Source organism: Dolichospermum sp. UHCC 0259, from assembly GCF_009711935.1.
Classification (GTDB): Bacteria; Cyanobacteriota; Cyanobacteriia; order Cyanobacteriales; family Nostocaceae; genus Dolichospermum.
Map to the genome: position 1 here is coordinate 1 of NZ_VIKX01000227.1, position 57,671 is coordinate 57,671.

A 57,671-nucleotide genomic window follows, 5' to 3' on the forward strand; every position below is an offset into this window, starting at 1 on the left:
TAGACCAAATTTTTATGCCTTTAGAGTTGGGGAAGTGGGGGGAGTTGGGGAAGTAGGGGGAGAAAGAATTTTTCCAATGACCAATGACCAATGACCAATGACCAATGACCAATGACCAAATCAGATCCTAATCGAGTTTTACGACGTTTACCCTTAGTTGTTGGGGGTTTAGGTGCTGTGCTTTTGTTAATGAATCGGTTGTTAACACCGGAACTGACAAACTCTCAAGCGCGAGGAGATGTGCTGGGGGTGATTTTGAGCGCGGTGTTAATTTTAACTGGTTTAATTTGGCAACAGGTACAGCCACGTACACCTGAGACAGTAGAATTGATTGGGGAAGAGGGATTCTTTTTAGCAGCAGATTTACCAGAAGCCGCGAAAATAGAATTAGCCTGGGCATCGCGGTTATTATTAACAAATACAGTCACGCGATCGCTCATAGTTTACTATCAAGGTAAAGTTTTATTACGTCGTGGGATTCTGGTTGCTAAATCGGAAGTAGTCCCAGGAATAATTTTAAAAAAAGTATTAGAAACACAAAAGCCAATTTATTTAGTGGCTTTGTATGTCTATCCTGGTAAAATCGAATTTGATTATTTACCAGAAAACACACAAGGTGTAATTTGTCAACCTATTGGCAAAGAAGGGGTTTTAATTTTAGCGGCAAATGCTCCCCGCAGTTATACTAAACAAGATGAAAACTGGATTGGGGGAATTGCTGATAAATTAGCTGTAACCCTTGGTAATTGGTAATTGGTAATAAAATCCCTGTCTTCATCCTGTTCATCCTTTAATCCTGGACATCCTGATTCTGACAATAATTATGCAAATTATTTATTTACTCTTAGTGGCTGTGATGTTTGTGGGGATTATTGGTGCTGTAGTTCCAGCAATACCTGGAAGTAGCTTGATTTTAATATCTATTATTATTTGGGGAATCGTGAGTAATTCCTTTGCAGCTATCAAAATTCCCCTGATTGTGACAATCATTGTTTTACTTCTGAGTATGGGTGTTGATTTCCTCGCTGGTTACATCGGAGCAAAACAAGCCGGTGCTAGTAAGTGGGGACAAATTGGCGCGTTTGTGGGTTTATTACTGGGATTCTTTGGATTACTACCTGCTTTACCTTTTGGTGGACCATTGTTAGGAATTTTATTTGGACCCTTGCTTGGTGCAATTGTGGGTGAGTTCCTTTATCAAAGACGATTATGGCCTGCGGTGAAAGCTGGGATAGGTATTACTGTGGGAACAGTTGTGGGGAATTTGATTCAAGGTGTTTTAGCTATCAGTGCGGTGATAGTATTTTTATTGACGACTTGGCCACAGGTTTATGGTGGTTAATGATCAAAGTTTGTATATCAATCAAGAATCAGGTTATTTAGATAACTTAGGTGATTAGTTGCGCTTGAGTTAATAAACGCAACTGCTAAATTAAACTAACTGTAAACCAGCTTTTGCTTCTTTAGATATAGCTTCTACTTCGTCATTTACCAAAGTTTCTAGAATAGATTTAGCTTCATCACTACCAAGACGAGTTAAGGCTTGCACAACTCTATAACGTACTTGCCAATCTGGATTAGTGCTGTATGGAACTAAAAGAGGAACTGCTTTTGGATCTCCCAATTCACCGAAAGAACTAATGGCCGCAGTTTGAATTAAACCATTATCGGAGGCAACTGCTTGGGTAAGTAATTCAAAGGCTCGTGGATCTCCTAATTCTCCCAAGGTCGCAATAATGCTAAACTGGACTAGCCATTCTGGTGTTTCTTGGTAAAGCTTTTTTAAGTCTTCAAAAGCGTCATGTAATTTTAGCGCACCTAAACAGTCTGCGGCGGCGGCTTGTACATCTGCTTCAGGATCATGTAGTAAACCCCGTAAGATAGTCAAGGATAATGGTAAATCCTGTGTTCCCAGGGTATCCATTTGACTTACAGCAGCATAACGGACACGCGCACTTTTATCCTGAATGGCAATTTGGACTAATTCTAAAGCGATTTGTGGTTCTAGATCCCGAATTTGGTTAACTGCACGCAAGCGATCACCTAAATTGTCAGAACGCAGTAACTCTTTTATACTATCAGCAGATACACTCATTTAATTATCCTAAATTTTGAAAATGGTAATTGGTAATTGGTAATTAGTAGTTAGTTACTTTCTTCCAAGTCCCCAGTCCCCAATCCCCAGTCCCCAATCCCTACTCAGCAGCCATAGTGCGAACAATATCACCACGAGTTAGAATACCAATTACCCTACCCACGCTGTCAAGGACTGGGAGACGGTGAACTTTATGATCTTGGATTAATTTTGCCGCTTCTCTTAATGGTTTATCAGGAGAAATAGTCAGGGGATTTTTACTCATCACTTCCCCTACAGTTTGTCCTAAAGCTTTATGTAAATCTCGTTCATACGCACCAGGATTTTGTAAATAAATCACACTATCCAAAATCATAATATATGCAGGAGGAGTCACACCAGTTTCTTGCCACATCAAGTCTGTTTCGGAAATAATTCCCACTAATTTACCTGCGTCATCAATTACAGGTAAACCGCTAATTCGTTTTTCTGCCAAAATTTGGATAGCTTCTTTTAAGGGAGTTTGAGGATGGACGAGGATAGGATCACGACTCATCACTTCAGCAACAGTTTTAGACATTTTTTTAACTTGCACCATTTATAAAAGTCTTTTTAACCATTGTAGAAAATTATCGGTGATAAATAAATCCTGTTAATAGATTGTTACTTTTCATCTTAAAAATCAATGTTGTTTTTGGTGAAAAAGGACTTTTATTAATGCCACTGTAATTGAGGATATGAACTTAAATATTCTCTCTAGAAGTGGACCAAATTATTAATTCACCTTGTTCACCACCAGCGGCTAATAATTGTCCTTGGGGATGCCAAGATAGAGTAGAAACCCCGGCTTTAGTGTCAGTAAAAATCTGTGAAACTTCCTTGTGTTCATTCCACAAACATAGCCAACCGTCAGCACCAGCAGAAGCGAGAATAAAACTTTGGGGTGCAAAAGCGATCGCATTAATAATATCCAGATGATTAGTTAATACTTGCGCCTCCCAGCCTACAGATTCATCTACCGACTTCTCCCATGCTACTATGCCATCAACGCTAGAAACAGCCAAAATTGGCGCATCTGAAGGAGTTTTTATCTCTGACCAAGCTAAATGACGAATTTTCCCTGGAAAACCCCGCATCATCCAAGGATCAGGATGTTCCCATTGTAAAACAGTCAGAGTCCGATCCATGTTTCCAGATGCCAAATATTTACCATCATCAGACCAAGCCATTGCTGTACTAACGGTAGACAGAGGCAGGATAAATGGTTCATCATCCCAATCTTGACTAGACCAAATTTTTATGCCTTTATATCCGTTAATAGCCAAATATTTGCCATCTTTGCGCCAATCAATTCCCAAAATAGAGGAATCATTAAAGTTGAGAGTTGCAACAACTTCTGATATGTCTGCATCCCAAATTTGCACATAACGACCCAAACTAAAAGCTAATTGGTTATTAGTATAACTCCATGCTAATTGGTCAACCCAAATCGGAGCATTTTCTAAAGTGCTAATTAATTTATTTTCGCACCAAATTTTCACATTTCCATCTTGTCCACCAATCGCCAAATATTTACCATCGTGGGAAAAAGCCAAACAATTTACTGCTTTATCTGTCGCTGTTTGTAAAGTAGTTAATTCGCCATTTTCCCATAAAACAACTTCTCCAGCAGCCGAACTAGCCGCCAGTATTTCACCATCAGCAGACCAAGCCAAAGCGGTGACATAATCTGCAAGTTTTGTGGAATAATATTTTGTAAATTCTGGAGATTTATTAGTTGTTAAGTTCATAATTTTGATATTTTATTTTTACAGCAATTCGCCAAACCTGTAGGGGCGGGGTCTCCCCGCCCTCTTTGTCCCTTTGTCCCTCTTTTTTCTATCTAACTCATACAAGCAAAAAAGTCTGCTTTTAATTGGGCTTCATCCAAATTTCTACCAATAAATACAAGTTCATTTTTGCGAGTTTCATTTACTTTCCAAGGTCTATCTGCTTTACCATCAAATATCATATGTACACCTTGGAAAACAAAGCGATTATCTTCATTTTCGATATTTAAAATTCCTTTCATTCTGAAAATATCTAGACCTTGATTTCTGAGTAACTCTGTCATCCAGGCATTTAATTTTTCACCATTGATCGTCCCTTCTGATACTATCGCTACAGAATAGACACTTTCATCATGGACGTGAGCATCTTCTCCTAAGAAATTAGGATCAATTTCTAAAGCATGATCTAAATCAAATGCTTGCACTCCTAATAAAGCTGACATTGCTAATTCAGAATTATGGGTGCGGTATATTTTTGCCATTGCATTCATTGAGCGAATGCGAGTTTCTAATTCATCTAAAACTTCCGGTGTTACCAAATCAGTTTTATTCAACAAAATTACATCTGCGAAAGCAATTTGTTCTTGAGCTTCGTCCGCTTCCCAATGTTGCCAAATATGTTTAGAATCAACAACTGTGACTACTGCATCTAATGACAATTGACTTTGTAGATCTTCATCAACAAAAAACGTTTGAATTACAGGTGCAGGATCTGCTAAACCAGTAGTTTCAATTACTAAATGATCAAATTTATCTCGGCGTTTCATTAAATTGCCAATAATGCGAATTAAATCACCGCGAACTGTACAACAAATACAGCCATTATTCATTTCAAATATTTCTTCATCTGCATCAATTACCAATTGATTATCAATACCTACTTCACCAAACTCGTTAACAATAACGGCAACTTTTTTACCATGTTCGTAGGTAAGAATATGATTTAATAATGTAGTTTTACCCGCGCCTAAATAGCCAGTTAAAACGGTTACTGGTACTGAATTGAATGTTTCTAAAGTCATCATAGTTTATCCGTTTACTTATTTCAGGAACAGAGTATTAGCCAAGACGGAGTGCAAACAGTTTAGAGGTAGGTTTTCAAGCTATTCGCCGTCTTGTAGTGTCCAAATAATAGCTTAGAAGTCACCAAGATTGAATGTCAAGATAAAAATGTTTGGCTTTTCGATACTTATTATGCTAAATTACTAGTAAAAGAGAGAATAGAGAACATTTTGCCATATTTTTGAATATCATTAGACAACCTTAACACAGAGATCACCACCTCAATCGTTGAGATAAGGTCAGTGAAAAAACGAGAAGCCGTTGGGTTTCATGCTTCAAACCAACCTACGGAAGAGCGCTCATACTATTGGTAATAGTCCAAATATCCACTAAAAGCAATAATAAAGTACAACCAAATAAAATGATATACATCCAAGGTTGTGAGAAAGGGTTAACATCATGTGTATTAATATTAGTTTTTTCTTGAACCATCTTGAGTAACCGAGATAAACCAGCTATACGCATGGGTAATAAATAACCTTTACCATCATGACTGACAAAATAATATACCAATCCTCCTTGACCAGTAGTACGTGGTTTTAAATCTTTAATATCCGACCAAAGCAATGACCAACCAGGAAGGAAAAAGCGTGGTATCCACATTGGATAAGTGACTTGAATTTTTTCCTCATCTGCTATCACTCTTTCAGAAAGTACAGCATATAAAATCACAAAACCGGCGATAATTCCTATGATTAACAATGATGGAGAAACAGAAGCAGAAGTAAATTTAGCTAAAATAGGTAAAGGAATTGTTAAAGCTATATATAATGTTAATAATGTGATGCGAATAATGGGGGATAAGCGAAAAATAGCATTTGTGGTCATGGTAGTTATTGAAAATGAAGTTAGCTATATTTATAGTAACTAATTTTATTTTGGCGAACTGACAAGTTAGAACTTACGCGCTTTGCGATCGCTCATAACTACCCTAATTTTAGACTATTACTAGGTCGCGCTTCGCTATCGTTCATAAATTGCGGATCTATTTTATCATAACCATTAAATAAGAACAATTGACCGCAGATAAACGCAGATAAACACAGATAAATTCATGGATTTGATGATTCTCCCCCACCTCGATGTGATCTCAATCCTCAATTGGCACATCTACTTAATCTTTGAATTCTTTAGTTTATCTAAAATCACGTCTAAGTTATGAAAATCCCTTTCTAAGATAGAAGCAGCGATCGCAAATCGCCATAAATAAACACGACCTCATAGCCAACTGCTAGGGAAAAACTAATATGACTCAAGAATCAGAATCTTTGGATTTGTCCACAGATAAAGCTTTAGATCGTGATTGTACAACATTATCCCGCCACATCCTCCAACAACTACAGAGTTTTGGCCCCGATGCCCAGGATTTAAGTGCGCTCATGAACCGCATCGCTTTAGCGGGTAAATTAGTTGCCCGTCGCTTGAGTCGCGCCGGTTTAATGGAAGGAGTTCTCGGATTCACTGGAGAAGTCAACGTCCAAGGAGAATCCGTCAAAAAAATGGATGTTTACGCCAACGAAGTATTTATTTCCGTCTTCAACCAAAGCGGCTTAGTCTGTCGTCTCGCTTCCGAAGAAATGGAAAAACCCTACTACATCGCCGAAAACTGCCCCATCGGTCGTTATACCCTACTTTATGACCCCATTGACGGCTCATCCAACACAGATAACAACCTCAGTTTAGGTTCTATCTTTGCCATTCGTCAGCAAGAAGGAGCAGACTTAGATGGTGAAGCCAAAGATTTACTTACCAATGGTCGCAAACAATTAGCCGCCGGATATATTCTTTATGGACCTAGCACCATGCTGGTTTACACCATAGGTACAGGAGTACATTCCTTCATCCTTGATCCTAGCCTGGGTGAATTTATTCTCTGTCAAGAAAATATCAAAATGCCCAATCACGCCGCCACCTATAGCGTTAATGACGGTAACTTCTGGCAATGGGAAGAACCTTATCGAGAATATATCCGTTATGTTCATCGCACCGAAGGCTATAGTTCCCGTTACAGTGGCGCAATGGTCAGCGATATTCACAGAATCTTATTACAAGGTGGAGTATTTCTTTACCCAGGAACACTACAAAAACCAGAAGGTAAATTACGGTTACTTTATGAAACCGCCCCTTTAGCATTTTTAATTGAGCAAGCTGGGGGTGTAGCAACCACAGGAACAATGGATATTTTAGATGTCATTCCCACCAAACTGCACCAACGCACCCCATTAATTATTGGTAGTAAAGAAAACGTAGCCAAAGTCATGTCTTTTCTCAAAACAGATAATTAGGGCTAGGAGTCAGGAGTCAGGAGGAAGAATTAGAAGAAGAGAAGAATAGTCTTGAATCTGGTCAAGTGATAGGTTTTTGCTAATTTCAACCCTTATTCCCTGGATTCTGGATTCTAAATTCTGGATTCTGAATTCTAATTCTGTACCCCATATACCTGCAACAATCAATCCGTGTCTTTTCTGTGTCATTCATGAACTCTTTAAAAGGCAAAATCAAGCTATTCTCACCTGTAGAGGAAATTGGGGTAATTGGCAAAGATTAGAACCTAAACCCCAATTCAAATCCCAAATCTAAAATCTAAAATCTAAAATCCTATGGTCAGTTTGTTAGAAAATCCATTGCGTGCCGGTCTACAGCAGCAAGGGATGCCCGAACCACAAATAATTGTCATCTTTGGTGCTTCTGGAGACTTAACCTGGCGGAAACTAGTCCCAGCACTATACAAACTGCGGAGAGAAAGACGGATTCCCGCAGAAACCACCATTGTAGGCGTAGCCCGTCGAGAATGGAGTCATGAATACTTCCGTGAACAAATGCAAAAAGGCATGGAAGAAGCTCATGCCAGTGTAGAACTAGGCGAACTTTGGCAAGACTTTTCTCAAGGTTTATTTTACTGCCCAGGGAACATAGACGACCCAGCCGGCTACCAAAAACTCAAAACCCTATTAGCTGAACTAGACGAAAAACGGGGAACACGCGGAAACCGGATGTTCTACCTTTCCGTTGCCCCCAACTTCTTCCCCGAAGCTATCAAACAACTAGGGTTAGCCGGAATGTTAGATGATGCCGAAAAACATCGTTTAGTCATCGAAAAACCCTTTGGACGTGATTTAGCCTCCGCTCAAAACCTTAACCAAGTAGTCCAGAAGGTTTGTAAAGAAAATCAAGTCTATCGCATTGATCACTACTTAGGTAAAGAAACAGTCCAAAACTTATTAGTGTTCCGGTTTGCCAATGCCATCTTTGAACCTTTGTGGAATCGGCAATTTGTTGACCACGTACAAATCACCGTAGCCGAAACCGTAGGCGTTGAAGACCGGGCTGGCTATTATGAAAGCGCCGGCGCACTCCGGGATATGTTGCAAAACCACCTGATGCAGCTTTATTGTTTAACAGCAATGGAAGCGCCTAACGCTATGGATGCTGATAGTATCCGTACAGAAAAAGTTAAAGTGCTACGAGCTACACGTTTGGCTAATGTTCATGATTTATCAAAATCAGCAATTCGTGGACAGTACAGTGCAGGCTGGATGAAAGGACAACAGGTAGAAGGGTATCGAAATGAACCAGGAGTTAATCCTGAATCTACCACCCCTACCTATGTGGCGATGAAATTTTTAGTAGATAATTGGCGTTGGAAAGGTGTTCCTTTCTACCTGAGAACTGGCAAGCGGATGCCCAAAAAAGTTAGTGAAATTGCTATTCACTTCCGCGAAGTTCCTTCCAGAATGTTCCCCTCCGCATCCCAGCAAGCTAACCCCAACGTTTTGACCATGCGGATACAACCTAATGAAGGTATTTCCCTCCGGTTTGATGTAAAAATGCCCGGTGGCGATTTCCGTACTCGTTCCGTAGATATGGATTTCAGCTATGGTTCTTTTGGAATTACAGCTACTTCTGATGCCTATGACCGCCTCTTTCTTGATTGTATGATGGGCGACCAAACTCTATTTACAAGAGCAGATGAAGTAGAAGCCGCTTGGCAAGTAGTTACACCAGCCCTATCTGTATGGGATTTACCCGCAGATCCAGCAACCGTTCCTCAGTATGAAGCAGGTACTTGGGAACCAGAAGAGGCCGAATTATTAATTAACCAAGACGGTCGCCGCTGGCGCAGACTTTAATTAGTCATTAGTCATTGGTCATTGGTCAGTAGCAAAACAACAAAGAACAACTGACAACTGACAAAGAACAACTGACAACTGACAAAAAACAACTGACAAAGAACAACTGACAACTGACAAATATGATTTCCCAAGCACCAACAATTTATTCTTTGCAAGCGCCCAAGGATGTTTCCCTCACCGAAATTGAAGTAGAACTTACTAAAGTTTGGCAAAGTTACGGTATTCAGGGAGAAGACGGTGGTTTACCCGCTGCTACCCGCGCCACAACATTTACTTTGGTGGTTTACGAACCTGAAGAAACCCAGTATTTGTTAACTGCAACAGGTTTTTATAAGGGTCCTATTGATGGCATTTTGGGACCGCAAACAAAAACAGCATTGCAGGAATTACAAAAAAAGCATCATCTTCCAGAAACTGGTAGTGCAACACCAGAAACTCTCACTGCTTTGCGGCAAGAATATTTCCAAAAGCAGCACACCGGACCAAACGGAGATAATCATGGTGCAGCCAAGGGCTATACTTTCAGTCCTACCAGTCCTACTATTGCGGACGAAATAGCTATCCGTAATCCCTGCCGAATCATTGCTTTATGTCCTATAGCTGGGGATGATGAAGGGGTAAAAGCTCAAGTTTCTGCCTATTGTCCCATTCAAAAGCAGTCTTCTAGCACTCTTGTTTGCTGTGAATATATTACGCTTACTGGTACTGCTGCGGCGTTAGAACGCATTGGGGGCATGATTCCCGCTTTATTGATTGGTGGTTTACCTAAGTTCCTGTGGTGGAAAGCTACACCGGATGCGGCTAACCCTTTGTTTAAACGATTAGCCGCAGTTTGCAACAATGTCATTGTTGATTCTTGCAACTTTAATACACCAGAAGATGATTTAGTCAGCTTACAACATTTGGTAGAAACTGGTGTACCTTTGGCTGATTTAAATTGGCGGCGGTTGTCAGCATGGCAGGAGTTGACAGCACAAGCTTTTGATGCGCCGATTAGACGCGCTGCGCTCAAGGAAATTGATCGTGTCAATATTGATTACGAAAAAGGTAATGCTGCTCAAGCATTGTTGTATTTGGGTTGGTTAGCGAATCGTTTAGAATGGCAGCCAGTTTCCTATAAACAGGAAAACGGTGATTATGATATCACTTCTATTCAATTCCTGTCTCAAGACCAAAAACACATAGAAGTTGAGTTAGCAGGTGTTCCCATTGCTGATATTGGGGAGATTGTCGGTGATTTAATTGGTTTGCGCTTGAGTTCTACTAATATTCAAGCTAATTGTGGAACTGTGATTTGTTCGGAAACTGGCGGTTGTATGCGAATGGAAACTCATGGTGGCGCTCAGTCGTCTGGTTTGTTCCAACAGGTTACTTCTCTTTCGGAACAAAAGGCAGAGGCTTTGTTGAGTCAACAGGTGCAACGCTGGGGACGTGAAGCTTTATTTGAGGACAGTCTAACTGCAATTGGTAACACTATTAAGTTAGGAAAATAGTTGATGGTAATGGGTAATGGGTAATGGGTAATGGGTAATGGGTAATGGGTAATGGGTAATACTCTTGCCTGTTCCCTGTTCCCTTTTTTAAACATTAAAAAACCCGGCTGAACCGGGCAGATGTCCTGTTTGTCAAGTGTTAGCTCATGATAATTATTGGTTGATTTCACAAGTTAAAGGACAAGCTGCATAAACAGTGGTTTGGGTTTTTTCAGCTTCATCATGTAACCAATTTAACCATTTTATTTGCTTAGGATGAATACCTTTAGCTGTTAGCACTCCAGCAGCAATTAATACTGCCATGACATTAAACGTTACTAAGCCACCTGCCACAATTAACACGGCACTAGCAGGCATCACAGATTGCAAAACAATGGATAGCAAGCAGCCGACTGTAGCCATTAATACAACCAATGGAAAACCAACAACTAACAAGCACACTGCCAAAGTAAATGTCCAGATTAAAAAGCTTCTCATCATTAACAAGGAGTGGGTCCGAACTAGATTAGAGCTTTGAGCCGAAACCATGACTTTTCCTCCTAATACACAGCAAGTTTAAATTTCAGTTTTTTATCACTCGAAAGCGAATTAACTGAATTTTGTTTCAGTGAAATTTAGTATATAAAACCTTAGCCCCAAAATGAGCATTTCTTTACTAAAGTTTACAGTTGATTTTTTCTAGTTATGAATGATAATTCACATATACCCACAGGTAAGGGAAGGAGTTATGGTATATGCCTTGAGATATAGGGTCTAATGGTAGATGAGAAGCAGATATTGATCCCGGCAATCTGATTGCCCAGATGCTTAACATTTCTTATGGAAAACGATATGATTTCTCATAATTTATCAAGAGGTGATAAAAAATAGGCTATGGGTAGTGGGTAATTCTGAACTTTCGTCACTTTCACTCGTTTCTCTACCCTAAATTACTTAATATTATTAGTTACTGATATGTTACGTAAATTTTACGGAAAATCAAGGATAATCAGTATGTGTTAAAAAATATGTATGTTGGTGAATAACCGACTAGAAAGACTGCATAACAGAGACAGGAGGCAGGGGGCAGGGAGCAAAGGGAAAATATTTGCTACTGACAACTGACGACTGACAACTAACAACTGACAACTGACGACTTACGAATAATCAATTACTAATTAACAAAGGTGAAGATATATGACAGAATCACAAACATTTAGAATGCCGCCACCTTTACCAAAGGCAAAAGTACAGCCTCAAGTGGCAAATTTAGAAATGAATGCACCAGCACCGCCAATAATTACTACACCACCACCAATATTGCCCAATTCAAATGGGTCAACAAATGAACCTGGAGGACGGACTTTGGCGCAGCTTGTTCAGGAAGCTTTTGATGAGGGTTATTCTGATATTCACTTAGGGGTGGGGGAAATTCCCCGCTTCCGTAACCGGGGGGAAATTCTGACGACAAATTATCCTGAAGCTGATAAACCGACTTTTATGCGGTGGTTGCGGGAAATTCTCTCTGATTCGGAAATTCAAAGGTTTCAAGAACATTTAGAATTTGATGGTGCGACTCAGTACGATTTTGCCCGTGTGCGGATTAATGTGTTTGATTCACTGCGTGGTTATGCAATGGTACTGCGGTTGATTCCTCTCAAAATTCTATCTATGGAGCAGTTGCGTTTACCACCTGTGTTTAGAGATATTTGTCACCATCACAAGGGTTTAGTTTTGGTAACGGGTCCTACTGGTTCGGGTAAGTCTACGACAATGGCAGCGATGGTTGATTATATCAATCGGGAGATGGCTAAACATATTATTACGATTGAGGACCCGGTGGAATTTGTCCATCAAAGCCGTAAGTCTTTGGTGAAACAGCGGGAGGTGGGAATGCACACTCGTAAGTTTGATAATGCTTTGAAAGCAGCTTTGCGGGAAGATCCAGATTTAATTCTGGTGGGGGAAATGCGGGATAAGGAAACGGTGAATACGGCACTGAAGGCGGCACAAACGGGTCACTTGGTGATGGGAACTCTGCACACGAATAGTGCGGTAAAAACTATTGAACGGATTCTCAATTTGTATTCGGGTGAAGAACAGGAAGCTATGCGGATAGCGGTTGCGGAATCTTTAGTAGCGGTGATTGCTCAAGGTTTGTGCCGAACTACAGATGGTAAACGGGCGGCTTTCCACGATATTCTTATTAATACTGAGGCTGTTAAGGAATGGGTGAAGGATGGCAAGTATGATGAGATTGCGGAGTTAATGAAACAAGCTGGTTTTGATGGCATGGTGACAATGAATCAGTCATTGCTCAATCTTTACCAAGAAGGTCGGATTACTGAGGAAACGGCGTTGGAAATGTCGCCAACTCCTAACGAAATGGCGCAATTCCTCCGAGGTCGTGTTTAATGGGTCAGTTGTTAGTTGTTCCCTGTTCTTGAAGTCCTAAACATCTGTGAGTAAGTTGAATCTAGACAAACTTTCTAAACCCCAGTTGTTCAAGGGTATTGCCTTGTTTACGCCTGGAGGGGATTTGATTTATTGTATTGACCCTAGTAAGCAAGGACGATGGCATTTAAATTTATGTGCGGCTTTGCAGGAAATTCTTGATTTACCGGAGCCGCCACATTTTTTAGTGCCTTGTTATACTGCAACTATTGATCACTGGTTAAATCCTCGGACTCAACAAGTACAAATTTTTGTGGAAGCTTATCCGGCGGTGATGAGGCATCAGGCTGTATTGAATGCGATTTTTGGGACGGGGGATTTGGTGTGGCAATCAGCACCTTGGCAGGATGGTTTGTGCGATCGCTTGGTATTATCAACTTATCGTTCGACATTTCCTCAACTTTGGCAAGATCATGATTTAATTGTGCGTTTGGATTTGGCTGATTCTCCCTCGCAATCCCAGCCACCAGTTGTCAATAGACAACCTGTGCTACACAATATTCAAGCACCTCCAGGCTTTGTTTTGCGCTTGTTTGTGGCTGGTCATAGTGCGACTACAGAAAAAATTTTACAGAACTTGCACGAATCCTTAGAGCGATCGCTAGGATATCCTTATACTCTCAAAGTTATTGATGTCCTCACAAATCCAGAACAAGCAGAAATTGATCAAGTTTCCGCTACTCCTACTTTAGTTAAAGTTTGGCCTCATCCCATTCGGCGCATGGTTGGTAATTTAGATAATATGGACAAACTTTTACAAATGTTAGCGGGACAATGAGTCAGGAGGTAGGGGCGCAGGGCCTGCGCCCAGTCAGGAGTCACCGAGGAAGAAGGAAGAAGGAAGAATGTTTGATTAGGTTGGTAAAGGATCAAATATTAAAAATTGAAAACTTAGGATTTTTGTAAATATGAACCTTACTTGGTTAGATAGTAATAGTTGGTTAATTGAAATTGGTGAACAACGAATACTCATTGACCCTTGGTTAATTGGTGATTTAACCTTTAATAATTTAGATTGGTTATTTAAAGGTTCTCGTTCTCAGGATCGGTCAATACCAGATAATATAAACTTAATTTTGCTTTCTCAAGGCTTAGAAGATCACGCACACCCACCCACATTAAAGCAACTTAATAAAAATATCCCTGTTGTCGCTTCCCCCAATGCCGCCAAAGTTGTCAAACAACTGGGTTATCAACAAATCATTAGTCTTAATCATGGTGAAACCTTCACCTTAAATAATCATGTAGAAATTAAAGCTTTTCCTGGTTCTCCCATTGGACCAACCCTATTAGAAAATAGTTATCTACTTAAAAATTTAGCCAATAATTCCACACTGTATTATGAACCTCATGGCTATCATTCCCCCCAACTCAAAGAACTAGCATCCATTGATATAGTAATTACTCCAATCATTGATTTAGGATTACCTGTACTCGGTCCGATTATCAAAGGCATGAACAGCGCCCTAGAAGTGACAAAATCCGTAAAACCTCAATTTATCCTCCCTACCGCAGCCGGAGGGGATATTGTGTTTGCAGGACTATTAGTACAATTCCTCCAAGAAAAGGGAACTGTAGCCGAATTTCAGACATTGTTAGAGAAAAATCATTTAACAACCAAGGTAATCGCCCCTAAACCCGGTGAAAAAGTTATTCTATAGTTCGTTCGCAATCAAAGCTAATTTCAGAGTATTATCAATTACGATTTAAAGACTTGATGTGGATATATCCAAGTCAAGTTTTTTCCATATCTGAGGAGTGTGATAAACTATGGCAAAAATTCGTGTTTCCCTAGCCTTGAGTCTAGCTACCCTAGCCAGTGGTTTCTTATTAGCCGCTTGCGAAAATCCCAATCCCCCATCATCTACTGGAAGTAGTACCACTTCCCCAACCGCTACAACTACAACCAGTGATACCAAAGGATTGAAAATTGGGAGTTTATTACCCACAACAGGTGACTTAGCTTCCATTGGACAACAAATGGTTGGTTCAGTTCCCTTACTGGTAGAAACAGTTAACGCTTGTGGGGGCGTAAATGGTGAAAAAGTCACTTTAGTACAAGTAGACGACCAAACAGACCCTAAAGCCGGTGCTGCGGGAATGACCAAATTAGCAACTTTAGATAAAGTTGGTGGCGTAGTTGGTTCTTTTGCTAGTAGCGTTTCCACTGCGGCGGTTTCTGTGGCTGTACCCAACAAAGTCATGTTGATTTCTCCTGGTAGCACCAGTCCCGTATTTACCGACAAAGCTAAAAAAGGCGACTTTCAGGGCTTTTGGGCGCGGACTGCTCCTCCTGATACCTACCAAGCATTGGCTTTAGCCCAACTTGCTAAGAAAAAAGGTTTTAAAAGAGTTTCCACAGTAGTTATTAACAATGACTATGGTGTGGGTTTTGAAAAAGCATTTGTAGAAACTTTTGAAAAATTAGGCGGAACAGTAATTAATAAAGATAAGCCTATTCGCTATGATCCCAAAGCCCAAACTTTTGATACAGAAGCAACTGCTGCCTTTGCTGGGAAACCAGATGCGGTTTTAGGGGTTTTATATGCGGAAACTGGAAGTTTATTTCTCAAAGCTGCTTATCAGCAAGGTGTCACCAAAGGTGTACAAATTTTACTCACAGACGGCGTAAAATCTCCTACTTTCCCTGACCAAGTTGGTAAAGGTAGTGATGGTAAGTATATTTTATCGGGGGCAATTGGTACAGTTCCCGGTTCTAGTGGTAAAGGTTTAGACAACTTTAATAAACTTTGGCAAGAGAAAAAAGGCGGTTCTCCTGGAGAATACGCACCTCAAGCTTGGGATGCTGCGGCATTGTTGGTATTAGCTGCCCAAGCTGCTAAGGACAATACAGGGACTGGTATTTCTAGTAAAATTCGGGAAGTCTCCGCTGGTAGTGGTACACCAGTTAGCGATGTTTGTGAAGGATTGAAGCTGCTGAAAGAAGGCAAACAAATTAATTACCAAGGCGCAAGCGGTGATGTAGATGTTGATGCTAACGGTGATGTTATTGGTACTTATGATGTTTGGACTGTGGGCGATGATGGCAAAATCAAGGTGATTGATAAGGTTAGTCCTAAGTAGGGGAGTAGGGGATGTAGGGGAGTAGGGGATGTAGGGGATGTAGGGGATGTAGGGGATGTAGGGGAGTAGAGGAGTAGGGGAGTAGGGGAGAAAATTATCTTCTTTCTTCCTAAACTCCTAAACTCCTAAACTCCTAAACTCCTAAACTCCTAAACTCCTAAACTCCTGAACTCCTGAACTCCTGACTCCTAGCTTCTAAAAACCAGTAAAGTTATAACCGACTCCTAATAAAATTCCGACATCAGTTTGATCAAAAAATCCAGCGTTGACTGCGGCTGTAGCGGTTAATCTACTATTGAGAGGTACGTCTATACCACCCGTAACTAGCAAAGCAGCTTCAGTGTCAGATTGATCACCTGTTTTAATGGCTGCACCTAGTCCAATATAAGGAGCTATAGGTAAAGGTTCTGTAAATTGATCTGGTGATTTAAAAGCAAAGTCGTAAGTAATAGGAGCAAGAAATGTTGTATCTGTTCCTAGTATTACTGAGGGTCTGACTGATAAGGTTTTGGTCAAACCAATTTTACTGATAACAGTGAAATTACCATCACTCAAAGCTGAAGTTCCACCGGAAGCGCCAACGTTGAGACCGACACCGATGTAGCTACTACCACCACGAGTGGTTCTACCTATGCCAATCGGACTTTGTGCTATTTGATTGGATGGTTCTGTTTTTTCGGTAGCTTGTGTAGAACCAGAATTGAGCATAACTGATGAAGTTTCTACAGTTCCTGGTACGGGTGTAATTGTCCGACTGGTTATTTCTTCAGTAGAAACGGTAGATATTGATACTTGGTTGTTAGAGATGGCAATTGTTTCCGGTTCAACGGTCTGAGCATTTACGGAAACTCCGCTACCTAAAACTACCAAAGCTACAAGACTTGGTAAAGCTAAACAACTTTTACGAAAAATAATATTACTCATGTTCACTCCTCAATAAATTAAGATTGATACCTATCTAGATATCATAAAAATACCCGGTAAGTGGGAAACTCAGACACTTCAGTGCTGAGAGGGAAAGGACACTTCGACAAGCTCAGTGACCGCTCGTGCGGTTTTAACCGCCTTGAATATTTTTCATTACCGCCTTGGAGTTGGTAAATTCGGGGTACTTTTGTGGTGTACTTTCAACGGGACAATTACCGATTCAAATTTCCCAACTCTGTACGCATAATGTGTTGCTCCGAAGAGCCTCCCATTTCTGGGGTAATGTTAGCTGAATGCCTCCGGCACGCTCCGCGAACGTCAATGTTTTAAGAGCTTTTTAGACTTGCAACACTGTTTCAGGGACTTTAAAACTGTTTAATTGCAAATGACAGAGCAGGGAACTAGCTACGCATTCCAGGGTGTCGTGACTCAAAAAACGTAGTCAGTTAAGACTTAGACTGGTCAGTACAGCTTGCAATTTCTTACAAGCTCAGTCCCTTTAGGGCTGAGTTACTGACCTCAAGTTCACAAATCTCGTTAATACTCACCATTTAACACCAAAAATCAAAATTTGGATCTTGATTTTGTTTAATTACTGAAGTTTTGACTAAGCCATAAAAAATGACTCAGCAGGTCTGAGTCAATCAGAGACTTAGGGTGACACTTTTTTCCTGGTCGCCAACCAGGAGACTTTCCTACTTACTGGGTATCCTTATGAATTAAATAAAGTACAAAAGTAGGGTGTGTAAAGCCCTTGTGGGCATGGCTTCGCTTAGAGCGACAGCGTAACGCACCATTCCAGGTTAAATCAGAATTGCAGATTATTAAATTTACGTTCCTAAATTGGTGTTACCCAATATTTAATTCCTTGGACAATTTTTTGTTGTAATCCAAATTTGGGTAAGTCATCTTCATTCCAGCCTAAATAAGTCCAATGGGGAAGATCACTAAGTACAGTTTGAAACCAGCCATTTTCATTTAAAGCTTGTCTTTGGGCTGATGTTGATACTTGTAAATCAATTGCTAATCCCCATAGATGTTGTGATGTGCCGGGGGGGGCAACTAAACCGAGAATTTTTGTTTCTTCTCCGGTTTTTACTCGCGTCAAGGTTTCGCTATTTGCATATTTGTTCCAAAATCTTAAATTGGTGGCAAAATTGCGAAGACAATCGCCAGCGTACCCTGATTTTAAAGGAATATTTGCTAAACTTTTGGCTTGATTTAAAGCTTCAGCGGCGGTTTTTTGTAAATAACATTCTTGTGTGTCATTGACTAAAGCTATACTGATTGTATCCTGAAAAGATTGGGTTTCTGATTCGTTATCTAAAATTACTTTTTGTGGTAAGTTAATTCCTGGCTTTTGATTAATAAATACTGTCCCATAAGCACGCAGTAAAATATATTCAAAGGTATCAATTTGGGGAATTGTGGGGATTTTTTGGGCGGTTACTGCTAAGAAACGTTGTTGATCATCTAATTGCTGATTGGGAATAAATTGTGTATTTACAGATGTTGTTGAGTTGTGACAAGGTACGTCGGAGTTAGTTACACAGTCTTGTGTGATTTGAGGTGTTTGTGCTGACTGATTTTGGGAAATTTTGTGAATAGAGACTAAGCTAACACTAACAAAAATAATTATAGTCACAAATGCTGCTATTTTCAGAACTAGTTTCATGAAAATATTACTTATCTTGAAAATTTCGATTTTATCATATCGTGAATTCTAGTCGTTTTTTTGTATTATTAGGTTAATTACTGTTGTGTTTAATCATTTTTATCAAAATAATGAATTTTAAAAACTCTCGCATCCAAACTTTAGTTATTTATGGAATACTAGGAGCGATCGCATTGGTGATGCTATTTCCGCTATTATGGCTAATCAGTACAGCTTTAAAATCACCAACGGAAAATATCTGGCAGTCACCACCGCAATTATTACCCAATCAACCAACATTAGAAAACTTTTCCAGAGTTTGGCAATCCTTACCTTTTGGAACTTATTTGTACAATAGTATACTAATATCAGTCTTAACAGTGGGCTTAAATTTGTTATTTTGTTCCTTAGCAGCTTACCCTTTGGCTAGACTATCATTTGTGGGCAGAAATGGGATTTTTATTGCTATTGTGTCCACAATTATGATTCCTTTCCAAATTGTCATGATTCCTTTGTATATTTTAACAGTGCAACTAGGATTGCGAAATAGTTACTTAGGGATAATTTTTCCGAGTTTAGCATCTGCTTTTGGTATATTTTTACTCCGGCAGGCTTTAATGAGTGTGCCAAAAGAAATTGAGGAAGCGGCTCGCTTAGATGGCAGTTCTGAGTTAGGATTATGGTGGTGCGTAATGCTACCTGCTATTCGCCCAGCATTAATTACTTTGGCTATTTTTGTCTTTATTGGTGCTTGGAGTGACTTTTTGTGGCCTTTAATTGTCATTCAGGATGAAAGTTTATATACTTTACCATTAGGGGTAGCTAAGTTAGCGGGAACATTTTCCTTAGATTGGCGGTTGGTAGCTGCTGGTTCAGTAATTTCTGTTACTCCAGTGTTAGTATTATTTTTGTTTTTACAGAAATATATTGTCCCTACGGATACGGGGAGTGGAGTTAAGGGCTAAAAATGCAGACAAAAAAAAGTTTCAATTTAGATTTAGAACAAATTATTATTCCTTATCCTATTACATTGACGGGTGATACCTGTGCTGTCAATGCAGTCAAATTAATGACTCAGGTAGACGATATTTCTGATATTACTGAGGATTTAAAATTAAAAAATTATCTTCAGTACGGGGAACAATCCTGTTGTGTTCTGGTTCTAGATCAGGAACATCTAGTAGGAATTTTTACAAAAAAGGATATCCTCAATTGTGTGGAAATGGGAATAAATTTGGAGCAAGTTACTTTAGCAGAGGTAATGAGGGAGCATCCAATTACATTAAAGAAATCAGAATTTACGAATATTAGTGTAGTTTTAAATTTGTTTCAGACATATAAAATACATCATGTAGTAGTAGTAAATGATGAAGGTGCTTTAGTAGGAATTATCACCCCAAATAGTATATTCAATACTTTTAACCCTCTGCAAATGTATGAAGAAAATAATCTTTTACGACAAAAGGTTAGTCAACTAGAAATTGAAAAAGCAGAAATTTTGCAAAAGCAAAGTAGTGAACTGGAAAACCAGGTTCATGAACGAACTACGGAACTAATAGAACAAATCAAAATAGATCACTTATTGGTGATGCTTTCACAGAAAATTCGTAACTCTTTTGATTTGGATGTAATTTTACAAACGGCTGTTTCGGAAATTCAAAACTATTTGCAAGTAGATCGGGTAATTATCTATGAATTTAACAGAGAATGGAGTGGTCGAGTTGTAGCTGAATCATTAAAAACAGAAGAAGCTTCCTTGTTGGGTGTTGTTTTGCATGATCCTTGTTTTGCACCTGATTGGGTTGAACATTATACAAATGGTCGGGTGCGAAAGATTCATGATATTTATGATTCTCAGTTGTCTCCTTGTCATATTCAATTACTAGCAGAAAATCATATTCGTGCCAATCTAGTTGTACCAATTGTTTATCAAAATCAATTATGGGGATTAATCGGCGCTCATCAAGCCTCTGAACCTCGGATATGGCAATCTTTAGAAGTTGAACTGCTAGAAAATTTATCTGTTCAATTAGCGATCGCTATTCAACAATCCCAACTCTATCAACAAGTTCAAAAAGAGTTAAAAGAACGGATTGCAGCACAATCAAAACTGAGAAGACTGAATAAAACATTGGAGCAACGAGTAATTGAACGGACTGAAGAGTTATATGAAAGTCAAGAATATTTACGTCAAATCACAGAAAATATTGATAGTGTTTTTTGGATAGAAAGTCTGGAAACAGGTCAAATTCTTTATGTTTCCCCAGCCTATCAGAAAATTTGGGGATATTCATGTCGAGAACTCTATCAATCACCCTATAAATGGCTAGATTCTATTCATCCAGAGGATTTACCTCAGATTATGGCAGCTTTATCCAAAAAAATTAATGGTGAATATAATGAACAATATCGGATCATTCGTAGCGATGGAGAAATTCGCTGGATTTATGATCGAGCTTTTCCCATCTGTGATCAAGAAGGTAATATTTACAGAATTGCGGGGATTGCGGAAGATATTACCCAACAAAAACAGATTGAAGAAACACTAAAATTACAAGAGCGAGCGATCGCCGCCAGTAATAATGGTATTATTATTGTTGATGCTAGACTATCTGAAAAAAAGACAATTTTTGTTAACACTGCTTTTGAAAAAATTACAGGCTATTCAGCACAGGAAGTAATTGGACGCAACTGCCGATTTCTCCAAGGTAATGATCAACAACAAACAGGGTTACAAACACTGCGTACAGCCATCCAAAATCAAACAAATTGTCTGGTTACTATCCGTAACTATCGTAAAGATGGTAGTCTATTTTGGAATGAACTGAGCATTTCTCCGATTTACGATGATCAAGGTAATCTTACTCATTTTATCGGCATTCAAAACGATGTAACGGCCCGTAAGTTGGCAGAAGAACAAATAAAATCTTCTTTACAAGAAAAAGAAATTTTACTCAAAGAAGTTCACCATCGCGTGAAAAATAATCTCTTAGTAGTATCGAGTCTTTTATATTGGCAAGCTGAATATCTTGCAGATCCGGTAGCCATTAAGATTTTTGAACAAAGCCAATATCGCATCCAATCAATGGCACTTATCCATGAAAAACTCTATCAATCTAAAAACCTAGCTGAAATTGATTTAAGTGAATATTTACAAACTGTTGCTCAACAATTAGAATCTTCATTGAACTTAGAGTCAAAAACAATAACCATTAACTTTGATCTGCAACCCATTTTCTTAAATATCGAAACAGTTACACCCTGTGGTTTAATTATCAATGAATTAATTTGTAATGCCTTTGAACACGCTTTTCCTAATCATGAAACTGGGCAAATTTGGATTAGAGTTAAAGAAAATGCCCAAAAGCAAGTTACTATAACCATTGAAGATAATGGTGTTGGGTTTCCCGCAGATTTAGATTTTCAAAATACAGAATCTTTAGGGTTACAATTAATTTGTTTATTAACTAAACAATTAGATGGAAAAATTACAGTTAGTTCCCACAATGGGACTGCATTTACTTTGACTTTTTCAGAATTACGTTATCGCCAGAGGATTGAAAATTATGACAAGCACTAAAATATTAATTGTTGAAGATGAACTTTTAATTGCCAATAATTTAGCCAGAAAATTGACCACTTTTGGATATAAAATTGTAGATATAGTTTCTTCAGGCGAAAAAGCTATTCAGATTGCTGGAGAAAAACAGCCTGACTTGATACTAATGGATATTGTTATTAAAGGTGAAATGGATGGTATAGAAGCGGCAGCCAAAATCTCTCAAAAATATGGTATTCCAGTTATTTATCTAACGGCTTATGCTGATAACGAGACTTTAAATAGAGCTAAAGCTACAACTCCTTTTGGTTATATTTTTAAACCATTTAAAGATAGAGAATTACAAGTAGCAATTGAAATAGCTTTGCAAAAGCACCAAACTGATTTAGAGCAACAAAGGGGATATCTAGCACAAGTTGAGAGCATTGAACAAAAACTCAGTCAAGTCCAAAAATTTGATCCTCTCACTCAGTTATTAAATCGTCATGGTTTACAGGAAGAATTTGATAAAATTGTGGATAAATTTATTAATAACCTGATTGAAACTACAGAACCATCATCAAATTATTTTCCTTATTTGCCTATTTTTTGTCTCAGTTTTGATCGGTTAGAGCGACTTTATCAAACTCTTGAACCAGCAGAAACCAACTTACTCATCATTAAATTAACAGAAAGGTTAAAATCAGTAATTGCCGATCAAGGGATTCTAGCTCGAACTAATAATAATGAGTTTGTCATTATTGCCGGAGCAATAGAATATCGTAACCAAGCGGTTGCTATAGCTCAATCCTTAATAGAAAGCACCACTGAGCCAATTTTAATTGATAACCGACAAATATTTGTTACTGCGAGTATCGGCACTGCATTTTACTATCATCCCTACCATTTAGAAACCTTATTACAACATTGTCGTCTGGTGATAGCCAAAGTGCAAAAATCAGGAGGTAACGCCTATGAATTTTATAACCCTAATCTAGAAGATCCAACTTCAAGCAAGCAACTATCTTGGGAGGCAGATTTACACCATGCACTCGCCAATAATCAGTTTCAATTATATTTTCAACCCATAGTTAATATCAAAACTGGTAAAATTGTCGCTGCTGAGGCTTTAATTCGCTGGTTACATCCTGAGTATGGAATTATTTCACCTACCGATTTTATTTTCATAGCGGAACAAAAAGGCTTGATGATTGAAATTGGTAAATGGGTGTTTAAAAATGTTTGCACATATCTGACAGAATGGAAAAATGCTGGACTATCATCAATAAAAATATCTGTTAATCTTTCTGATCGTCAGTTATCTCATCCCACACTATCTCAAGAATTTACAAAAATATTAATTGAGCAAAAAGTTAGTGCTAAATTAATTTCTATTGAAGTGACTGACAGCATTTTCAAAGAAGATGTAAATTTAGCAGTGCGCCGTCTTCGCTTACTCAAAGCCTTGGGATTTGAAATAACTATTGATAGTTTCGGTACTGATCAATCATCATTAAATCATTTGAGTAAATTTCCCTTTGATACGTTAAAAATGGATTGTTCACTTGTAAAAAATTTGAACTTAACCATGGCCAATCAAACCATTGCGGCTAGTATTATTGACATAGCACAAAAACTGAATATGCAGATTGTGGCTAAAGGGGTCGAAAGAAAACACGAATTACAATTTTTCTATGATCATCAATGTTACAATGTCCAGGGTAATATCTTTGGTCGCCCGATTCCGGCATCAGAATTTATATCTTTCGCCAATACTTTGGTAATTCCTAGCATTTAGAGGAGTCAGGAGTCAGGAGTCAGGAGTCAGGAGAAAGAAGAAGATAGAAGAAGAAAGATAGGAGGAGTTAAGAGTAAATGCAACCTGCGAGAACATTTGAAGATTTAATAGTTTGGCAAAAAGCACATCAATTTGTGTTAGGAGTATACCAACTAACTACGAAATTTCCCAAATCAGAAATATATGGACTTACTTCTCAGTTTAGACGTGCATCGGTTTCTATTCCTGCAAATGTAGCAGAAGGATTTAAGAAGAAAGGAGAGTTAGACAAAGTAAGATTTATGAATGTTGCACAAGCTTCTCTGGAAGAATGTAGATACTATCTTATTCTCACGAATGATTTAGGATATGGTGATACATCAGAATTAATGTTGAAACTCCAAGAAATCAGTAGATTATTAGATAGTTATGCAAAAGCTATTCTCAACAATTCTACCTCCTAACTCCTTCTTCCTTCTCCTTCTTCCTTCTTCTTCTTTCTACCTCCCGACTCCTGACTCCTGACTCCTTCTTTCCGACTCCTGACTCCTTCTCCCTAGCATTTAGAAAAATGACCAATTCTCCATTACAGTTATTAGTTTTAAGCAATGGTCATGGGGAAGATATGATTGCTGTGCGGATTATCCAGGCTTTACAACAATTATCTTCTCCACCGGATATTTTTGCTTTACCAATAGTGGGTGAAGGACGTGCTTATCAAAAAATAGATATTCCTATGATTGGTAAAGTGCGAACTATGCCTTCTGGTGGTTTTATCTATATGGATGGACGTGAATTAATGCGCGATGTGGGCGGTGGGTTGGTGCAGTTGACTCTTAATCAAATTCAATCTATCCGCCGTTGGGTAAGTTCACAAACTAAGTTAGGTAATCAAAAGGCTGTTTTGGCTGTGGGGGATATTGTTCCTTTGCTGTTTGCAGCGATGAGTGGTGCTGATTATGCTTTTGTGGGGACGGCTAAATCAGAATATTATGTGCGCGACGAAATGGGGTTGTTACCAAGAAAATCAAAGTCCGCGTGGTGGGAAAATTTTTCTGGTTCGATTTACCATCCTTGGGAAAGGTGGTTGATGAGTCGTGGTGGTTGTCGGGCTGTGTTTCCTAGAGATTCTCTGACTACGGAAATTCTCAAAAAATGGTCAATTCCCGCTGTGGATGCGGGGAATCCGATGATGGATGGGTTACAGACAAGTTTGACTGCACAACAGTTTTATCGTCCTGATGCTGAACTCGAAGAGGTGATTCGTCCTTTGATTGTGACTCTGTTGCCCGGTTCTCGTGCGCCGGAAGCTTACAATAATTGGGAGGTCATCATGATTGCTGTATCAGCGCTGATGGCTAGTTTACGACAACCAGATTCTTTGTTTGGGACGGCGGGAACGATGATTTTCTTAGGGGCGATCGCTCCCGGTTTAGATTGTAGTATTTTATCCCAAAGTTTACATATCCAAGGTTGGCGACGGTGTGATGAATCTCCAATACCTATTTCTGACCCTGATAGCTTGACTTTTCAACAAAAAAATGCTTATTTTATCTTGACTCAACAGGCTTATAATGATTGCTTGTATTGGGGTGATTTGGCGATCGCAATGGCTGGAACAGCAACGGAACAATTCATCGGTTTGGGAAAACCTGCGATCGCTATCCCTGGTAATGGTCCTCAATATAACCCCGGTTTTGCAGAAGCCCAAAGTCGGCTTTTAGGCATATCTCTCACCCTTGTCAATCAACCATCACAAGTTCTCCCAGCTATCCAATCTCTACTCAAAAATCCTGACATCCTCCATGCGATCGCTGAAAATGGCATTCAACGCATGGGACGCGCCGGTGCAGCACAACGGATTGCAGAATGTTTACAAGAAAGGGTAATTGGTCATTAGTCATTGGGCATTGGGCATTGGGCATTGGTTATTTTCTTCTTTCTTCTTTCTTCTGACTCCTGACTCCTGACTCCTGACTCCTGACTCCTGACTCCTGACTGGTCACTGAGCGAAGCCGAAGTGCTGACTCCTTCTTTCCTAAATCACCAAACCGGAACGTAAAGCCCGAACTGCTGCTTGAGTACGATCATCAGCACAGAGTTTATTTAAAATATTGCGAACATGAGTTTTGACTGTACCTACAGTAATATATAATTTCTCCGCGATTTGTCCATTGCTGCAACCAGCCACAATTAATGCTAAAATTTCCAACTCCCGTTGGGTGAGGGGGTAAGTTTCTAAAACCTGTTCATATTCTGTTTCTAGGGCTTCAATTTTCACCGTTTTCGGCTTATCCAAGGATTGATGATCACCGGGGACACCTTGACGCATTTTCCGTAATACTATATTGGCGATCGCCGGATCAATCCAAGAGTTACCATGAAAAGTTGCTTGTACAGCCTCAATAAATTTATTAACACTTGTGTCCTTCATATAATAAGAATCTGCCCCAGCAGCAAAGGCTGCCAAAACCACATTCTCCGAATTATTCATCGTCAAAATCAATATTTTGGTCTGCGATTGTCCTGTTTCCGTCTGATAACGCCTAAACTTGCGCGTCAGTTCAATCCCATCCATATCGGGTAAACCGATATCTATCACAGCCACATCCGGTTTAGTTGTTTCTAGAAGTTTTAGTCCCAGATTCGCACTAGCTGCCTCACCCACCACCTTAAAACCGCCATGCAACTGCAATTCGGTTTTGAGTCCCATGCGCGTTAAATCATGATCTTCAATTAATAGAATGCTAATATCACTCATTATTACACCCATGATTATCAGATTACTTCTGAAGTATTACCAATAGCAAAAAGTAGAAGAAAAAAACTGATTCAGTTATTTAAGAATTGTATCTAATTTATCCATTTCCCAGCATATATGATCTGTGAACCAATAAACATCTACCAATAGGAATAAGAAATAATTGATTTTTGAATTTCCGTAGCTGTAAAAATCTAGCTAAAGATATATAGATATTTCTGCCAAAACAAATGAGATTATTGAGACAAATCAGAAAAATTACAGTTATAGTATTATCACCAAATTGACAATGGATTTAACACAGCAGTTCCGTAAGGCCAAGGTCAAAGGTTCAAAGTTAAAAAGCTTAATATTAAAGCTTTTCAGCTATTTTGAATAATTATGCTGTTGACGCTGTTGTCATAAAATCTTCTTTGTAAGGTATATAGACAGCATATAATATAACTAACAGCAGAATCCGCTATCAGGCACTAAAAAACTTTTAATGCTAATAACTAATTTCAAGGCTTATGTATGAGCGTGATGCGAATAATTGTTTAGCCGACAATTATTACCAGTGTTTAAGTAAAAACATTTAAGCCAATGGTACATAATGTTTCCATGCAACTCTCACTAATGGGTGAGGACAGTTAATGAATTACTAATTTACAATGTTTTTAAGTAGATAAAGTATTTCTTTTACCTGGAAATAAATCTGCTCATTCACCAGAAAATCATGTTCATTATTTGTATAATCTAGAAAATGTAAAAACAGAAATGCTGAATATAAATCTGTATTTGACAGCCAAAAGAAAAACCGATGGAAGAGAAGCTGAAAATCTTAGTTGTAGACGATGATCAGACTGATAGCTCAATAGTAAGTCTAGCTCTGACCCAAACAGGTATTAGCATGGAAATTGATGAAGTCAAAGATGGGAATCATGCCTTGTTTGCCCTCATCAATGATCACTATGATTGCGTATTTCTTGACTATTACTTGCCAAATCAAGATAGTTTCACATTAATCCATAAATTCCAATCTTCAGGGATTAAAGTTCCATTAGTCATCCTCATGGATTCAGGAAGTGAAGAAATAGCTAGAGAGTTGATAAAATTAGGTGCTAGTGAGTATTTTATTAAGTCTAGATTATCACCAGAAACCATAGCTCAAATTTTACGCAGTGCCATTCGTATCCATCATGCTGAAGTACGGCTAGATTTAGCAAATCAACAGCTTAAAGAATGTCGTGAACAGCTAGTTCTACAGCAAAAAGAATTAACGGCACAACAGCAACATATTAAACAACAAAACTTTAAAATTTTAGCAATATCTAGCTTAAAATCACTATTTTTAGCCACCATATCCCACGAACTAAGAACTCCCATGAATGCAATTATTGGGTTTTCACAAATTCTATTAAGTCCCAAATTTGGTCAGTTGACAAATCAACAACTAGACATGGTAGAGAAAATTTTCAATAATGGCAAAAATTTACTGATCAAAATTAATGAACTTCTGGATTTTTCTCAACTAGAATCTGGAAAATTAGAACTAAAGCCAGAAATATTGGATTTATCAAAAGTTGTGAGTAATGCGGTTACAAAAATTCGTCCCTTAGCTGAAGCCAAAAATTTATCTTTGCTAGTTAAAATAGACCTAGAAAATACATTAGTATTTAATGATGCAGTTAGATTACAGCAAATTGTCATCAATTTACTTTCCAATGCTGTAAAATTTACGGAGTCTGGGACTATTTGGGTAGAAATCCGAGAAACAACTCAAAATCAAGTTATAATAACCGTGAAAGATACAGGAATTGGTATTGCTTCGCAAGATGTTCAAAATATTTTTGCAGCCTTTCACCAAATTGATCAGGGTATTGGCCGTAAATATTCGGGTACGGGGTTGGGTTTAGCTATTATTGATTCATTGGTAGACATCATGGGAGGAAAAATAGATATCGAAAGTCAGTTAGGGGTAGGTTCAATATTTAAAATAAAATTACCACGAAAAATAAATTTAGCACCGGATTTAGGTAATGTGGTTTTTAGTCCTCATCAAAATCCTTTTCATTCCGTATATTTTCCTCATAAAGCCTCCATTAATTATCCTCATTTAAAATTGTAGATTACCAAGAACTTAAATATGTCTAATTTGAAAAAAGCTAGAATTTTGTCCGTTGATGATGTCCCAGATAATCTGACTTTATTGCGAACAATCTTACAAATTGAAGGCTACGAAATTGATGCGGCGATGGATGGTAAAATGGCTCTAGAAAAAGTCAGACAATCACCACCAGATTTGATTATCTTAGATGTGATGATGCCAGGAATAAGTGGTTATGAAGTTACAGAACAGATTCGGAATAATTCAGAAATGAACTATATTCCGATTCTACTATTAACAGCCCATCCTGAATCCAGCGTAGTTGCAGGTTTAGATATTGGTGCTGATGATTTTCTGCGTAAACCCTTTGAGATCGAAGAATTATTAGCCAGAGTGCGATCGCTCTTAAGATTAAAGCACAGTATTGACGAACAACGAAAAATGACCCTACAGCGAGAAGACTTTGTTTCTCGTCTTACCCATGATTTACGTACTCCCCTAGTAGCTGCTAATCGAGTGCTGAATTTATTTCTGCAAGAAGTATTTGGACAAATTCCTTCAGAAATGAAACAACCCATTAGTATCATGATTCGCAGCAATCAAAATCTCCTGGCAATGGTGAATACATTACTAGAAGTTTACCGCTTTGAAGCTGGACAAAAAAATCTCTACTTTGAATCATGCAACTTAATCACAATTGCTACTGAAGTCATAAGTGAATTAAATTTCTTAGCACTGGAGAAAAACTTAACCGTAAAATTAGATACCCATGAATTAACTTCAACAGATAGTAATGGAGGCATAGTTAAAGGCGATCGCCTAGAATTAAGACGAGTATTTCATAACTTAATTGATAATGCCATCAAATTCACAGATACAGGCAGTGTAGAAATCCGCATTTTTGAAACATTATCCCCAGCTAATCATTGCAGCCGTACAATCATCATCGAAGTTCAAGACACAGGTTATGGCATCGCACCAGAAGATCAAGAAACTATTTTTGAGCGTTTTCGTCAAGGTAAAAACAAAAGATCAGGTAGCGGTTTAGGACTACATCTTTCCAGCCGCATTATTGAAGCACACGGAGGTAAAATAGAACTTTCCTCAGCAATCGGTAAAGGCAGCACATTCACAGTCAAACTACCTAAAATCACCGAATGATTATGAATGAATCCGTTGCACTTCTAAAACCGAGCATAGCTCAAATTTCCTACCTAGAAACCGATGGATAATTGCTGCTAATTCCTCAATCATATAAGGTTTAACGATGTAATCATCAAAACCAGCTTCAAGCATCCGTTTATTATATTCACCATCAGTTAAAACCGTCATAGCCACCACAGGAATATGACAAGTTAATGAATCTTGCTTAAGATATCGAATAAAATCTAGTCCATTCATCCCAGGTAAAAAAATATTCAATAAAATTAAATCAGGTTGATGTTCTTTAGCCATAAATACTGTTGTTGAACTTTCTTTTTGACAAATAGACTGACAACCAAGTAACTCAAGAGTATAACTCATCAGCAGTAAACTATCATCATGATTTTCTACCACTAAAATCAAAGGCTGTTGATGTTGTTGCCGTTTCTCATCACTCATGAATGAATGCGCTAGATACATCTCGTCTCCAGAGTCGTTAATAGGGAGTAGTCGTCTTTTTAGGCTAGGCATAATAGACTTACTCGCAAATTCTCATTGGTTATTTATCTCAACCAATGTCAACAGCAAATAAAAATCCAGCCTTAATACCTTTAGCAGATATATTTTGATTATATGCAAAATCGTCAATAAAATTATTTAGAAAAATCAATAAATTCATCACCCCCACTTCTCAAAAGAAATGGAGGTTATTGTTGTTTTGATTACAAGTATTCGGACTAATCACTACTATAACAGTATGCACTCTTTGTGAGATACAGTCAGTAAATTGCAAAGCCTGTAAAGGCGGGATTTCCACACCCTTCATTGTATTGTATCCGAACGATAACCGCCATAACAAAATATTAGACTTGGGATAGAAAAATCAAAACCCCAAATCTAATCAAGTCAAAACCACCTAATTTGAACCACTCAATAAATCCAAAATAGAGGCATAAATTAATTTTGGTCTATGTTAAATTAACCTTGAAAACCTTATGTTGTTCCGATTGCATTTTTGGCAGATTGAGATAAAGAATACCATCTTGATAATTTGCCACAAATTGAGTATTTTGTACCTTAGCAGGTAAAGGAATCAGCCTTGGAAATTTACCATAGTAAAATTAATTATTGATGTCAGTCTTCCCACTTCAAAAAGCCGAAAATCCGGTTTTAGCTGACTGCTGATAGCTGAATGCTTACATACTAAGTAACTCACAACTGAAACTACAACACTTCCCGGTGTTATGAAGTACAAGAACCCCAAACCAACCACTTAAACCGCTGTATCTCGATCATGATTGCTCAATCAGCCAAATAATCAGTACAATAGTTGACACAACTTATTTTCATGTAATATAGTATATTACATGAAATAGATGTCACAAAAAAATTGTGCATCATTGCCTGTTTCCGCAGAGAATAATTTGACTATGGATTTTGACTATTTCCGAACCAACGAAAGTAATAACACCAATAAGAACTTTCAACACCTGTTATCTAGCGGTTGGCGGCCATTTCACAGAGATTTTGATTGGGAATACTTCGGTAAAATTCTATTCCATGATACTCAAGAATTAACCCAGAAAAGTATTAATTTAGCCAGTTATTATGCTGATGCTTTAGCGAGAAAAGAATATGCTTGGTGGGCAAATATTTTAAATTTAGCTTCAGATTATACTCGTGGTGAATTCCAAAAATATTGGAATTATATTACACCAGATATGCTCACCCCAGAACATCGCCATAAAGACTTTTTAACAACCGAAACACCCCTAGTCCAATTTGTCAGCCGCAACAGTATTCCTATTGATTACGTCCTGAATCTTCTCCAAGAAATCACCGTTTTACGAGTTTTAAAACTATTAGAACGCCCTGATATTATCACCCAATATTACTCAGAGAGAGACTTTTATTTCCCCGTTGAAAAATTTGTGAACTGGGAAAGATTAGATGTGGTTAATACAGTTTATGCCTACTGGTCAGAACATGATATTTGGTTACAAATTGAAGCTTATGAAAGAGGCAGAAGAAATTATACTTTAATGGCAAAAAATATGCAGCCATTAATTAATAAAGCCACCTATGATCTAGCAGTCATGCTGAGTGGATATCAAAGTCGTGTTGGGAAAGTTCATAGTCAGTACCCATTACCAACATTTCCCCAAGATATTCAAGATTTTACCGACATAGTTCAACAAACAATTTTAGATCAAAATCAATTAGCCGTTGTAGTACATGGCGCACCAGGTACAGGGAAAACAGCATGGACACAAGGTGTTGCCAAAGAAATTCTTGTCCCTTTAGGATATGTAATTTTCATTTTAGATCATGATGCCATCACTAACTTTGTGCCGCCAACATATTTAGAAAAGATTTGTATTATCATCAACGAAGCTGATAATTTAGCTCAAGATCGAGCTTCAGAGGTAGCACAATATAACAACAAAACCGAGCATATTTTAGCCTTATTAGATGGGACATTATACCAAAGCGTAATTGATGAATCTGGTATTCAAATGCAACAGAAATTAGTAATACTCATGACTTGTAATACTACCGAAAGATTAGATCCAGCCATGTTACGGAAAGGGAGAGTAGACTTAATCTGTGAGTTTACCAAAAAATTTGTTTAATAGGCGATATATGGTGCGTTTTTTCACGCATCATTAAATATCTCTTGTCTAATTTTTAGTAATCATGAAATTAACATCCCCTTTAAAAATTACCAAAGGTGCAATTATTAGATTAAATTGTTTATTTTTAGCCATGTTAGTTTTTAGCATTTGGTTAAAACAATCTGGAGGAATGGAAAATAGTCAATTACTAGAAACTCTTTATCGTCAAGGAAATTATATAGAATCGGGATTATGGGGACTATTTGCTATTGGGTTTTTAGTTTATAGCTATAAAAGTCATACATTAGTTGCAAAAAGAAAAAATCAAATTGTAGCCTTTATTTTTCTTGTTTTTGGAATTTCTGATATTATCGAAGTACAAACTGGCGCATGGTGGAAACCTTGGTGGTTATTTTTATGGAAAGCTAGTTGTGTTATTGGTTTTATGATTTGTTTTTGGGACTTTTGGCAAAATAATATTCAACAAAATCAAGAAGAAAATGAATAAGCAAAAACAACTAGCGCAACAACCAGTAACGCGGTTATTTTCTCATCTGAAATTTGATAATCATAAATTTCAACATCAACCCGGTAGTGTTTTGGGAAATACAGCTTTAATTGTCGGAACTACCATTGGTGCAGGGATTATTGGATTACCTGCTGTAACTTTACCATCTGGGATTATACCATCCACAATCCTACTGATTACTGTATGGCTGTATACTTTAATTTCCGGTTTATTAATTGCCGAATTGACTTTAAACGTAATGAGATTTGAAGGTATTTCTCATATAGGTTTATTAGCAATCATAGCCAAGATTCTCGGTAAACCAGGAGCGAGAATTGCCGGAATTGCCTATGTATTTAACCATTATGCCCTGTTAGTGGCATATATGACTGAAGGTGGCAAAATTTTAACAACCACAGTTGATAAAGTTTGGGAATTAGAACATATTTCACCTCAGTGGGTAGGAACAGTCAGTTTTTTTCTCGTTTTTGGTAGCCTCATGTATTGGGGTAAAGATAGATTAGTGGAAAAAATAAATGGCATATTTATTATTATTTTATTAATTACTTTTTTTGGTTTATTAATATTAGGAGGAATGCAATTCCAAAACTCTCAACTTCTAGTACAAAATTGGCAATCTATCGGTAATGCTATTGCTATTATATATGTAGCAATGTTCTTTCACAGCATCATTCCATTGGTTGTAACTCAACTCGAAGGAGACATTCCTAAAATTCGACAATCTATGATTATTGGTTCAGTAATTCCCTTATTCATGTTTTTAGCTTGGAATGCGGTTATTTTAGGCTGCATGACTCCAGATATTTTATCCCATAATGTCGCAAATGAGAGCGTATTTGATCCACTGCAAATTCTGCGAACCGGTCAATCAGGAGAATGGTTTGCTGTCTTATTATCAATTTTTTCTGAATTTGCAATTGTCACATCATTTATAGGTATTACCTATGGTTTAGCAGATTTTTTTCAAGATATTTCCATCATTACCAAAAGTGAAATTTCCCGTTTACCGCTCTATTCCTTAGTGTTGCTTCCACCTCTGAGTTTAGGAACATTTAATCCTACTATCTTTTTCCAGGCTTTAGAATACACAGGAGCATTTAGTGTTTCTATTCTCGGAGGAATTATGCCAGCATTAATGAGTTGGAAACAAAGTCAAACACCAGAATTTGCTAGTGGTAACTATCAAACCCTAGTTCCTGGGGGAAAAATAACATTAATATTTATTATGGTTGGGGCATTATTTTTAATATGTAGACAAATTTTGGTAATATATCAATTTTAACAATTGTGAATAAAACCTCCCTTGTCGGGTAATGACAAGAGAGGATTTGGAGCTAAAGTCCGGTAGGGTAATCGGGCTATTTAATATTTAATATTTATTCTGGTTTAATCCAGTCCCCCCTAAGATATATAAATTGATGATTATCATTTAAAATTGGTATCATTTACGAATTTGCCTAAAAAAATTCCTTGTTTGCTTGTATTGATGATTATCATTTAAAATTGGTATCATTTACGAATTTGCCTAAAAAAATTCCTTGTTTGCTTGTATCGTAATTAGGTCAAAAAAAGGTAAAAATAAAGAAATTGTTATTCAGATAACCAATGCCGTTTATCAGTGCAACCGTTCCCATATTAGCCACAGCCACAGAAACCACAGACAGTTCTATGGTATTAGCCGCTGTGCTACTGAGTTTAGTCGTAATTTACTTTGCCAGCAAAGTTGGTGGAGAATTATGTAACAAAGTGGGCTTACCATCAGTTTTAGGTGAACTTCTCGGTGGTGTAGTTATCGGTGTCTCTGTACTCCATCTGTTAGTATTTCCAGAAGGTGGTACAGACGCTTCTAATTCCTTAATCATGACTTTCTTGCAACTCACCGCTGGGTTGACTCCAGAAGCCACACCCCAGGTATTTGCAGCGCAGTCCGAGGTGGTTTCAGTTTTATCAGAATTGGGTGTAATTATCCTCCTGTTTGAAATTGGCTTAGAATCCAACCTCAAAGACCTCATGGCTGTTGGTGTTCAAGCCTTCGTGGTGGCTACAGTTGGGGTAATAGTCCCCTTTGCAGCGGGTACAGTGGGATTAATGACCATATTTGGGATTAGTGCTATTCCCGCGATTTTCGCCGGTGCAGCTTTGACAGCAACCAGTATTGGAATTACGTCCAAAGTGCTTTCCGAATTAGGACAGTTGAACTCCAAAGAAGGGCAAATTATTCTCGGTGCAGCGGTTATTGATGATGTTTTGGGAATTATCGTCCTGGCGGTAGTTGCCAGTTTAGCCAAAGATGGTGTAGTGGATGTTGGTAACGTCATTTATCTAATCATTAGTGCGAGCGCTTTTCTAATTGGGGCGATAGTTTTTGGTAATGTCTTTAATAAAGCATTTGTAGCGATCGCAGATCAACTTAAAACCAGAGGTGAATTAGTCATCCCCGCCTTCATTTTTGCCATAATCATGGCTTACCTCGCCTCAGCCATCCATTTAGAAGCCATTCTTGGAGCTTTTGCCGCCGGGTTAGTTCTCGAAGAAACCGACAAACGCAAAGAACTTCAAAAGCAAGTTATCCCTATAGCTGATATGTTAGTTCCCGTTTTCTTCGTCACAGTCGGTGCAAAAACTGATTTAGGAGTTTTAAACCCAGCCCTTCCCACCAATCGAGAAGCCTTAATCATGGCAACTTTCCTGATAACAGTCGCTATCATCGGTAAAGTAGTGACAGGCTTAACAGTATTTGGTCAACCGGGCATTAACCGCTTGGCTATTGGTGTGGGGATGATTCCCAGAGGTGAAGTCGGCTTAGTATTTGCTGGTGTCGGTGCAGCTAGTGGCGTTCTTTCCAAACCATTAGGAGCAGCAATTATTATGATGGTTATTATTACCACATTCATCGCTCCTCCCCTGTTGAGATTTGTATTTCCAGAATCAAATACCGCCACAAATTTAGACAACAACTCTGGCACAACATTAGCAGTAGAAACACCACAATCTGTCATTACCACAAAAGACGATTAGTAATTTGAATGTCACCACAAATTCTTTTGTAAATCTCATATAAGATAACAGAAGATAGTTGAAAATTTTCTCTGCTGTGGTTTCTACAGTTACTATACAAGGAGGTTGGAAGAAACTTTTCTCTTCCAATCTCCGTCTCCTGTAATCCTGAAACTCTCTAATTTTTAAAATGGTTATTATTTCTACCTTTAATTAAATTTACTTTTGGGTTTCTTTTGGTTTTATAAAACTTTCCGTGTTTCCCATTCTATTCGCCTTGATAATGTTTTGTATTCCTACTTTTTTTCAGGACGGTTTTTACAGATTGAAGATGTTTTTAGTAATTATGGAGAATCACCCGCCAAACTATGTCAGTGATTGACAGTGGTGGGTATTTTTTGTATGTGCTTATATCGGTAAATATTTGATGATTAATTATTAATTTAGCCAAGGAGAAAAAACCGTGAAACTACAATGGTTAATACCTGCTACCTTTGGTACTGTACTCATGCTGTCATCGCCAACTTTAGCAGCAAAATTAGAATCTTGGCGATTTGATCGTAATCAAAATCTCTTAGAAATTAATACAAATGGTGCTGTTAAACCACAAGCAAAATTAGTTTTTAGTCCCACTCGCTTAGTAATTGATTTACCAGGTGTTAAATTTGGACGTTCCCAATTAACTCAACAAATAGGTGGAGGAATTCGGGAAATTCGCATTGGTCAATTTGATAAACAAACAACCCGAATAGTTTTAGAAATAAGTCCTGGTTATACCCTAGACCCTCAACAAATAAAATTTGTCGGTAAAAGTGCTAATCGCTGGACAGTAAAATTACCAAAATTAGAACTTGATGCTAACTCCACTGCTACAAATACCACTAATAATAATTACAATCTAGTTGGCATAGACTCCCAGCCGAAACCTGAATTTTCACCAATTACTAAAATTGTCAGCAGTAATAGAGGCATAACTCAACTTGAAAATTTGCAAATTACTGGTGATGGATTTTTTATTCGCACCAATGGCGGTAATCCTCAAACTAGAATTACGAGAAGCCGGGATAAAAACACAGTATTTATTGACATTCTTAGTGCAACTTTATCACCCAATTTAACACAAGGAAATTTAGCAGTTAATAAACACGGTGTGGACAATATTGGATTTACCCAATTGCAAACAACACCAACATCTGTCCGCATGACGTTAAAAGTAGATGCAGCAAATAGTCCTGACTGGCGAGTAACCTCCAGTAGCAGCGGTTTAATCATCCTTCCCACCAGAGGCATTATCAATGCCCGTGAAAATGAGAATTTTCCCCCCACCAGAAACAATAACGGCTCAATTGCGACAATTGAATCTATAGAACTTGCTGACAATGGCACACAATTATTAATTAAAGCCGACCAAGTTATATCCGCTACCACCGATTGGGATAAAGGTTCTGGTTTGTTCCGTATCACTATTCCCAATGCCAAATTAGCCAACGAAGTTAAAGGCCCTAATCTTGATGCTAATAGTCCCATTCTTAAACTCCGTCTGCAACCACAACCGCCCAATACTGTAGTTATCTTAATTCAACCTGCATCAGGTGTTACACTAGGTGTACTCAATCAGGTAGGAAACAAACTTCTAGCTCTAAAACTGCAACGATATCGTCAGATTAGACCACCTATGAATTTACCTCCCCTATTACCACCAAAACAACAACTACCTGACCTCAAACCCAGACAATCACGAATTACCCCAAGGCGCGACCTTCGTAAAGGCAAAATAGTAGTTATAATTGACCCCGGACATGGTGGTAAAGACTCAGGGGCAATTGGTATCGGTGGAGTGCTGGAAAAGGATGTTATTTTACCAATTAGTAAAAGAATTGCCGAAGTTTTGGAACGCAATGGTATCCAAGTAATTATGACGCGAGACTCTGACTATTTTGTCACTCTACCAGGACGAGTGACAATGGCACAACGGGCTAATGCTGATGTATTTGTCAGTATCCACGCTAATTCGGCAGGTGCAAGTCGTCCAGAAGTTAGTGGTTTAGAGACTTATCATTACGATAGTGGTTTGAGACTAGCTCAAATTGTCCACCGTAAAATTCTGCAAAGTCTTAATGTCAGAGACAGGAAAGTGCGGAAAGCTAGATTTTATGTTCTTCGCAAAACTTCTATGCCCTCAATTTTAGTAGAAACCGGGTTCTTAACTGGTAGAGACGATGCTGCCAAACTGAGGACTTCAGCTTATCAAAATCAAATGGCCGATGCGATCGCCCAAGGCATACTTCAGTATTTAAAATCAAGATAAATAGTAACTTTTATCACCTTTTGTCTGATTTGTTGCCAATGCTAGAAAAATGAATTTGCTGATCAAATGGTAATACTAAACTGATCATATGCTACAATTTTACGCCATTAGCCGTGTCTTACTACCAACACCAAAATCTTTTACTTGAACAAAGTTAAATTTACAGCGGTGATGGTCTGAAGATTAGCCCATGAGTCGAGATATTGACAAATCTCATCAATAGGAATCAGGAGAAAGGATTGTGAAACTACATTGGTTAATACCTAGCACTTTTGGAACGGTCTTCATCCTATCTTCGCCCGCTTTTGCCGCGAAATTAGAATCTTGGCGGTTTGATACTAATCAAAATCACTTAGAAATTAACACATCTAGCCCTATCCAACCCCAAGCCCAACTTATTTTTAACCCCACACGCTTAGTAATTGACTTACCAGGAACAAAACTTGGCCGTCCGTCCGTAACCCAACAAATTGGCAGCAAAATCCGCACTATTCGCGTCGGTCAATTTGATGACCAAACAACACGCTTAGTTATCGAACTAGCCCCTGGTTACACCTTCAACCCCAAGGAAGTCAAATTCGTTCCCAGCAGTGGCAAACGTTGGATAGTAGAATTACCACAACCGGAAGTTGCTTCTGGGCAAACTGGAGAACCATCACTACCTTCAACAACATCCGATAAATCAGCCGAACCGACACTAGACCCCAGAAGTATTTACAACGTAGTCACCAATCGAGAAACCACCCCAGGGTTAGTGCAAATTGAGAAATTGCGAGTTACAGGGGATGGTTTTTTTATTAGCACCAGTGGTGGCAATCCTCAACTGCAAATCAATCGCAGTCAAGATAATCGCTCTGTCAATATTGATATCATTGGCGCAGCCCTATCACCAAATATGAGACAACGGGATCTCTTAATTAATCGCTATGGAGTCCGTCGTATCCAATTTAGCCAACTATCCAGCAGTCCATCTGCTGTTCGCATGACCTTACAGTTAGACAACACCAGTCGCAATTGGCAAGCATTACCTAGTGGTAACAGTGGTTTTGTCGTCATCCCAGATCGTTTCGCTAAATTACCTGATGATAACCAATCCTCTGCACCATCACTGAGTGACTCCCCTGCAATTATTCAGTCTGTAGAACTCGGTGGCAATGGCACACAATTACTAATTAGAGCAGATCAAACCATCTCTGCCACCACCGGCTGGGATAGAAGCTCAGGTCTATTTCGCATTACTATTCCCAATGCTAAATTAGCTAATCAGGTCAAGGGTCCGGCTTTTACTAACAATAGCCCAATTCTGAGAGTTCGTCTTCAACCCCAATCTGACAATACTGTAATTATTCTTGTTCAACCTGCATCTGGTGTTAGCTTTGGTGTATTAAATCAAGTCACATCCCAATTATTAGCATTACAATTACAAACTAGTCTCCGTACTCAACGCCCTCCAATTACACCACCTGGATTTCCTGGATCACAAGATCCTCCAGGTTCTAGTACACCACCTCCGCAAACAAGACCTCAACCCCGTCAACCAGTTCCTAATGGCAGAGTTTTAGTAGTGATTGATCCTGGACATGGCGGTAAAGATTCTGGCGCTCCTGGACTCGGTGGTTTGCTAGAAAAGGATGTTGTTCTACCCATTAGTACAAAACTAGCGAGAATTTTAGAAGAAAATGGTATCCAAGTTGTCCTCACGCGAGACGCTGACTTCTTTGTAGAACTTAAAGGACGGGTGGATATAGCCAAGCGGGTTAATGGAACTTTATTTGTCAGCATTCACGCTAATGCTGTAGGCAATCGCCCTGATGTCAATGGTTTAGAAGTCTATTATTACAACAGTGGTTATGCTCTAGCAGATACTGTTCGGCAAGCCATTCTCCAAAATATTAGTACCCTCAAGAATCGAGGTACTCGTAAAGCTAGATTTTATGTGCTGAGAAAAAATACTATGCCTGCTATTTTAGTAGAAACAGGCTACATGACCGGTCGGGAAGATAATCCCCGTTTAGGATCACCAGAATACCAAAGTCTTATGGCTGAGGGCATAGCTAATGGTATTCTGAACTATTTAAAACAAAGGTAATGTAGCAGGAGTCAGGAGTCAGGAGTCAGGAGTCAGGAGTCAGGAGGAAAAAGAAAATTATCCCAATTCCTAATTCCCAATTCCCTTCTATAGTTAACATCTCAAAATCCAAATTAATATTTGCTGTGTATTCATCTTCTATTTTTGATACTTTTTCCCCCCAAGAACCTCAACGCGCTCCGATTGGGGTATTTGACAGTGGAGTTGGTGGACTAACCGTACTGCGACAAATCTATCAGCAACTTCCTAATGAATCCATTATTTATGTGGGGGACACAGCCCGTCTTCCCTATGGTATTCGTTCCCAAACAGAAATACTACAATTTGTCCGAGAAATCCTCCATTGGATGCAGCAGCAACGGGTGAAAATGGCAATTATGGCCTGTAACACTAGTTCGGCTTTGGCATTAGATATTGTCCGTCAAGAGTTTAATTTCCCGATTTTAGGAGTGATTCTCCCAGGTGCAAGGGCGGCAGTCCAACAAGGACAACGGATTGGTGTGATTGCTACTCCAGCTACGGCTCAAAGCAATGCCTATCGTCAAGCTATTTTAGAAATTCAATCCAATGTCCAAGTCTGGCAAGTCAGTTGCCCAGAATTTGTGCCACTAATTGAACAAAATCGCATCCACGATCCTTATACTATGGAAATAGCCAAAACTTATCTAGAACCTTTGATTGAGAAAGAAATAGATACTTTAGTTTATGGTTGTACCCATTATCCCCTTTTGTCGCCCATCTTGCGATCGCTCCTTCCCCACCAAGTCAAGCTAATTGACCCCGCAGTTCATGTAGCCGCCGCTTGCTCTCAAGAATTAGATATACTAGGGATTAAGAATACTCATCCACCAATGCCTACTCGCTTTGCTGTCAGCGGTTCTTCCCAGCAATTTACCCAGTCTAGCTTGCAATGCTTAGGCTATACCCCAATGGTAGAACAAGTATGTTTTGCTGATACCGTCCTCTCTTAAAGTCAGTTGTCAGTGGTCAGTTGTCAGTTGTCAATTGTCAGTGGTAATTTACTAATGACCAATGACCAATGACCAATGACCAATGCAAGTTGCTTTCATTGACTATTGACAGCTTGAGTTACATTTGCAGTTAATTCTCGTTGCTGCTTATATTTGTCCTGAATAGAATCAGAGCCGCTTCGAGAAATATTCTTCCTGCTTGCTCGCTTTGCTAAAGCTAATAACAAATATACACTAAACAAATAGCCAGCAGCTAAAATAAATATCATCATAGGCATATTTCTGTAAATCATTGTTCCACCATCTTTAATTACTAGGGAATATAAAATTGCATACAAAACTAGCAAAACTCAATTAATCAAGCACACCCTTGATAAATGTAGTTAGCTATACAAAACTTCCAGTCGAAAACTAATTTTCTCTGGTAAATCAATTTATTTTCTTTAGTATCAACATTCCCAGGCTATACATCCGACAGCAGCCAATTTGCTCCATAGCAAACACTAACCGCGTTCATCAGCAGTCTACCCAGCCTGTGTTATTGACCTCACACCAATTTAAATAAATGTACGCTAATACTCAACGCGCTTTAAATACGTCGAGTTAGTTCCATAACTGGAAAAGCACAATTCAACTCAAAAGGCATGGTTATTGCCTGGAATTTAGGAATTATTCCTACTTTCTCTTTGGCGACGAGTTATTTTAGACTCACGACACTATTACGTAAAATCACCAAATGATGGTTTTACTTTGGAAGTGAATAATCTGAAAAATTTAATATCTCTAGGTATTAGCCTAACACAGCCAATCTGAATTTGAAGCTAATTTCTGGACTAAATTTAAAAATTTTTTCTTGCTCACCGTCAACTTGAAATTGCCATCAATGCGTGTTATTTTATTTACATCAAAGTTTTCGTTACTACGCAAGTTATTAATTAACAAATTTAGCAAGAACTATTAAACCTTAAAATAATCTTTAGTTGTAACACATTCATAATCCAATGTGTGAATAACGCAATAGACATTAAAAATCATATTGCTGAAGGAAAACTTTGCGCTGACACTGGGTTATCTTAAAATTAAAGAATATGTAAACTTTCGTAACCTAAGTCAGAGTCCGCCCATCCATGACCCCAGCCACCTCCCTGTTTACCCCTGTGGAAGCAGACCTGCAAATACTAGCAGATAACCTTAAACAGCTAGTTGGAAATCGCCACCCCATTCTCTATGCCGCAGCCGAACACTTATTCGGTGCTGGGGGGAAGCGAATCAGACCTGCAATAGTGCTACTTATATCTCGGGCAACCATGCTCGAAGAAGATATTACCACGCGTCACCGACGACTGGCAGAAATTACAGAAATGATTCACACAGCCAGTTTAGTACATGATGATGTAGTAGATGAATCAAATGTTCGGCGCGGTGTACCGACCGTACACAGCTTGTTTGGTAATCGCATTGCTGTACTTGCAGGGGATTTCCTTTTTGCACAATCCTCTTGGTATTTAGCAAATCTAAATAATTTGGATGTTGTGAAACTGCTTTCCGAAGTAATTATGGATTTAGCCGCTGGAGAAATCCAACAAGGGCTAAATCGCTTTGATGCCAGTCTTTCTACGGAAACATACCTGCAAAAAAGCTATTACAAAACAGCCTCATTAATTGCCAACAGTTCTAAAGCTGCTGGATTGATTAGTGAAACATCTCTAGAAACTGCCGAACACTTGTACAGTTATGGTCGCCATTTAGGTCTTTCCTTTCAAATAGTAGATGATATTCTTGATTTCACCAGTTCAACAGACACCCTGGGTAAACCAGCGGGTTCTGACCTCAAAAGTGGCAACCTGACAGCACCAGTTTTATTTGCCTTAGAAGAAAAACCCTACTTAGAAGTCCTGATTGAACGAGAGTTTGCCCAGGAAGGGGATTTAGAGCAAGCACTGGCACTAATCCATGATAGTCGAGGTATCCAAAGAGCTAGAGAACTAGCTGCTCACCATGCTAAGTTAGCCACCGAGTCTATCGGTGTTTTAGAACCATCAGCATCACGTGAAGCACTGATGAATTTGACCGACTATGTACTAAGTCGGCTCTACTAAAAAAAAGTTAAGGCGATTTAAGCAGGACTTACGCAACTGGAACATTGGTAGGGTGCGTCAGATATCAACAATCTGTTTATTTGCAGGATTTATACAGTCTGACGCACCCTACAACTACTAAGCAAAATTTAGGGCGATTTAAGATTTGGGATTGTGGATATTAAATTTCCTAAATCCCAAGTTTGGTTAGGCAATATTGGGAGGAACTGTTTTTTGGGTTTTAAGTTGCTGTAATTGTTGCTGGATCAGCTTTTCCAGATCAGAACGTCGTACTTCTACAGTATTAGTTAAATTTCCCGATGTTTCTATAAAAACTATGCTGTGTACTGGTTTCAGGGCTACCAATTGGAATAAAATTTGAGTAACATCCATGAGGGTTGGCAGCAAGTGAGGGTCACGCCCAGCATCTGAGATTAGAGAAACATCTTGTATGGTAGGGAAAGCGTAAATAACTTGCTTTTCTATTCCTGGATTTGCGCGATCGCTCAATGTAGTTAAAACCCAATCTTGCTCAAAATTTTGGAGAATAAAGTATTGGTAGTAGTTTAACTTTTGGGCAATGGCGATTAATACAGGGGCGATTGATACCATAATCTGTGGTGTCACGCCATCCTGGGGTGCATTGTCTATCAGCAATTGAATTTGTGCTTCTAAATCCATCATGAGTTGTAAATGACTTTTGGATAATGGCTAAAACATGAGCAAGAAAAAATTCCACCCAATTGGGATTTGTCAAGTTCAATCGGCTTGTGCCACATATCCTCACTGTAAATTGGTTTGCGTTTGACTTGTACACAAAAACCATGAAACTATTATCCAAAGTCTAACAAGTCGTGTCCAAAGTATGTTAGGGTCTTTTTGAGAACTGGGACTATGAATTCAACAGCAATCGCAACTAATCAGGGGAAAATTTCTATCAGCGTGGAGGTCATCTTTCAATTCCTATTTAGGGAACTTCAACAGTCAACTAAGGCTTCGGAGCAAAATTGTCACGATGTGTCGGTGAGAATTACTAACGAAGTCTTGCGGATTTGTAATGAAAGTAAACGCATTCAAACTTCCGGGTCTGTAGAAAGTTCAGCCATGAGCCTAGCTAAACATCGTCTACAACAGTGTATTCGGTACTATCAGTTAGGTTCAAGTCGTGGAAGGGTAGAATTACACAGCACACTGAGTGCTATTGTTTATCGTTATATTAATCCCCCTCACAAGCAATTAAGCTATCAAGGGCGATTGACTATTATTGAAGATTTTCTCCAGAGTTTTTATCTGGAGGCTTTAAATGCTTTTAGAAGGGAGAACCAATTAGGTCCTACTTATCGCCCCCAGACTCTTTTGGAATTGGGAGAATACATGGCATTTACCGAACGATATGGTAAACGTCGGATTCCCCTCCCTGGAAGGCAGCAACAACTAATTATTTTGCGGGCGCAAACTTTTTCCAAACAACAGCCGCTAGAAACAAGTGTAGATATAGAACAGGCATCAGAAGGTGGTAGTGGTGAGTTTGATGGTTCTTGGGAAGAGCCAGCTATCCATCAATTGCGCTCGGCTATGGCCATGCAGCCTGAACCAGAAGAAAATACCCTGCGCTCGGTTGTGATTACTGAACTAATAGACTATTTAGAAGAAAAAGAACAATCTGACTGTGCTGATTACTTTGCTTTGCGTCTTCAGGATTTATCAGCACCAGAGATTGAGTCAATTTTAGGTTTAACATCTCGGCAGCGTGATTACTTACAGCAACGGTTTAAATATCATTTAATTCGGTTTGCTCTTTTACATCGTTGGGAATTGGTTCATGAGTGGTTGGAAGTTTCTTTGCCTACTAATTTGGGTTTAACTCCAGTTCAATGGGAAACTTACCTAGCACAACTAGATGAGAAACAAAAGTCTATCTTAGATTTGAAGCAGCAGGGGAAACCTGATGAGCAAATATCTAAGACTGTGGGCTTGTCAATGGCACAATTACAGAAACGTTGGTTTAAGATTTTAGAACAAGCTTGGGAAATTCGGAATTCTTTAGTGTCCGGATCTAGTGCATCTACCCATGAATGGTGACTTGTGAATCTTCACAAAATGATCAACTTGCTTGGGTATTGAAAAATTATAACTTCAACACTTACGGGTATAGCTTGTTATAATGTGAGGAAACTGACGGGGTAAATATTTATCTCAAGATGGTAGCCAAATTATTGGTGAACTCAAATTGATAAGAAAAGCCCCAAACCTTTCAATTGGGAGAAATTCCTACTGTGCAAGAACGTTTTCAAGCTATTCTTAAGCGTCGTTTACAAGACCAAGTAGAAAAAAATCCGCCGTTGTTCCCCTGGGAAACACAATCAATGGAGTATCCCGACTGTATAGAAGAACAATCTCTGGGTTTAGTTCCTGTTTGGGGGTGGAGAGTCCACCAATCTAAGCTAAATCTGCCTATTCCTTTGCCTGAAAAAGTTTTTTGGCAATTGTTGGAAAAATGTCAGGTATTATTGACATCTTCTTTACCTCTGGGAGCTAAGTTAGTTCAGGTGGTAGAAAGTATGTTTCCTACGGATGCTCAAGCTATTAATGATTTGGCTGGGTTAGTCCTGAGAAGCTCTTATCGTTCTGCTGATACTTTGACAGCTACGGCTGATGTTGAGAGCGATTATTTTGATTTATTACCACGTCAACAAATGGCTTTGTCTTTAATGGCAGCCAAGCAGTTGTTGGAAAATTTAACTTTGCCAATTTCATTTACTCAACCACTGCTAGAAAGACAATGGCTGACTACGGTGGGGACTTTGAGTATTCGAGTAGAATTACGGAATTTAGGTAAATTTACGAAGTTAACGGTTCAGAGTGAATTACCTACGCCGGGGATTTTACAACTCTGGGGTAATGATACTCAAGAATTTGTGAAATCTGAGATTTCAGAAATACCAGTTATAGAGTTACAAATTGATAGAAATCAGCCAATTTATACTTTGGCAGTGGAGTTTCCTGAATTGGATCAACAGCCTTTATTGTTGGCTATTCAGGTGAAAATCTAAGGTAATATTGCCATATCTAGGAGTTAGATGGGAGCAATATAGCAGGAGTCAGGAGTCAGGAGTCAGGAGTCAGGAGTCAGGAGTTAAGAGTATCTTACCGTATGGCTTTTACTGTAAATTCTGTATCTCATTCAAGTGCATACTGCTATAGCAACAGATGTATTATGATCTTGCTTAATTTCCTGGTTTGAAAATTTAGTTCTCTTTGCAATCAATAAGATCAATTATTAAGGGCGTATCTAATTAACTTAGCTATGAGCGGGATACTTGTACTCTCAGGGAGTCTAAAGCTAGGATAGGGGGGAAGTTGAAAACGAGATGATAGTTTTCTACCTAGTATAGTATCCGCAGCGTCTACATCATAGCTTTGCTTATTTGAAAATGTTTAATTTATCTAGGATGAATCGGTTTTGGCGTTTACCGTTAGGTAATCAGTGGCGACAAACTAGAGGAAAATCGCCGGTCAAAGAAGTAGAAGATTCGATTCCTTTGCGAGTGCTAGTGATGGTACTGGTCATTTTGGGGATTGTGGCTACGGATATTGCTGGTGAGACTCAATTTAGTCTGTGGACTGTACCACTAACTATGGTGGGAACGTGGTGGAGTTATTACCGTCGCCGGAGTTCTAATATTCCGATCCAGTTTTGTATTGCGATTGGGATGTTGTTGGCTTTGGGGGCTTTTTTTGGGCGGTTTATTGGTAATTGGAATGATACTCGGCTGAGTTTGGCGGAGTTATTGATTCAATTGCAGGTATTACATAGCTTTGATACGCCTCGGCGGAAGGATTTGGGCTATTCGATTGTGATTGGGTTGATTTTGGTGGGTGTGTCGGCAACTTTGAGCCAAACTATGGCTTTTGCACCTGTGCTGCTGTTGTTTTTGGCGATCGCTCTCCCGACTTTAGTGCTGGATTACCGTTCTCGTCTAGGGTTCAAGCCATCAAGTTCGGAAAAATCTGCCAAAAAGAATAATTCTAATTTCAATTTTAAGTTTCTAATTTTAAATTTTTTGTTGATTGTGGCGTTGGGGCTGGGAATTTTTGCTATTTTACCTCGGTTTCCTGGTTATCAACTGCGGTCTTTTCCTGTAAGTGCGCCGCTGAAGGTCCCAGACAATTTTACAGGGCGGAGTATTATTAACCCCGGTTATGTCCGTGAAGGTAGGGGTAATGGTCAAGGTAATGGTAATGATAGTGGTGGAGGTTCAGGAAAGGCTGGTGAACCAGGAAAATTAGATAATGATTTTTACTACGGTTTCAATAGCGAGATGAACCAAAATCTGCGGGGAGAGATGAAACCCAAGGTGGTGATGCGGGTGCGATCGCAAGCTGAAGGTTTTTGGCGCGTCCTAGCTTTTGACAATTACACAGGTAAAGGTTGGAAGATTTCCCGTAATGATCAAGTTACTACACTCAGACAATCACCTTGGACTGCCCGGATTTCTATTGATCTTCCACCATTCATGACTCTCACCAAAGAGGTGGTGCAAACTTATAATTTGGTGTCAGAATTGCCTAACCTGATTCCAGCGATGTCCTATCCCAAAGATTTGTATTTTCCCACTCCCTCAATAGCCATTGATCAGGAAGATGGGTTACGTGCGCCAGTGCAGTTGTCAGAAGGGCTAACATATACGGTGGTTTCGGATGTTCCTTACCGCGATCGCACTTTATTGGGTAAAGCCTCCACTAAATACCCAGCCAATATTAAACAGTATTATCTGCAAATCCCGCCAAAAATTGCCGATAAAGTCCGAAAACGCACTGAAGAAGCACTAGCTAATTATGATCAACAGCGGGTTTCCCGTTCTCCAGGAACTAAAAGCCTAGATTCAGCTTACGAAAAAGCTCTTTACTTAGCTCAGTATATCAAACAAAATTACACACTACCTACCAATCCCTTAGACTTGCCTTATTTGGATGAAAAGGATGATTTAGTAGAAAGCTTTTTATTCAAAAATAAAGGTGGTTATCCCGACCATTTTTCCACTGTATTAACGATGATGCTACGTTCCGTAGGTATTCCAGCCCGGTTAGTAGCGGGATTTGCCCCAGGAGAATTTAATCCGTTTACAGGGATGTATGTTGTCCGCAATACAGATGCCTATGCGATGACAGAAGTGTATTTTCCCAAATATGGCTGGTTTACCTTTGATCCAATTCCTGGACATCCTTTGATTCCCCCTTCCATAGAAGAAGTTCAAACTTTTAGTGTCCTCCGGCAATTTTGGAATTGGGTAGCTGGTTGGCTACCTTCACCCATTACAGCTATTTTAAATACTGTGTTTGGGACGATATTTAGCTGGTTATTCCGGGGAATAGCTTGGTTTCTAGCTTTATTTACTAAAGGTTGGTTAGGAATATTAACTGGTTTAATTATCGGCACAATTACGGCTTTCTTTGGTTGGCTGGGTTGGGGACAATGGCGGAAGTGGCTAAACATCCAGTGGTTAAAGAAATTACCGCCAATGGAAAGACTTTACCAACAAATGCTACAATGGACTTCTCGTAAAGGTTTAAGCAAGCATCCTAGTCAAACACCTCTGGAATATGCCCAGGTATCATACCAATACCATTCTCCAGAAATAGCTGAAGTAATAGACGAAATCTGTCAAGCTTATGTGAGTTGGCGTTATGGTGGACATACTCCCAACTGGCAGCAGTTACAACAAAGATGGCAAGCATTGAAGAAAGTTGATAAAAATCGCAGTTCTTAATAACTTTGGGCATTCATCAATGCCCATTCCTAGACGCAAACATCCTATCTCGCCAGTATTATTTTTAATTCAAAAGAAACCGTGAATAGCTTGCATGGATCTAATTTTGCATATATCGTAAGGAATATTTTTAGGAGATTTTGTGGATAATACAGCTAAAAAAAGCATTAGTTATGAAAAAACTGAGGCTAACGTGGTTTAAATCGTTGTAACTCCCATTCTTTAGCGATAACATGGAAATAAGTTTACTACAAGCTTTTCATTTTTCGTTTAGCCAAAATTTTTTTTATGGAAATTCAATTAATCAATATTGGGTTTGGTAATATCGTCTCTGCCAACAGAGTCGTTGCCATTGTTAGTCCAGAATCTGCTCCCATTAAACGGATTATTACCGATGCTAGGGATAGAGGTCAATTAGTTGATGCTACCTATGGAAGACGGACTAGGGCAGTGATTATTACTGACTCTAGTCATGTTATTCTCTCGGCGATTCAGCCAGAAACAGTAGCCAATCGGTTTGTGATTTCTCGTGATCATCATGTTGTAGATAATTAATCATTGGCATAGTTATCAACCCAATTCTATTTGTACCATATCGGCTGTAGGATATGAATTAGACTGGTTTTCTGTCACCAGTGCTACAAATTCTTTAGTCTTGATGCTATTTTGAAGAGTAAGAATGAGAAATACTGCCGCAAAAGCTGATACCTACGGTATTTAACCATCTCAAATCCTAAATTCAAAATGGTATTAGTTATTTTAGTCGCTAAAACAAGACTAAGGAATCATTTGTATTTATTAATTCACTCTTTTCACGGATAATGCAAGTTTTACCTACCCATAATGGTGCAAATACGAAAGAATGTCCGCCTCTGGGCAAACTAATTGTTTTAACCGGTCCGAGTGGAGTCGGCAAAGGTACATTAATGAATGAAATTCTCCGGCGTTATCCAGAATTGCATTATTCAGTATCTGCAACGACTCGTTCTCCTCGTCCGGGAGAAATCAATGGTAAAAACTATAACTTTATTAGTCGGAGTCAGTTTGAACAGTTAGTTACTCAAGGCGAATTTTTAGAATGGGCAGAATTTGCTGGTAACTGTTATGGTACGCCTCGTGAAGCTGTGCTGAGGCAGATTCAGTCTGGTACGTTGGTGGTGCTAGAAATTGAATTAGAAGGAGCAAGACAAATCCGTCACACCTTCCCTAGCGCTCTCAGTATTTTTATTTTACCACCTTCATTTGCAGAATTAGAAAACCGGATTCGTGGACGGGGACAAGATGCTGAGGAAGCTATAAGTCGTCGTTTGCAACGGGCCCAAGAGGAAATTGCTGCTGCTAACGAATTTGATCTAAAAATTATCAATGATGATTTTGAGCAAGCTTTGAAGGAAATAGAGAAGGCGATTTTTGGATAAAACCTGAGTTCGACATAAGATAATTTGCGGAAAATTCGCCCCAAGTATGAGTCTCAAACCCTTATTCTCTCGCTCTTAAAAATCATAACTCCGAACTCCTAACACCGAACTCAGGTTAAATCGGTTGGGCGTTTCATGACTTTGGCGATCGCTTGGGCAACTCGAATTAAACAATCATCACCGCTTTGGTGTCCACATTCCGCAGGTGTTTTTTGAATTTTCGGAATTATCCATAACCCAATGATAACAAGGCTTTCAGACAATGATACGCAATTCTATATTAGGGTGAAATTGAACAAATCGTAATTTATCTTAAACAAGTTGACTCAGAATTAGTATTACAAGATAAATTTGAGGTGCAAAATACACGACATAGCTATCGGGTAATTCGTCTTTGGGAAGAAAACCCAGAACAGTCTCATAACGACGTTTACGCCAAGCTTCTGCCAAGCCTCTTTAACTCCTTTGTCGCCCCCTCAACTCCAGAACTGGTACAGCCGGGATATCTGCAATATTTGAATTTCATACCTCCATTCAGCAATGCTCTTTAATTACAGTTACCAAGCATGACATTAACAATCGCGTTAAACAAAGACAAACTGTTGAGGGTCTGTTAAATTCAAACTGCTGGCTTGAATGCCACTGAGAACAGCGAGAGTTTGGTTATTGAAACTAACGTGGGTATCAGCACCAATTTGATTTAACTTGAGTGTGGATGTAGTGATACCTAAGCTGGCAGCACCGTTAATACCGATAATATCCGCACCACGTTGGAAGTCAATAATAGTGTTACTAGCTTCTGGTAGTTCAGCATTGACAATCCAGAATTGGTCTGAACCAGCACCACCAGAAATTAAGTTACCGCCACCTGTGCCAATGTAGAATATATCGTTACCAGCACCACCTAAAGCTCGGTCATTGCTACCCAGGAAAAATTCATCATTACCAACACCACCGGACATCCGATTGCCACCTTGGCCATCAATAGCATAGAAGGTGTCATTGCCTATGCTACCGAAAACGCGATCGCCCTTGCTCACAAAAATACTATCATCACCACTACCTGCATCAATAATGTTATTACCTGCGGTGGCAGAAGTATTTAACTCAACTTCATCATTACCAGCGCCAGTAAAAAGGAGATTGCTGTGACCATCGAATGGACTACCAGGAGTAGCAATCAATTTGTCGTCTCCTGTTGTGCCTAAAGGTACTATTTGGCTCTGAATTTTATGAATATTCACACTAACCTGAGCTTGGGCTGATGCTCCCTTACCATCGTCAACTTGATAGATGAATTGATCTGTACCTGTGAAATTGCTGTTGGGAGTATAGATAATAAAATCATCAGTTTTATGATCAGGTGTGCCATTATCGCTAACTTGCGCTGTTCCATGACTGGGATTAGAGAAAATGGTCAAAGTCAAAGGATCATCATCTATATCTTTATCATTATTGAGGATTTGAATATTAACAGGGGTGTTAAATGTCGTTTTAGCACGGTCATCTTGAGCGATAACGATACCATTTAAATCCACAGCATTTATACCTAAAGGTAGAGCATACTGTAAACCCGAATCTGTATACAATTCATTTTGCTGACGAGGTAATAAGTTGAAATTGCGAGCATACATTTCACCATAATTGCCCACAGCCTTAATCACATTCACAACAAAGTCATTCGGTAAACCTAGCAGCGCACCAATATTTCCACGTAATCCTAAGAAAAACTGAATTTCTGGTGATAAATCATTTTCAGGATTATTATCAAAATTCTGAGCAATTAACCCCTCAATATTTGCAGAAGTAATACCATATTCTTCAGCTTGGATTAAAGAATTTGTCACCCAACGCACAACATCAGCCCAGTCAGATTGATTTTCGTCTATTACCATCGCTAAAGGCTCTTCACCGATAGTAGCATTTAATAATTGATGATTTTCTGAATCTGAAAAATTAGCCATGTTTGCACTTAACAGAACCATATCAGTAGTAACAGCATCGACTTCTCTATTTTGATATGCAGCAAACATTTTCGCTTCACTGTCAAATTCTTGATAGATGGCTGTTGCACCATATTTAGCTAAGACATCTTTAAGATTTCCCAATCCTGTGGTATTAGCGATGACACCAATCTTACGTCCATTGAGAGTGGGGAGATTGAAAATACCGCTATCTTTTCTGGTTAAAATTCCTTGATTAGTGTAGAAATAAGTCTGAGTAAAATCAACACCATATTGGATATCTCTGACTAAATTATTAGTGGCACTTTGGGCGCTAATATCTACAATTCCGTTAGCAACATTGGTGAATCTTTCCAAATTATTTTGTTCAACAAATTCAATTGCCTCAGAATCTCCAAAGAGTGCAGCAGCTAAAGCTTTACCTAAATCTACATCAAAACCAACTAAGTCATTATTCTCATTTCGGAAGGAAAAACCAGCATTATCGCCACTCGTACCGACAATTAATTTACCTCGCTGTAAAATATCGTTAAGGACATTGCGACTGTTATTATCAACTAAATCTAATTCTTGGGAATTACCAGAAAAAGGAGGAGAGTAGATTAAACCACCGTTACTCCAAATTTCATTTCTGTCTCTTTCTAAATCAGGGAAATAGGAATTGTAAATTTCACCGTAGTTCCCTATTTTCCGAATTACATTAATGACAAATTCACCTTGAACATTATATCTCTCAAAATTGCCATAAATGTTATCGCTCAAACCTAAGAAACGGCTAATTTCAGGGGAGGGATTGTTCCAAGTGATATTATCGTTATTATTAAGATACAATTCGGTAACATTACGAGAAGTAATACCGTATTCTTCGGCTTGAACGGGAATATAATTAACCCAACGGACAAAATTAGCCCATGTTGAATCATTTTCTGGTAAGACTAAACTAATAGGCTCTTTGGATAATTCTACATCTAAGAAACGATTATCTTCTAGGTGAGATAATTTTTGCAGTTGGTCTAAAATCAGAGTCTTATCAGCAGAAAAGGCATTAACTTCTCCTGCTAAATAACCTTGAGTTAATTCTGTAATATTAGAGTAAAATTTCGGGGTGAATTTTATTCCTTGGGATATTAAAACATTAGTTAAATTAGTAAAAGCAGTTTGCCCTGTCACTAACCCAATAGTCAAACCATCAAGTTTGAAAATATTATCAATATTGCTATTTTGGGGAACAACAATAGCTTGAGAATCATAGAAATAAAGGGGACTAAAATCAACATTTAATTCCGTATCTCTGGTCAAGGTGTGAGTAACTCGACGAATTCCTAAATCCACTTCTTTGTTAGCAACTAAATCAAAGGAATCGGAAAAATTAGATTCTACCAGTTCAATTGCATTCTTATCACCAAATAAAGCAACAGCTAAAGTCCGAGCAAATGTTAAATCAAAATCAGGAGTCGAGGGAGATACTGCTACCCTGATGTAGCCTCGTTCGACAATATCATCAAGGATCGTACTATCATCAGGCTCTATCTCATTAATAAACGGTGGAATACTTAGACCAAAAATCGAGGGCGGTAATTTGCCTGGATTGGTAGAACTAATAGGTTCATCCACCAGAGTAATGATGGACTCTAAATTGGGGAAATAGCTGTAAGTTTGTCCTTGATTTTGTAATAAGGCTAAATTTGTGCCTTGATAATCAAGAACGCCACTAATAAAGCGGAAACCGTCTAAGTTTTCAATGCCAAAACCGGAGCGAGAGATTTGAATTTGATCACCTTCATCGGGGTTAAAGTCCAATATGATATCAAAACCTTCGTTGAAGGAGTTAAAGAAAAAGACATCTTTACCTTTTCCACCATTAAGTACATCATCTCCTTGTCCACCGATGAGCAAATCATCCCCCTCATCTCCTGATAACCAATCGTTATCTAATCCGCCTTCTAGGTAATCATTGCCCTTGCCACCATCTAATTGGTCATTTCCTGAACCACCATCTAATTGGTCATTTCCTGAACCACCATTAAGGTAGTCATTTCCTGAACCACCATCAAGGTAGTCATTTCCTGAACCACCATCAAGGTAGTCATTCCCCTCATCGCCTTGGAGTGTATCATTACCAAATAGTCCTTGTAGGTAATCGTTTCCTTCCCCTCCAATGATCAGATCTGAACCATGATTACCTTGAATAAAGTCATTCCCCTCTTTGCCATTCAGGGTATCATTCCCATAAAGTCCTAAAATAATATCGTTTTCAGGTGTACCCACTAAATTATCGTTATCAAAAGTTCCTTGAATTTTTTGTCCAATGCCATTGCCAAGGGGATTAATTTCTTCATCATCAATAATAAATAATAAAGCAACCGAGGAAGTCGGATCTAAGAAATAACCTTCTCCTGCGGCGGTAAGATTTATGGCAATTGTTTCTAAAGTTTCGGGCAGGTCATCATTTATTAATGTTAAGTCAATAATTCCCTCTGTTGTACCGGGTGCAAGATAAATTTCACCGAAAGTCTCTCTATTAAATTTGTAATCTTCGTTTACAGTAGCTGTACCAGAAACTGAGTAAAGTACGGTTAAACCTTGATTGGGAGCAGGATGACTCAATTCGATGGTGAATTTAGCTACTTCATTAGAATTTTCGACAATGGTTTCAGTATTGCTGATAACTTTAACGCTACGATTACCAAAGGAGTTTAGATCTTCACTTACAAGGGTATAGTTTTGATTAATTGCTTCATTGAAGTTAGATAAGGCTTTGTCGGTGGGCGTTGCAAAGAATCCATACCCACTGCTATCCCCCGTCATCAATACTTCTATAATATTGGGAATTTCATCCTGAACCACTCGTTTAACGGAAGCTAAAGCAGGTAAGGCTTCTTTTAAGGATTTGGATGCACCTACTTCGGCTACTTTGTCTAAGAGTTGATTGCTTTCGGCAGTGAATCGGGAAGCAAGGTCAACTTCTTCTGCTTTCAATCCGGGGATAATATCAATAACTTCTACTAAATCACCCTCTGGAGTAATGAAAGGAATAGAGACTGTTTCGGAAACTTCGGGAACGATGTATTTTGGATTACTTTCAGAATATTTAGTATTGTTGTAAGTAATTAAATATTTATAGAAAGAGAAAATCTGAGATTGGTTACTTAAATCAAATGCTTCTTCATTGTTTAAAGAGCGATCGCTAAGATAGTTAGCAAGGGCAGTCTGGACTAATTGTTTGTTGTCTGGATTAGCATTGCTACCTTGTAAACCATCTAATATGGCTTCACTATGGTTAAATAATCCTTGAACTTGAATATGTGCTAAGTAAATTTCTAAACCTAATTCATTTTCTTGTCCAACAGCATTCAGAGAATCGAAAGATTCGAGGTCAAAATCAGTCGGTAAACCTAATTGAGTTTTAATGATCGATTGTGCTTGATCGGGAGTTAAACCATTTTGAACCAAAGGTACTTGTAAACTGCTTAAAGGAGTGATAGTAGTTGAACCTGGAAGCCCAATAAACTTCCCTGCTGGTGTACCACTAGAAGTATCAAAACCACCGATTGAGATAATTTGTCCGTCGCTTTCATTAATAACACCGTCACCATTGGTATCCCACTCTAAACCGATATTCAGTTGATATTCACCATATTCATCGGTGAAGGTAATCGGTTCAGTTAAAATTTGTCCATTTACGTCAACCTCCACATCCCAAATTCCATTGAAATTAGAATCAAAGAAAACTGTAGCGGCATTGATATAACTATTAGAAATAGCACTACTAAAACTAATCCCGGAAGCCCCCACATTAAATTTAGCTAAGGTGATCCGAGCTAACTCTTTACTCCAAACAGTCTTCATGATTTCAAAGAAACCAACGTCAACCCCTACTCGAATTTCACCTTTAAGAAACGCCTCTAGTTTGCCACTAAGATCGAATAATTGTAAGGGATTGCTAATACGGGAGATAATTTCTGAGCCTCTTACTTTACCATCGCTCTTACCTTGTAATTCTCCTACGTCTACTAAATCAAAGCCTAAATAACCATCAACACCAGCCTTAAATTTAGCTTTAGCTACAATGATACTTGCTGAAATTCCTGCGGCAATCAAAGCTGTGGCGGCAAATTCATCTTTATCAACGCCATTTTCATCCCAATCATTGACATAAAAACCATCTAAGATTTTATAAATGGAACTGAGATCAAAACCATCTTCTTTCCATGCTTCTAAACCAGCGGTATCATAACCGACAGATAGATCGGTTTTGGCACTAAAACCTAATTCTAGTGAGCCTTCAATGGTAGGAGGAGTCCAGAGTAAAAATTCCTGTTCTTTGCCAAAATAGAAGTCTAGATCGGGAATATCATATTTAATTAAATCAACATTAGGTTCACCTAACAGAATGCGGATCAGGGTAACAGGATTATCTAAAATCGGGATTTCTAAACCGTCTAAATTTTGTAACTTGCTTAAAGCACTTTTTTGTTGAGGAGTACCGTTACTTTGGGCTTGTTGAACAGGTGTACCAGCTTGAGATGGGGTTGCTGTACCTTGTTGTTGTGGGTTAACTTTAGAAGTGGTATCAGCAGGATCATCACTCGCACCTTTAAGATCATCAAGGTTAAAACTGCCCAAGTTAAGGGTAATTGTACCATCACCCTCGGTTAAGGCTCTTAAACTTTCTACCGTATCGACGACTTGATTAACGATGCCAATGAATTTCACGGCATTTTCCACGCTACTTTTAATCCGTTTGAGATTAGGATCTGTAGTATTAGGATCAATTCCTGAAGCAATCACCGAAGCTAGGTCAATTATCGAGACACCTGGACGTTTATCCACGTTAAAATCGTCTTCTAAGCCAATGTAAGAAAAGATTTTGGTATCTGCATTGAGAATGTCTAAAACGGGCTTAACTGGCCCGATAATATCGTCAACGGCTTCAA

Annotated in this window: 45 protein-coding genes and 1 pseudogene (1 of these 46 running past the window's edge); 29 read left to right on the forward strand and 17 right to left on the reverse strand. The window is 38.7% G+C overall.

Annotated features, from left to right (window positions below; all coding sequences use genetic code 11):
* Positions 1-111: 111 nt before the first annotated feature.
* Together FJR05_RS19115 and FJR05_RS19120 are read left to right on the forward strand one after the other, a co-directional pair.
* A complete protein-coding gene (locus tag FJR05_RS19115) occupies positions 112-753 on the forward strand; it encodes a cofactor assembly of complex C subunit B (RefSeq protein ID WP_168645593.1) in 642 nt (213 codons plus the stop codon).
* 70 nt (positions 754-823) lie between these two features.
* Positions 824-1,342, forward strand: a complete 519-nt coding sequence (locus FJR05_RS19120) for a DUF456 domain-containing protein (protein WP_168645594.1) — start codon at positions 824-826, stop codon at positions 1,340-1,342.
* A gap of 90 nt (positions 1,343-1,432) precedes the next feature.
* On the opposite strand, the gene nblB is transcribed toward FJR05_RS19120, so the two are convergent.
* The 5 genes from nblB to FJR05_RS19145 all read right to left on the reverse strand — a co-directional run bounded on the left by nblB (position 1,433) and on the right by FJR05_RS19145 (position 5,793).
* A complete protein-coding gene (gene nblB, locus FJR05_RS19125) occupies positions 1,433-2,095 on the reverse strand; it encodes a phycobilisome degradation protein NblB (RefSeq protein ID WP_168645595.1) in 663 nt (220 codons plus the stop codon).
* A gap of 100 nt (positions 2,096-2,195) precedes the next feature.
* Complete coding sequence (locus FJR05_RS19130) at positions 2,196-2,654, reverse strand: CBS domain-containing protein (RefSeq protein ID WP_168645596.1); 459 nt, start codon at positions 2,652-2,654, stop codon at positions 2,196-2,198.
* A gap of 163 nt (positions 2,655-2,817) precedes the next feature.
* On the reverse strand, positions 2,818-3,864 hold the full coding sequence (locus FJR05_RS19135; RefSeq protein ID WP_168645597.1) for a WD40 repeat domain-containing protein: 1,047 nt from the start codon (positions 3,862-3,864) through the stop codon (positions 2,818-2,820).
* 92 nt (positions 3,865-3,956) lie between these two features.
* The gene (locus tag FJR05_RS19140; protein WP_168645598.1) at positions 3,957-4,928 is read right to left on the reverse strand and encodes a GTP-binding protein; all 972 of its coding nucleotides are present in this window, start codon (positions 4,926-4,928) and stop codon (positions 3,957-3,959) included.
* A gap of 322 nt (positions 4,929-5,250) precedes the next feature.
* Complete coding sequence (locus FJR05_RS19145; protein ID WP_168645599.1) at positions 5,251-5,793, reverse strand: hypothetical protein; 543 nt, start codon at positions 5,791-5,793, stop codon at positions 5,251-5,253.
* A 419-nt stretch (positions 5,794-6,212) separates the two neighbouring features.
* On the opposite strand from FJR05_RS19145, the gene fbp reads away from it, so the two are divergent.
* The 3 genes from fbp (at position 6,213) to opcA (ending at position 10,591) form a co-directional block, all read left to right on the forward strand.
* Complete coding sequence (gene fbp / locus FJR05_RS19150; protein ID WP_168645600.1) at positions 6,213-7,250, forward strand: class 1 fructose-bisphosphatase; 1,038 nt, start codon at positions 6,213-6,215, stop codon at positions 7,248-7,250.
* A gap of 315 nt (positions 7,251-7,565) precedes the next feature.
* Positions 7,566-9,095, forward strand: a complete 1,530-nt coding sequence (zwf, locus tag FJR05_RS19155) for a glucose-6-phosphate dehydrogenase (RefSeq protein ID WP_168645601.1) — start codon at positions 7,566-7,568, stop codon at positions 9,093-9,095.
* 122 nt (positions 9,096-9,217) lie between these two features.
* The gene (gene opcA / locus FJR05_RS19160; RefSeq protein ID WP_168645602.1) at positions 9,218-10,591 is read left to right on the forward strand and encodes a glucose-6-phosphate dehydrogenase assembly protein OpcA; all 1,374 of its coding nucleotides are present in this window, start codon (positions 9,218-9,220) and stop codon (positions 10,589-10,591) included.
* 153 nt (positions 10,592-10,744) lie between these two features.
* Here opcA and FJR05_RS19165 read toward each other — a convergent pair whose 3' ends face one another.
* The gene (locus FJR05_RS19165; RefSeq protein ID WP_027401875.1) at positions 10,745-11,119 is read right to left on the reverse strand and encodes a hypothetical protein; all 375 of its coding nucleotides are present in this window, start codon (positions 11,117-11,119) and stop codon (positions 10,745-10,747) included.
* A 648-nt stretch (positions 11,120-11,767) separates the two neighbouring features.
* On the opposite strand from FJR05_RS19165, the gene FJR05_RS19170 reads away from it, so the two are divergent.
* The 4 genes from FJR05_RS19170 to FJR05_RS19185 all read left to right on the forward strand — a co-directional run bounded on the left by FJR05_RS19170 (position 11,768) and on the right by FJR05_RS19185 (position 16,108).
* Positions 11,768-12,985 (forward strand): type IV pilus twitching motility protein PilT, encoded by a 1,218-nt coding sequence (locus FJR05_RS19170; RefSeq protein ID WP_168645603.1) that lies wholly within the window; start codon positions 11,768-11,770, stop codon positions 12,983-12,985.
* 46 nt (positions 12,986-13,031) lie between these two features.
* Positions 13,032-13,802: a circadian clock KaiB family protein gene (locus FJR05_RS19175; protein WP_168645604.1), complete on the forward strand. Its 771-nt coding sequence runs from the start codon at positions 13,032-13,034 to the stop codon at positions 13,800-13,802.
* Between the two features lie 130 nt (positions 13,803-13,932).
* Positions 13,933-14,685: an MBL fold metallo-hydrolase gene (locus tag FJR05_RS19180; protein WP_168645605.1), complete on the forward strand. Its 753-nt coding sequence runs from the start codon at positions 13,933-13,935 to the stop codon at positions 14,683-14,685.
* 109 nt (positions 14,686-14,794) lie between these two features.
* Positions 14,795-16,108, forward strand: coding sequence for an ABC transporter substrate-binding protein (locus FJR05_RS19185; protein WP_168645606.1), 1,314 nt, complete (start codon positions 14,795-14,797; stop codon positions 16,106-16,108).
* Between the two features lie 195 nt (positions 16,109-16,303).
* Here FJR05_RS19185 and FJR05_RS19190 read toward each other — a convergent pair whose 3' ends face one another.
* Both FJR05_RS19190 and FJR05_RS19195 read right to left on the reverse strand, forming a co-directional pair.
* A complete protein-coding gene (locus FJR05_RS19190; RefSeq protein ID WP_168645607.1) occupies positions 16,304-17,032 on the reverse strand; it encodes a hypothetical protein in 729 nt (242 codons plus the stop codon).
* Positions 17,033-17,873: 841 nt separating this feature from the next.
* A complete protein-coding gene (locus FJR05_RS19195; RefSeq protein WP_168645608.1) occupies positions 17,874-18,710 on the reverse strand; it encodes a D-alanyl-D-alanine carboxypeptidase family protein in 837 nt (278 codons plus the stop codon).
* 110 nt (positions 18,711-18,820) lie between these two features.
* Between FJR05_RS19195 and FJR05_RS19200 the strand changes: the two genes are divergently transcribed.
* From FJR05_RS19200 to FJR05_RS19215, 4 genes are all read left to right on the forward strand, one after another.
* Positions 18,821-19,654, forward strand: coding sequence for a carbohydrate ABC transporter permease (locus tag FJR05_RS19200; RefSeq protein WP_168645609.1), 834 nt, complete (start codon positions 18,821-18,823; stop codon positions 19,652-19,654).
* A gap of 2 nt (positions 19,655-19,656) precedes the next feature.
* Positions 19,657-22,269, forward strand: a complete 2,613-nt coding sequence (locus FJR05_RS19205; RefSeq protein WP_168645610.1) for a PAS domain S-box protein — start codon at positions 19,657-19,659, stop codon at positions 22,267-22,269.
* A complete protein-coding gene (locus FJR05_RS19210) occupies positions 22,256-24,025 on the forward strand; it encodes an EAL domain-containing protein (RefSeq protein ID WP_168645611.1) in 1,770 nt (589 codons plus the stop codon). The genes FJR05_RS19205 and FJR05_RS19210 overlap by 14 nt, the downstream gene beginning before the upstream one ends.
* A gap of 77 nt (positions 24,026-24,102) precedes the next feature.
* Positions 24,103-24,468, forward strand: coding sequence for a four helix bundle protein (locus FJR05_RS19215; RefSeq protein WP_168645612.1), 366 nt, complete (start codon positions 24,103-24,105; stop codon positions 24,466-24,468).
* Here FJR05_RS19215 and FJR05_RS27700 read toward each other — a convergent pair.
* A complete protein-coding gene (locus tag FJR05_RS27700; RefSeq protein WP_256376202.1) occupies positions 24,458-24,583 on the reverse strand; it encodes a hypothetical protein in 126 nt (41 codons plus the stop codon). The genes FJR05_RS19215 and FJR05_RS27700 overlap by 11 nt on opposite strands.
* Here FJR05_RS27700 and FJR05_RS19220 point away from each other — a divergent pair.
* Entirely contained in the window at positions 24,576-25,904 is a 1,329-nt protein-coding gene (locus FJR05_RS19220; protein ID WP_168645613.1) for a lipid-A-disaccharide synthase-related protein, read from the forward strand. The two genes, FJR05_RS27700 and FJR05_RS19220, sit on opposite strands and share 8 nt — an antisense overlap.
* Before the next feature lie 138 nt (positions 25,905-26,042).
* Here the strand turns inward: FJR05_RS19220 and FJR05_RS19225 are convergent, their stop codons facing one another.
* Entirely contained in the window at positions 26,043-26,765 is a 723-nt protein-coding gene (locus FJR05_RS19225) for a response regulator transcription factor (protein WP_168645614.1), read from the reverse strand.
* A 799-nt stretch (positions 26,766-27,564) separates the two neighbouring features.
* On the opposite strand from FJR05_RS19225, the gene FJR05_RS19230 reads away from it, so the two are divergent.
* Together FJR05_RS19230 and FJR05_RS19235 are read left to right on the forward strand one after the other, a co-directional pair.
* Positions 27,565-28,872, forward strand: a complete 1,308-nt coding sequence (locus FJR05_RS19230) for an ATP-binding protein (RefSeq protein ID WP_168645615.1) — start codon at positions 27,565-27,567, stop codon at positions 28,870-28,872.
* 18 nt (positions 28,873-28,890) lie between these two features.
* On the forward strand, positions 28,891-30,012 hold the full coding sequence (locus tag FJR05_RS19235; RefSeq protein WP_168645616.1) for a hybrid sensor histidine kinase/response regulator: 1,122 nt from the start codon (positions 28,891-28,893) through the stop codon (positions 30,010-30,012).
* On the opposite strand, the gene FJR05_RS19240 is transcribed toward FJR05_RS19235, so the two are convergent.
* Together FJR05_RS19240 and FJR05_RS19245 are read right to left on the reverse strand one after the other, a co-directional pair.
* Positions 30,013-30,474 (reverse strand): two-component system response regulator, encoded by a 462-nt coding sequence (locus tag FJR05_RS19240; protein ID WP_168645634.1) that lies wholly within the window; start codon positions 30,472-30,474, stop codon positions 30,013-30,015.
* Between the two features lie 488 nt (positions 30,475-30,962).
* Positions 30,963-31,097, reverse strand: a pseudogene (locus tag FJR05_RS19245) (Hsp20 family protein); the annotation flags it as partial.
* A 327-nt stretch (positions 31,098-31,424) separates the two neighbouring features.
* On the opposite strand from FJR05_RS19245, the gene FJR05_RS19250 reads away from it, so the two are divergent.
* The 7 genes from FJR05_RS19250 to murI all read left to right on the forward strand — a co-directional run bounded on the left by FJR05_RS19250 (position 31,425) and on the right by murI (position 41,503).
* Entirely contained in the window at positions 31,425-32,627 is a 1,203-nt protein-coding gene (locus FJR05_RS19250; protein ID WP_168645635.1) for an AAA family ATPase, read from the forward strand.
* A gap of 64 nt (positions 32,628-32,691) precedes the next feature.
* On the forward strand, positions 32,692-33,117 hold the full coding sequence (locus FJR05_RS19255) for a hypothetical protein (RefSeq protein ID WP_168645617.1): 426 nt from the start codon (positions 32,692-32,694) through the stop codon (positions 33,115-33,117).
* Complete coding sequence (locus FJR05_RS19260; protein ID WP_174783780.1) at positions 33,110-34,420, forward strand: amino acid permease; 1,311 nt, start codon at positions 33,110-33,112, stop codon at positions 34,418-34,420. Before FJR05_RS19255 ends, FJR05_RS19260 begins: the two co-directional genes overlap by 8 nt.
* A gap of 323 nt (positions 34,421-34,743) precedes the next feature.
* Positions 34,744-36,156 (forward strand): cation:proton antiporter, encoded by a 1,413-nt coding sequence (locus FJR05_RS19265; RefSeq protein WP_168645618.1) that lies wholly within the window; start codon positions 34,744-34,746, stop codon positions 36,154-36,156.
* Positions 36,157-36,598: 442 nt separating this feature from the next.
* Positions 36,599-38,443: an N-acetylmuramoyl-L-alanine amidase gene (locus FJR05_RS19270; protein WP_168645619.1), complete on the forward strand. Its 1,845-nt coding sequence runs from the start codon at positions 36,599-36,601 to the stop codon at positions 38,441-38,443.
* A gap of 241 nt (positions 38,444-38,684) precedes the next feature.
* Positions 38,685-40,532 carry an N-acetylmuramoyl-L-alanine amidase gene (locus tag FJR05_RS19275; protein ID WP_168645620.1) on the forward strand — a complete coding sequence of 616 codons (1,848 nt, stop codon included), beginning with the start codon at positions 38,685-38,687 and terminating at the stop codon, positions 40,530-40,532.
* A 125-nt stretch (positions 40,533-40,657) separates the two neighbouring features.
* Positions 40,658-41,503: a glutamate racemase gene (gene murI, locus FJR05_RS19280; RefSeq protein WP_168645621.1), complete on the forward strand. Its 846-nt coding sequence runs from the start codon at positions 40,658-40,660 to the stop codon at positions 41,501-41,503.
* Between the two features lie 95 nt (positions 41,504-41,598).
* Here murI and FJR05_RS19285 read toward each other — a convergent pair whose 3' ends face one another.
* Positions 41,599-41,796 carry a hypothetical protein gene (locus tag FJR05_RS19285; protein WP_168645637.1) on the reverse strand — a complete coding sequence of 66 codons (198 nt, stop codon included), beginning with the start codon at positions 41,794-41,796 and terminating at the stop codon, positions 41,599-41,601.
* A gap of 834 nt (positions 41,797-42,630) precedes the next feature.
* Between FJR05_RS19285 and sds the strand changes: the two genes are divergently transcribed.
* Positions 42,631-43,602, forward strand: coding sequence for a solanesyl diphosphate synthase (sds, locus tag FJR05_RS19290; protein ID WP_168645622.1), 972 nt, complete (start codon positions 42,631-42,633; stop codon positions 43,600-43,602).
* Positions 43,603-43,788: 186 nt separating this feature from the next.
* Here the strand turns inward: sds and FJR05_RS19295 are convergent, their stop codons facing one another.
* Positions 43,789-44,262, reverse strand: coding sequence for a hypothetical protein (locus tag FJR05_RS19295; RefSeq protein WP_168645638.1), 474 nt, complete (start codon positions 44,260-44,262; stop codon positions 43,789-43,791).
* Between the two features lie 213 nt (positions 44,263-44,475).
* Here FJR05_RS19295 and hetZ point away from each other — a divergent pair, with 213 nt between their 5' ends.
* The 5 genes from hetZ to gmk all read left to right on the forward strand — a co-directional run bounded on the left by hetZ (position 44,476) and on the right by gmk (position 50,770).
* Positions 44,476-45,663 carry a heterocyst differentiation protein HetZ gene (gene hetZ / locus FJR05_RS19300; protein WP_168645623.1) on the forward strand — a complete coding sequence of 396 codons (1,188 nt, stop codon included), beginning with the start codon at positions 44,476-44,478 and terminating at the stop codon, positions 45,661-45,663.
* 194 nt (positions 45,664-45,857) lie between these two features.
* Positions 45,858-46,634 carry a PatU gene (locus FJR05_RS19305; protein ID WP_371416915.1) on the forward strand — a complete coding sequence of 259 codons (777 nt, stop codon included), beginning with the start codon at positions 45,858-45,860 and terminating at the stop codon, positions 46,632-46,634.
* 381 nt (positions 46,635-47,015) lie between these two features.
* A complete protein-coding gene (locus FJR05_RS19310) occupies positions 47,016-49,352 on the forward strand; it encodes a DUF3488 and DUF4129 domain-containing transglutaminase family protein (RefSeq protein WP_254446982.1) in 2,337 nt (778 codons plus the stop codon).
* A 288-nt stretch (positions 49,353-49,640) separates the two neighbouring features.
* A complete protein-coding gene (remA, locus tag FJR05_RS19315) occupies positions 49,641-49,907 on the forward strand; it encodes an extracellular matrix/biofilm regulator RemA (protein ID WP_015080662.1) in 267 nt (88 codons plus the stop codon).
* A 266-nt stretch (positions 49,908-50,173) separates the two neighbouring features.
* Positions 50,174-50,770 (forward strand): guanylate kinase, encoded by a 597-nt coding sequence (gene gmk, locus FJR05_RS19320; protein ID WP_168645625.1) that lies wholly within the window; start codon positions 50,174-50,176, stop codon positions 50,768-50,770.
* 110 nt (positions 50,771-50,880) lie between these two features.
* On the opposite strand, the gene FJR05_RS27030 is transcribed toward gmk, so the two are convergent.
* The 3 genes from FJR05_RS27030 to FJR05_RS26755 form a co-directional block, all read right to left on the reverse strand.
* Positions 50,881-51,033: a diguanylate cyclase gene (locus FJR05_RS27030; RefSeq protein WP_217385636.1), complete on the reverse strand. Its 153-nt coding sequence runs from the start codon at positions 51,031-51,033 to the stop codon at positions 50,881-50,883.
* 49 nt (positions 51,034-51,082) lie between these two features.
* Positions 51,083-51,220, reverse strand: a complete 138-nt coding sequence (locus FJR05_RS19330) for a hypothetical protein (protein ID WP_168645626.1) — start codon at positions 51,218-51,220, stop codon at positions 51,083-51,085.
* A 134-nt stretch (positions 51,221-51,354) separates the two neighbouring features.
* Positions 51,355-57,671 carry the end of a LamG-like jellyroll fold domain-containing protein gene (locus FJR05_RS26755; protein WP_174783781.1) on the reverse strand. It continues 12,064 nt past the right edge of the window, so the window shows 6,317 of its 18,381 coding nt (coding positions 12,065-18,381); the start codon falls outside the window, past its right edge; its stop codon occupies positions 51,355-51,357.

Coding starts and splice junctions, on each gene's coding strand:
- opcA (WP_168645602.1), top strand. CDS start 9,218: ATGATTTCCCAAGCACCAACAATTTATTCTTTGCAAGCGCCCAAGGAT.
- FJR05_RS19205 (WP_168645610.1), top strand. CDS start 19,657: ATGCAGACAAAAAAAAGTTTCAATTTAGATTTAGAACAAATTATTATT.
- FJR05_RS19285 (WP_168645637.1), bottom strand. CDS start 41,796: ATGATTTACAGAAATATGCCTATGATGATATTTATTTTAGCTGCTGGC.
- FJR05_RS19200 (WP_168645609.1), top strand. CDS start 18,821: ATGAATTTTAAAAACTCTCGCATCCAAACTTTAGTTATTTATGGAATA.
- FJR05_RS19225 (WP_168645614.1), bottom strand. CDS start 26,765: ATGAGTGATATTAGCATTCTATTAATTGAAGATCATGATTTAACGCGC.
- FJR05_RS19120 (WP_168645594.1), top strand. CDS start 824: ATGCAAATTATTTATTTACTCTTAGTGGCTGTGATGTTTGTGGGGATT.
- FJR05_RS19240 (WP_168645634.1), bottom strand. CDS start 30,474: ATGTATCTAGCGCATTCATTCATGAGTGATGAGAAACGGCAACAACAT.
- sds (WP_168645622.1), top strand. CDS start 42,631: ATGACCCCAGCCACCTCCCTGTTTACCCCTGTGGAAGCAGACCTGCAA.
- zwf (WP_168645601.1), top strand. CDS start 7,566: ATGGTCAGTTTGTTAGAAAATCCATTGCGTGCCGGTCTACAGCAGCAA.
- FJR05_RS19145 (WP_168645599.1), bottom strand. CDS start 5,793: ATGACCACAAATGCTATTTTTCGCTTATCCCCCATTATTCGCATCACA.
- FJR05_RS19215 (WP_168645612.1), top strand. CDS start 24,103: ATGCAACCTGCGAGAACATTTGAAGATTTAATAGTTTGGCAAAAAGCA.
- FJR05_RS19165 (WP_027401875.1), bottom strand. CDS start 11,119: ATGGTTTCGGCTCAAAGCTCTAATCTAGTTCGGACCCACTCCTTGTTA.
- FJR05_RS19260 (WP_174783780.1), top strand. CDS start 33,110: ATGAATAAGCAAAAACAACTAGCGCAACAACCAGTAACGCGGTTATTT.
- FJR05_RS19210 (WP_168645611.1), top strand. CDS start 22,256: ATGACAAGCACTAAAATATTAATTGTTGAAGATGAACTTTTAATTGCC.
- FJR05_RS19310 (WP_254446982.1), top strand. CDS start 47,016: ATGTTTAATTTATCTAGGATGAATCGGTTTTGGCGTTTACCGTTAGGT.
- FJR05_RS19140 (WP_168645598.1), bottom strand. CDS start 4,928: ATGATGACTTTAGAAACATTCAATTCAGTACCAGTAACCGTTTTAACT.
- hetZ (WP_168645623.1), top strand. CDS start 44,476: ATGAATTCAACAGCAATCGCAACTAATCAGGGGAAAATTTCTATCAGC.
- FJR05_RS19115 (WP_168645593.1), top strand. CDS start 112: ATGACCAAATCAGATCCTAATCGAGTTTTACGACGTTTACCCTTAGTT.
- FJR05_RS19220 (WP_168645613.1), top strand. CDS start 24,576: ATGACCAATTCTCCATTACAGTTATTAGTTTTAAGCAATGGTCATGGG.
- remA (WP_015080662.1), top strand. CDS start 49,641: ATGGAAATTCAATTAATCAATATTGGGTTTGGTAATATCGTCTCTGCC.
- FJR05_RS19185 (WP_168645606.1), top strand. CDS start 14,795: ATGGCAAAAATTCGTGTTTCCCTAGCCTTGAGTCTAGCTACCCTAGCC.
- FJR05_RS19190 (WP_168645607.1), bottom strand. CDS start 17,032: ATGAGTAATATTATTTTTCGTAAAAGTTGTTTAGCTTTACCAAGTCTT.
- FJR05_RS19265 (WP_168645618.1), top strand. CDS start 34,744: ATGCCGTTTATCAGTGCAACCGTTCCCATATTAGCCACAGCCACAGAA.
- nblB (WP_168645595.1), bottom strand. CDS start 2,095: ATGAGTGTATCTGCTGATAGTATAAAAGAGTTACTGCGTTCTGACAAT.
- fbp (WP_168645600.1), top strand. CDS start 6,213: ATGACTCAAGAATCAGAATCTTTGGATTTGTCCACAGATAAAGCTTTA.
- FJR05_RS19130 (WP_168645596.1), bottom strand. CDS start 2,654: ATGTCTAAAACTGTTGCTGAAGTGATGAGTCGTGATCCTATCCTCGTC.
- FJR05_RS19295 (WP_168645638.1), bottom strand. CDS start 44,262: ATGGATTTAGAAGCACAAATTCAATTGCTGATAGACAATGCACCCCAG.
- FJR05_RS19255 (WP_168645617.1), top strand. CDS start 32,692: ATGAAATTAACATCCCCTTTAAAAATTACCAAAGGTGCAATTATTAGA.
- FJR05_RS19135 (WP_168645597.1), bottom strand. CDS start 3,864: ATGAACTTAACAACTAATAAATCTCCAGAATTTACAAAATATTATTCC.
- gmk (WP_168645625.1), top strand. CDS start 50,174: ATGCAAGTTTTACCTACCCATAATGGTGCAAATACGAAAGAATGTCCG.
- FJR05_RS19250 (WP_168645635.1), top strand. CDS start 31,425: ATGGATTTTGACTATTTCCGAACCAACGAAAGTAATAACACCAATAAG.
- FJR05_RS19230 (WP_168645615.1), top strand. CDS start 27,565: ATGGAAGAGAAGCTGAAAATCTTAGTTGTAGACGATGATCAGACTGAT.
- FJR05_RS19195 (WP_168645608.1), bottom strand. CDS start 18,710: ATGAAACTAGTTCTGAAAATAGCAGCATTTGTGACTATAATTATTTTT.
- FJR05_RS19235 (WP_168645616.1), top strand. CDS start 28,891: ATGTCTAATTTGAAAAAAGCTAGAATTTTGTCCGTTGATGATGTCCCA.
- FJR05_RS19170 (WP_168645603.1), top strand. CDS start 11,768: ATGACAGAATCACAAACATTTAGAATGCCGCCACCTTTACCAAAGGCA.
- FJR05_RS19180 (WP_168645605.1), top strand. CDS start 13,933: ATGAACCTTACTTGGTTAGATAGTAATAGTTGGTTAATTGAAATTGGT.